At 70.9% G+C, this 56,834-nt stretch carries 53 protein-coding genes and 1 tRNA gene (2 of these 54 cut by a window edge); 35 read left to right on the top strand and 19 right to left on the bottom strand.

Annotation, left to right across the window (positions count from 1 at the left end; genetic code table 11):
• On the bottom strand, window positions 1–140 hold the 5' portion of the coding sequence (locus ACN26Z_RS26195; protein ID WP_093405351.1) for a DUF2795 domain-containing protein. Its footprint begins 52 nt before the window's first position; only the first 140 of its 192 coding nucleotides appear in the window; it begins with the start codon at window positions 138–140; its stop codon lies beyond the left edge, outside the window.
• A gap of 86 nt (window positions 141–226) precedes the next feature.
• Between ACN26Z_RS26195 and ACN26Z_RS26190 the strand changes: the two genes are divergently transcribed.
• On the top strand, window positions 227–1,483 hold the full coding sequence (locus ACN26Z_RS26190; protein ID WP_282236989.1) for an erythromycin esterase family protein: 1,257 nt from the start codon (window positions 227–229) through the stop codon (window positions 1,481–1,483).
• Between the two features lie 59 nt (window positions 1,484–1,542).
• Here the strand turns inward: ACN26Z_RS26190 and ACN26Z_RS26185 are convergent, their stop codons facing one another.
• The gene (locus tag ACN26Z_RS26185) at window positions 1,543–3,795 is read right to left on the bottom strand and encodes an MMPL family transporter (protein WP_421463803.1); all 2,253 of its coding nucleotides are present in this window, start codon (window positions 3,793–3,795) and stop codon (window positions 1,543–1,545) included.
• 36 nt (window positions 3,796–3,831) lie between these two features.
• Window positions 3,832–4,383 (bottom strand): TetR/AcrR family transcriptional regulator, encoded by a 552-nt coding sequence (locus ACN26Z_RS26180; protein ID WP_282236991.1) that lies wholly within the window; start codon window positions 4,381–4,383, stop codon window positions 3,832–3,834.
• Between the two features lie 126 nt (window positions 4,384–4,509).
• Here ACN26Z_RS26180 and ACN26Z_RS26175 point away from each other — a divergent pair, with 126 nt between their 5' ends.
• Both ACN26Z_RS26175 and ACN26Z_RS26170 read left to right on the top strand, forming a co-directional pair.
• Window positions 4,510–5,280, top strand: a complete 771-nt coding sequence (locus ACN26Z_RS26175; RefSeq protein WP_093405524.1) for an isocitrate lyase/PEP mutase family protein — start codon at window positions 4,510–4,512, stop codon at window positions 5,278–5,280.
• A 127-nt stretch (window positions 5,281–5,407) separates the two neighbouring features.
• The gene (locus ACN26Z_RS26170) at window positions 5,408–6,370 is read left to right on the top strand and encodes a DNA polymerase domain-containing protein (protein ID WP_421463800.1); all 963 of its coding nucleotides are present in this window, start codon (window positions 5,408–5,410) and stop codon (window positions 6,368–6,370) included.
• A 67-nt stretch (window positions 6,371–6,437) separates the two neighbouring features.
• On the opposite strand, the gene ACN26Z_RS26165 is transcribed toward ACN26Z_RS26170, so the two are convergent.
• The 7 genes from ACN26Z_RS26165 to ACN26Z_RS26135 all read right to left on the bottom strand — a co-directional run bounded on the left by ACN26Z_RS26165 (window position 6,438) and on the right by ACN26Z_RS26135 (window position 11,711).
• Window positions 6,438–7,031 (bottom strand): DoxX family membrane protein, encoded by a 594-nt coding sequence (locus ACN26Z_RS26165; protein WP_093405364.1) that lies wholly within the window; start codon window positions 7,029–7,031, stop codon window positions 6,438–6,440.
• A 177-nt stretch (window positions 7,032–7,208) separates the two neighbouring features.
• Window positions 7,209–8,369: a hypothetical protein gene (locus tag ACN26Z_RS26160; protein ID WP_421463798.1), complete on the bottom strand. Its 1,161-nt coding sequence runs from the start codon at window positions 8,367–8,369 to the stop codon at window positions 7,209–7,211.
• Window positions 8,356–8,889 carry a SigE family RNA polymerase sigma factor gene (locus ACN26Z_RS26155; protein ID WP_282236995.1) on the bottom strand — a complete coding sequence of 178 codons (534 nt, stop codon included), beginning with the start codon at window positions 8,887–8,889 and terminating at the stop codon, window positions 8,356–8,358. Before ACN26Z_RS26155 ends, ACN26Z_RS26160 begins: the two co-directional genes overlap by 14 nt.
• Before the next feature lie 354 nt (window positions 8,890–9,243).
• Window positions 9,244–9,315 (bottom strand) — tRNA-Arg (locus tag ACN26Z_RS26150).
• 59 nt (window positions 9,316–9,374) lie between these two features.
• Window positions 9,375–10,067 (bottom strand): winged helix-turn-helix domain-containing protein, encoded by a 693-nt coding sequence (locus ACN26Z_RS26145; protein ID WP_093405373.1) that lies wholly within the window; start codon window positions 10,065–10,067, stop codon window positions 9,375–9,377.
• Between the two features lie 170 nt (window positions 10,068–10,237).
• Window positions 10,238–10,891 carry a DUF305 domain-containing protein gene (locus tag ACN26Z_RS26140; RefSeq protein WP_421463795.1) on the bottom strand — a complete coding sequence of 218 codons (654 nt, stop codon included), beginning with the start codon at window positions 10,889–10,891 and terminating at the stop codon, window positions 10,238–10,240.
• Window position 10,892: 1 nt separating this feature from the next.
• Window positions 10,893–11,711, bottom strand: a complete 819-nt coding sequence (locus ACN26Z_RS26135; protein WP_282236997.1) for a DUF3105 domain-containing protein — start codon at window positions 11,709–11,711, stop codon at window positions 10,893–10,895.
• 100 nt (window positions 11,712–11,811) lie between these two features.
• On the opposite strand from ACN26Z_RS26135, the gene argS reads away from it, so the two are divergent.
• From argS to prfA, 10 genes are all read left to right on the top strand, one after another.
• On the top strand, window positions 11,812–13,476 hold the full coding sequence (gene argS / locus ACN26Z_RS26130) for an arginine--tRNA ligase (RefSeq protein WP_421463793.1): 1,665 nt from the start codon (window positions 11,812–11,814) through the stop codon (window positions 13,474–13,476).
• Between the two features lie 58 nt (window positions 13,477–13,534).
• Window positions 13,535–14,920: a diaminopimelate decarboxylase gene (gene lysA / locus ACN26Z_RS26125; RefSeq protein ID WP_282236999.1), complete on the top strand. Its 1,386-nt coding sequence runs from the start codon at window positions 13,535–13,537 to the stop codon at window positions 14,918–14,920.
• Window positions 14,917–16,239, top strand: coding sequence for a homoserine dehydrogenase (locus ACN26Z_RS26120; protein WP_421463791.1), 1,323 nt, complete (start codon window positions 14,917–14,919; stop codon window positions 16,237–16,239). Before lysA ends, ACN26Z_RS26120 begins: the two co-directional genes overlap by 4 nt.
• A gap of 35 nt (window positions 16,240–16,274) precedes the next feature.
• Entirely contained in the window at window positions 16,275–17,324 is a 1,050-nt protein-coding gene (gene thrC, locus ACN26Z_RS26115; RefSeq protein WP_093405528.1) for a threonine synthase, read from the top strand.
• A 117-nt stretch (window positions 17,325–17,441) separates the two neighbouring features.
• The gene (locus ACN26Z_RS26110; protein ID WP_421463789.1) at window positions 17,442–20,735 is read left to right on the top strand and encodes an efflux RND transporter permease subunit; all 3,294 of its coding nucleotides are present in this window, start codon (window positions 17,442–17,444) and stop codon (window positions 20,733–20,735) included.
• An 89-nt stretch (window positions 20,736–20,824) separates the two neighbouring features.
• Window positions 20,825–22,063: an MFS transporter gene (locus ACN26Z_RS26105; RefSeq protein ID WP_421463787.1), complete on the top strand. Its 1,239-nt coding sequence runs from the start codon at window positions 20,825–20,827 to the stop codon at window positions 22,061–22,063.
• A 47-nt stretch (window positions 22,064–22,110) separates the two neighbouring features.
• On the top strand, window positions 22,111–23,055 hold the full coding sequence (gene thrB, locus ACN26Z_RS26100) for a homoserine kinase (protein ID WP_396884665.1): 945 nt from the start codon (window positions 22,111–22,113) through the stop codon (window positions 23,053–23,055).
• Between the two features lie 297 nt (window positions 23,056–23,352).
• Window positions 23,353–25,371: a transcription termination factor Rho gene (gene rho / locus ACN26Z_RS26095; RefSeq protein WP_421463784.1), complete on the top strand. Its 2,019-nt coding sequence runs from the start codon at window positions 23,353–23,355 to the stop codon at window positions 25,369–25,371.
• Between the two features lie 300 nt (window positions 25,372–25,671).
• Window positions 25,672–25,896: a 50S ribosomal protein L31 gene (rpmE, locus tag ACN26Z_RS26090; protein ID WP_093405395.1), complete on the top strand. Its 225-nt coding sequence runs from the start codon at window positions 25,672–25,674 to the stop codon at window positions 25,894–25,896.
• Between the two features lie 134 nt (window positions 25,897–26,030).
• On the top strand, window positions 26,031–27,119 hold the full coding sequence (gene prfA / locus ACN26Z_RS26085; RefSeq protein ID WP_093405397.1) for a peptide chain release factor 1: 1,089 nt from the start codon (window positions 26,031–26,033) through the stop codon (window positions 27,117–27,119).
• Window positions 27,120–27,122: 3 nt separating this feature from the next.
• Here prfA and ACN26Z_RS26080 read toward each other — a convergent pair whose 3' ends face one another.
• Window positions 27,123–28,673 carry a GGDEF domain-containing protein gene (locus ACN26Z_RS26080; protein WP_093405400.1) on the bottom strand — a complete coding sequence of 517 codons (1,551 nt, stop codon included), beginning with the start codon at window positions 28,671–28,673 and terminating at the stop codon, window positions 27,123–27,125.
• A 70-nt stretch (window positions 28,674–28,743) separates the two neighbouring features.
• Between ACN26Z_RS26080 and prmC the strand changes: the two genes are divergently transcribed.
• The 4 genes from prmC to ACN26Z_RS26060 all read left to right on the top strand — a co-directional run bounded on the left by prmC (window position 28,744) and on the right by ACN26Z_RS26060 (window position 33,175).
• A complete protein-coding gene (gene prmC / locus ACN26Z_RS26075) occupies window positions 28,744–29,709 on the top strand; it encodes a peptide chain release factor N(5)-glutamine methyltransferase (RefSeq protein WP_421463781.1) in 966 nt (321 codons plus the stop codon).
• A complete protein-coding gene (locus ACN26Z_RS26070) occupies window positions 29,709–30,353 on the top strand; it encodes an L-threonylcarbamoyladenylate synthase (RefSeq protein WP_210941343.1) in 645 nt (214 codons plus the stop codon). Before prmC ends, ACN26Z_RS26070 begins: the two co-directional genes overlap by 1 nt.
• Window positions 30,354–30,965 (top strand): phosphotyrosine protein phosphatase, encoded by a 612-nt coding sequence (locus ACN26Z_RS26065; RefSeq protein WP_421463779.1) that lies wholly within the window; start codon window positions 30,354–30,356, stop codon window positions 30,963–30,965. It abuts the gene before it with no gap.
• Between the two features lie 95 nt (window positions 30,966–31,060).
• Window positions 31,061–33,175 carry a transglycosylase domain-containing protein gene (locus ACN26Z_RS26060; RefSeq protein WP_282237006.1) on the top strand — a complete coding sequence of 705 codons (2,115 nt, stop codon included), beginning with the start codon at window positions 31,061–31,063 and terminating at the stop codon, window positions 33,173–33,175.
• A gap of 21 nt (window positions 33,176–33,196) precedes the next feature.
• Here the strand turns inward: ACN26Z_RS26060 and ACN26Z_RS26055 are convergent, their stop codons facing one another.
• Window positions 33,197–34,675: an SDR family oxidoreductase gene (locus ACN26Z_RS26055; protein ID WP_421463777.1), complete on the bottom strand. Its 1,479-nt coding sequence runs from the start codon at window positions 34,673–34,675 to the stop codon at window positions 33,197–33,199.
• Window positions 34,676–34,709: 34 nt separating this feature from the next.
• Here ACN26Z_RS26055 and glyA point away from each other — a divergent pair, with 34 nt between their 5' ends.
• The 14 genes from glyA to ACN26Z_RS25985 all read left to right on the top strand — a co-directional run bounded on the left by glyA (window position 34,710) and on the right by ACN26Z_RS25985 (window position 46,846).
• Window positions 34,710–35,996 (top strand): serine hydroxymethyltransferase, encoded by a 1,287-nt coding sequence (glyA, locus tag ACN26Z_RS26050; protein ID WP_421463775.1) that lies wholly within the window; start codon window positions 34,710–34,712, stop codon window positions 35,994–35,996.
• A complete protein-coding gene (locus ACN26Z_RS26045; RefSeq protein WP_093405418.1) occupies window positions 35,993–36,463 on the top strand; it encodes a hypothetical protein in 471 nt (156 codons plus the stop codon). Before glyA ends, ACN26Z_RS26045 begins: the two co-directional genes overlap by 4 nt.
• Before the next feature lie 165 nt (window positions 36,464–36,628).
• Window positions 36,629–36,850 carry a hypothetical protein gene (locus ACN26Z_RS26040; protein WP_093405421.1) on the top strand — a complete coding sequence of 74 codons (222 nt, stop codon included), beginning with the start codon at window positions 36,629–36,631 and terminating at the stop codon, window positions 36,848–36,850.
• Window positions 36,851–37,672, top strand: a complete 822-nt coding sequence (atpB, locus tag ACN26Z_RS26035; protein WP_093405424.1) for a F0F1 ATP synthase subunit A — start codon at window positions 36,851–36,853, stop codon at window positions 37,670–37,672. It abuts the gene before it with no gap.
• Window positions 37,673–37,767: 95 nt separating this feature from the next.
• Window positions 37,768–37,989: an ATP synthase F0 subunit C gene (gene atpE / locus ACN26Z_RS26030; RefSeq protein WP_013735640.1), complete on the top strand. Its 222-nt coding sequence runs from the start codon at window positions 37,768–37,770 to the stop codon at window positions 37,987–37,989.
• Between the two features lie 29 nt (window positions 37,990–38,018).
• Entirely contained in the window at window positions 38,019–38,549 is a 531-nt protein-coding gene (locus ACN26Z_RS26025; RefSeq protein WP_093405427.1) for a F0F1 ATP synthase subunit B, read from the top strand.
• Window positions 38,549–39,370: a F0F1 ATP synthase subunit delta gene (locus ACN26Z_RS26020; protein WP_421463771.1), complete on the top strand. Its 822-nt coding sequence runs from the start codon at window positions 38,549–38,551 to the stop codon at window positions 39,368–39,370. The genes ACN26Z_RS26025 and ACN26Z_RS26020 overlap by 1 nt, the downstream gene beginning before the upstream one ends.
• A 92-nt stretch (window positions 39,371–39,462) precedes the next feature.
• Window positions 39,463–41,109 (top strand): F0F1 ATP synthase subunit alpha, encoded by a 1,647-nt coding sequence (atpA, locus tag ACN26Z_RS26015; protein WP_093405432.1) that lies wholly within the window; start codon window positions 39,463–39,465, stop codon window positions 41,107–41,109.
• 9 nt (window positions 41,110–41,118) lie between these two features.
• Window positions 41,119–42,048, top strand: a complete 930-nt coding sequence (locus ACN26Z_RS26010) for a F0F1 ATP synthase subunit gamma (RefSeq protein ID WP_093405436.1) — start codon at window positions 41,119–41,121, stop codon at window positions 42,046–42,048.
• Window positions 42,048–43,484: a F0F1 ATP synthase subunit beta gene (atpD, locus tag ACN26Z_RS26005; protein WP_210941324.1), complete on the top strand. Its 1,437-nt coding sequence runs from the start codon at window positions 42,048–42,050 to the stop codon at window positions 43,482–43,484. The genes ACN26Z_RS26010 and atpD overlap by 1 nt, the downstream gene beginning before the upstream one ends.
• A 304-nt stretch (window positions 43,485–43,788) precedes the next feature.
• A complete protein-coding gene (locus tag ACN26Z_RS26000) occupies window positions 43,789–44,934 on the top strand; it encodes an LCP family protein (protein WP_282237014.1) in 1,146 nt (381 codons plus the stop codon).
• Between the two features lie 89 nt (window positions 44,935–45,023).
• Complete coding sequence (locus ACN26Z_RS25995; protein WP_421463768.1) at window positions 45,024–45,308, top strand: F0F1 ATP synthase subunit epsilon; 285 nt, start codon at window positions 45,024–45,026, stop codon at window positions 45,306–45,308.
• 12 nt (window positions 45,309–45,320) lie between these two features.
• Window positions 45,321–45,776, top strand: a complete 456-nt coding sequence (locus ACN26Z_RS25990; protein WP_093405446.1) for a DUF2550 domain-containing protein — start codon at window positions 45,321–45,323, stop codon at window positions 45,774–45,776.
• Between the two features lie 479 nt (window positions 45,777–46,255).
• Window positions 46,256–46,846 carry a hypothetical protein gene (locus ACN26Z_RS25985; RefSeq protein WP_421463766.1) on the top strand — a complete coding sequence of 197 codons (591 nt, stop codon included), beginning with the start codon at window positions 46,256–46,258 and terminating at the stop codon, window positions 46,844–46,846.
• Window positions 46,847–47,168: 322 nt separating this feature from the next.
• Here the strand turns inward: ACN26Z_RS25985 and ACN26Z_RS25980 are convergent, their stop codons facing one another.
• Window positions 47,169–47,585, bottom strand: coding sequence for a VOC family protein (locus tag ACN26Z_RS25980; RefSeq protein WP_396887872.1), 417 nt, complete (start codon window positions 47,583–47,585; stop codon window positions 47,169–47,171).
• Window positions 47,561–48,133: a cob(I)yrinic acid a,c-diamide adenosyltransferase gene (locus tag ACN26Z_RS25975; RefSeq protein ID WP_093410647.1), complete on the bottom strand. Its 573-nt coding sequence runs from the start codon at window positions 48,131–48,133 to the stop codon at window positions 47,561–47,563. The genes ACN26Z_RS25980 and ACN26Z_RS25975 overlap by 25 nt, the downstream gene beginning before the upstream one ends.
• Here ACN26Z_RS25975 and murA point away from each other — a divergent pair.
• Window positions 48,132–49,574, top strand: coding sequence for a UDP-N-acetylglucosamine 1-carboxyvinyltransferase (gene murA / locus ACN26Z_RS25970; RefSeq protein ID WP_093410644.1), 1,443 nt, complete (start codon window positions 48,132–48,134; stop codon window positions 49,572–49,574). The genes ACN26Z_RS25975 and murA overlap by 2 nt on opposite strands.
• Window positions 49,575–49,709: 135 nt before the next feature.
• Window positions 49,710–50,558: a 3-hydroxyacyl-CoA dehydrogenase family protein gene (locus tag ACN26Z_RS25965; RefSeq protein WP_282237018.1), complete on the top strand. Its 849-nt coding sequence runs from the start codon at window positions 49,710–49,712 to the stop codon at window positions 50,556–50,558.
• Between the two features lie 39 nt (window positions 50,559–50,597).
• On the opposite strand, the gene ACN26Z_RS25960 is transcribed toward ACN26Z_RS25965, so the two are convergent.
• On the bottom strand, window positions 50,598–51,446 hold the full coding sequence (locus ACN26Z_RS25960; RefSeq protein ID WP_396887870.1) for an ABC transporter permease: 849 nt from the start codon (window positions 51,444–51,446) through the stop codon (window positions 50,598–50,600).
• Window positions 51,443–52,291: an ABC transporter ATP-binding protein gene (locus tag ACN26Z_RS25955; RefSeq protein WP_421463761.1), complete on the bottom strand. Its 849-nt coding sequence runs from the start codon at window positions 52,289–52,291 to the stop codon at window positions 51,443–51,445. Before ACN26Z_RS25955 ends, ACN26Z_RS25960 begins: the two co-directional genes overlap by 4 nt.
• 107 nt (window positions 52,292–52,398) lie before the next feature.
• Here ACN26Z_RS25955 and ACN26Z_RS25950 point away from each other — a divergent pair, with 107 nt between their 5' ends.
• Window positions 52,399–54,402 carry a protein meaA gene (locus ACN26Z_RS25950; RefSeq protein WP_421463759.1) on the top strand — a complete coding sequence of 668 codons (2,004 nt, stop codon included), beginning with the start codon at window positions 52,399–52,401 and terminating at the stop codon, window positions 54,400–54,402.
• Window positions 54,403–54,444: 42 nt separating this feature from the next.
• Here the strand turns inward: ACN26Z_RS25950 and ACN26Z_RS25945 are convergent, their stop codons facing one another.
• Complete coding sequence (locus tag ACN26Z_RS25945) at window positions 54,445–54,744, bottom strand: DUF1540 domain-containing protein (protein ID WP_210830096.1); 300 nt, start codon at window positions 54,742–54,744, stop codon at window positions 54,445–54,447.
• Window positions 54,745–54,828: 84 nt separating this feature from the next.
• Entirely contained in the window at window positions 54,829–55,449 is a 621-nt protein-coding gene (locus ACN26Z_RS25940) for a DUF4126 domain-containing protein (RefSeq protein WP_093410677.1), read from the bottom strand.
• A gap of 71 nt (window positions 55,450–55,520) precedes the next feature.
• On the opposite strand from ACN26Z_RS25940, the gene nucS reads away from it, so the two are divergent.
• Entirely contained in the window at window positions 55,521–56,180 is a 660-nt protein-coding gene (nucS, locus tag ACN26Z_RS25935) for an endonuclease NucS (RefSeq protein ID WP_093410627.1), read from the top strand.
• A gap of 12 nt (window positions 56,181–56,192) precedes the next feature.
• Here nucS and ACN26Z_RS25930 read toward each other — a convergent pair whose 3' ends face one another.
• A protein-coding gene (locus ACN26Z_RS25930) for an aldehyde dehydrogenase family protein (RefSeq protein WP_421463757.1) crosses the window boundary here: on the bottom strand, window positions 56,193–56,834 show its 3' end. It continues 855 nt past the right edge of the window; 642 of the gene's 1,497 nt are visible here — the last part of the coding sequence; the start codon falls outside the window, past its right edge; the stop codon is at window positions 56,193–56,195.

The following is a 56,834-nucleotide window of genomic DNA, read 5'->3' as shown; positions in this document are numbered from 1 at the left end:
TCCACCGGGAGCGCACGTACGGCCTGCAACTGCTCGGTGCTCGCGCCGTTCTCCTGGCACCAGCGGATCAGGTCCTCGCGGGAGACGGGATAGTCCAGCCCGGCGAGGTATTCGTGCAGGGCGGCACCGCTGTCGGTCATGCTGTCCGATCTACCCGCGCAGGTGCCCCGGCACACCCCCGGCGGGCCGCTGCGTTTGCCCGTCGGGGTGCCGGGTAGCCGCAGGCATGCTGGTACAGCGGCTCGGTGCGCCGAGCGACCTCGATCCGTTGCTGGAGCGTGTCCGGGACACGCGGGTGGTGATGATCGGGGAGGCGACGCACGGCAGCTACGACTACTACCGCATCCGGGAGCAGTTGACCCGGCGGCTGGTCGCCGAGTGCGGCTTCTCCTTCGTGGCTGTCGAGGGTGACTGGCCGGACTGCGACCGGGTGCACCGTTCGGTGACCGGCGCCCCCGGCGGGGTGGCCGAGCCGCAGACCGCGCTGGAGGGCTTCGAGCGGTGGCCGACGTGGATGTGGGCAAATGCCGAGGTGGCCCGCTTCTGCCGGTGGCTGCGCGCCTGGAACATGGAGCGGGCCGAGGGGGCCCGGGTCGGCTTCCACGGTCTCGACGTCTACAGCCTCTGGGAGTCGATGCAGGCGATCTTCGACTACCTCGGCGAGGAGGAGCCGGCGTCGTTGGAGGCCGCCCAGGACGCGTACCGCTGCTTCGAGCCGTACGGCAAGCGGGTCGAGGAGTACGGCGCGGCGAGCCGGTTCGTCTCCGCCCGGTGCGAGCAGGAGGTGATCCGGCTGCTGGCCCGTACCCGCGAACACGCCGCCACCGACGGGCCGGGTGCCTTCTCGGCCTGGCAGAACGCGGAGGTGGTGGCCGGCGCGGAGCGCTATTACCGGGAGATGGTGGCCGGTGGGCCCGGTTCCTGGAACGTCCGGGACATCCACATGACCGACACCCTGGACCGGTTGCTCGACCGCTACGGGCCGGGTGCCCGGGGCGTCGTCTGGGCGCACAACACGCACGTCGGTGACGCGCGGGCGACCGACATGGCTGCCGACGGGATGGTGAACATCGGCCAGTTGGCGCGGGAACGCCACGGCGCGGACCAGGTGGCGTTGATCGGCTTCGGCAGTTGGCGGGGCACGGTGATCGCCGCGCCGCGCTGGGGCTCGCCTTCGGAGGCGATGGTGGTGCCGCCGGCCCGACCCGGTTCGCTGGAGCACCGGTTGCACGAGTTGATGCCCGAGCGCGCGGTGCTGGTCTTCGGCGGTCCGGACCAGCCGGGCTGGGTCACCGACACGCTCGACCACCGGGCGATCGGGGTGGTGTACGACCCGTCGTTCGAGTCGTGGGGCAACTACGTGCCGACCCGGCTCGGGGAACGCTACGACGCCTTCATCTGGTGCGACGAGACCACTGCGCTGCATCCGTTGCCCGCGCTGGCCGCTCCGGGCGAGATGGAGACCTACCCGGCGGGTGTCTGAGCCGGTGCCGACCCGGCCCTCCACCGGGGGTTCGGTGGAGGGCCGGGTCGCCGTGCCGGTCAGGCGTCGGCGCCGACCTTGTCGTCGAGCCTGGCGCGCAGCTTCTCGCCCTCGATGTCGACGTTCGGCAGCGCCCGGTCCAGCCAGCGGGGCAGCCACCAGGCCACCTTGCCGAGCAGTGACATCACCGCCGGGACGATGGTCATCCGGACCACGAAGGCGTCGATGGCCACGCCGATGGCGAGCGCGAAGCCCATCGACTTGATCACCGGGTCGTCGAGGAAGATGAAGCCGCCGAAGACCGAGGTCATGATCAGGGCAGCGGCGGTGACCACGCGTGCCCCGTGCCCCATCCCGTTGATGGTGGCCTGCTGGGCGGTGTCACCGTGGACGAAGTCCTCCCGCATCCGGGAGACCAGGAACACCTCGTAGTCCATGGCCAGGCCGAACAGGATGCCGATCAGCAGGATCGGCAGGAAGCTGATCAGCGGGCCGGGAGTGTCCAGGCCGACCAGGTCGGCGAGGTGCCCCTGCTGGAAGACCGCGACCGTGATGCCGAAGGTGGCGGCGACGGTGAGCAGGAAACCCAGCGCCGCCTTGACCGGCACCAGCACCGAGCGGAACACCAGCATCAGCAGCAGGATCGACAGGCCGACCACCAGCGCCAGATAGATCGGCAACGCGTCGGAGAGTTTCTCCGAAATGTCGATGCCGATCGCCGTGACACCGGTGAGCAGTACGTCGGCGCCCTGGATGCCGCCGACGGCGGTGCGGATGTCGTGCACCATCGTCTCGGTGGCCGGGTCGGTCGGGCCGGTCTGCGGGATCACCCCGAGCAGCGCGGTCCGGCCGTCCGGGCTGAGCTGCGGCGGTGCCACGGCGAGCACGTTGTCGGTGCGCTGGACCAGCGCGGTGACCTGCGGAACGGCTGCGGCGGTTGCGCCGGCGTCGTCGCCGGCGACAACCACTGCGAGACGGCCGGTGAAGCCCGGGCCGAAGCCCTCCGTGATCAGGTCGTTGGAGACCCTGGCGGCGGAGCCGACCGGAGCGGTACCGGCGTCGGGCAGCGCCAGGCGCATGTCCGGTGCGGGCAGCGCGAGCAGCCCCAGGCCGAGCAGGCCGACGAGGATCACCGGGATCCGGAGCCGGGTGATCAGTCGGGCCCAACGGAAGCCGAACGCAGACGTGTCCTCGCTGCCGTTGGTGGCGGTTTCCGGTGCCGCGCGGTGGGTGGTCACGTCGCTGCTGCGGGCGGCGTCGTCCGGGATGTCATCGGCGGTCAGGGCCACCGGCACCGACGAGCGCAACCGGCGGGGCAGCACCCGGCGTCCGGCGAAGCCGAGCAGCGCCGGTTGCAGGGTGATCGCCACCAGCACCGCGACGGTGACCGTGCCGGCGGCGGCCAGACCCATCACGGTCAGGAACGGGATGTTCACCACCGCGAGACCGGCCAGGGCGATGACGACAGTGGCCCCGGCGAAGGTCACCGCCGAGCCGGCCGTGCCGACCGCCCGGCCGATCGCCTCGTCCGCCGGCATGCCGTCGAGCAGGTTCTGTCGATACCGCGAGGTGATGAAGAGCGAGTAGTCGATGCCGACGGCCAGGCCGAGCATCAACGCGAGGATGGGTGCGGTGCTGGTCAGTTCGACCACGCTGCTGAGTGCGAAGAGGCCGGCCATGCCGACGCCGACGCCGATCAGCGCGTTGAGCATCGTCATACCCGCGGCCACCAGGGAGCCGAAGGTGACCACCAGGACCACGAGGGCCACCGCGACGCCGATCGCCTCGGTGGAGCCGACCTCGGGCTCGGTGTTGAGCACCTCACCGCCGGGTGCCACCTGCCAACCCTGGGCCTCGACCTGGGTACCGAGTTCCTCGTACGCCTCGCGCTGTTCATCGGTGATCTGGTCGGCGCCGTCGTTGAACTGCACCTGGATCAGCGCGTACTGGCCGTCGGGTGAGACCGAGCCGACCTGGAACGGGTCGATGGCGGCGAGCACACCCGGGACCGTCGTGGCCTCCTCGGTGATCGACCGGATCGCTGCCTGGCCCTCGGGGGTGCCGAGCTGCCCCGGGGCCGGTGCCTTGACCGCGATGGTGCCGGTGGCGCCGGCCGCCGCCGGGAACTGCTCGTCGAGCAGGTCGAGCGCGCGTTGCGACTCGGTTCCGGGCATGGTGAAGTTGCTGGCCGTCGGGCCGCGCAGGGTCGCTGCTGCCAGGCCGAGCCCGACGAGTACGACGAGCCAGATCGCGGCGACGAGTCGCCGCCGACGCATCGATCCCCGGCCTAGCCGGTAGAGCAGGGTCGCCATGAGGTCCTTTCCCTCGGTCGTGGATGGTGGGACGGGTCAGTGGACGGGCGGCTCAAGCGCCCGCCGCAGCAGGGCCAGCAGCGCGTCGCCCAGTTCCTGGTCGGGCACGTCGGCGAACTCGCCGCAGGTCTCGGCGATGCCGGCGAGCAGCACCAGCGCGGTGATCCGGGCGGAGGCCCGCGCGGACTGCCCGGCGAGCGCATCGATGAGCCGTTCGGAGATCTGCTGGATGTGGGCGAAGACGGGCTGTTGCAGCAGCTCCGGGAATTCGCCCCGGAGCAGGGCGATCTCACTGCGGAACCGGACCGCGAGATCGACGAAGCCCTCGGCGGCGACCCGCTGGGCGGCGGCCGGCCCGGGCTGGGCGGCGATCCGGTCGTCGAGCGACCGCAGTACCTCGATCGCGGGCGCCATCAGCGCGGTGAGGATCGCCTCCTTGTTGGCGAAGTGGTACAGCACCGCCGCCTTGGAACAGCCCACCTCGGTGGCGATGTCCTGCAACGAGGTGCCTCGGTAGCCGGTGGCGGCGAAACGTCTCGCCGCGGCTGCCAGGATCTCGCCGTGGGTCTGCGGGGTGGTGCGGGCCATGACTCTCAGCATGCCTGACCGATCGGTCAGAGGCTGACCGATCGGTCAGATCAGTGGCGTTCCCCACAGCCAGCGGTGCCGAATTGGCTCTCCGGATGGGCGTCCCGCCGGGCCGAGAATCCGATCGTGACCGACTCGACGGCGGCCCGGGCGGTCGCGCTTCGTGCCCTGCACCGCCCCGGCGACCCGCTGGTGCTCCCCAACGCCTGGGACGCCGGCTCGGCCCGGGCGGTCGTCGACGCCGGCTTTCCGGCGGTGGCCACCGGCAGCGCCGCCGTCGCCGAGTCGCTCGGGTACGCCGACGGCGAGCGCATCCCGCCGGGGGAGATGTTCGCGGCCGTGACCCGGATCGCCCGCACGGTCGCCGTGCCGGTCACCGCCGACCTGGAGCGGGGCTACGGTCTGCGCCCGGCCGAACTGGTCTCCCGGCTGCTCGACAGCGGGGCGGTCGGGCTCAACCTGGAAGACTCGGATCCGCGTACCGGCGTCCTGGTCGACGCCGAGGAACAGGCCGACCTGCTGGCCGGCGTGCGGGCGGCGGCGGACGACGCCGGGGTCGCGGTGGTCGTGAACGCCCGGGTGGACGTCTTCCTACGGCCCGGCGGCGCACCGGCCGAACGGCTCACCGAGGCGATCCGCCGGGCGCGCCGCTACCTGGCCGCCGGGGCGGACTGCGTCTACCCGATCCTGCTGGCCGACCGGACGCAACTGCCGGATTTCGTGCAGGCCGTGGCGGCACCGGTAAACGTACTGGCCCGACCCGCTGCGCCGGAGCAATCGGAACTGGCCGCCCTGGGGGTGGCCCGGATCAGCTACGGCTCCGGCCTGTACGCGGCGACCCGCGCCCACATCACCCGCCTGCTCGCCGCCGTCGCCGCCGGAGATCCCCTCGCCTGAGCGGTGGCTGGCCCGTCGGGCGGTCGCCCGCAGGTAGGTTCCGCTGACGCTGGCGAGCTGACGGCGTGGACGGATCCGGCGCGCCGTTCCGGTTGACCGCCGGGCGTCCGGCCGGGATGGTGATCGGATGAGCGGGGCTGACGACAACCGGGACGGGGTCGCGCTGACCAATCTCGACCAGCAGTTGTTCGACGGGTCGGGAGAGCGCAAGCGTGACCTGGTCGACTATCTCGACGCGGTGGCGGACCGGCTCGTCCCGCAGTTGCGTGGCCGTCCGCTGTCGGTGGTCCGGGTGCGCCCGGGACAGCCGCCGTTCATGCAGAAGAACCTGCCCCGCTACACCCCGGACTGGGTGCGTCGGGTGTCGATCTGGGCCGAGGCGTCCCGCCGGGAGATCGCGTACGCGCTCTGCGACGACCGCCGTACTTTGCTCTGGTTCGCCAACCAGCGGGCCGTCGAGTACCACCCCACCCTGGCCGTGGCCGACGACCTGAGCCGTCCCACCCACCTGGTGCTGGACCTCGATCCGCCGGAGACCGGTGGGTTCGGGGCCGCGGTGGCGGCCGCGCTGCTGGTCCGGCAGGCGCTCGCCGACGCCGGACTGGCGGGTGCGGTGAAGACCAGCGGCGCAAAGGGGGTGCACGTCTTCGTCCCGGTCGAACCCGGTCCCGACGCCGAGGAATTGGCCGCGGCCACCCGGGCTCTCGCGGCTCGGGCGGAGCGCCTGGATCCGGCGCTGGCGACCACCGCGTTCATCCGCGAGGACCGGGGTGGCAAGGTCTTCGTCGATCCCACCCGCACCGGCGGCGCGACCGTCGTGTCGGTGTACAGCCCCCGGCTGCGTCCCGGCGTGCCGGTCTCCTTCCCGGTGCCCTGGCCGGACCTGGAGTCCGTCACCGCTGCGGACTTCACCGTCCGGACGGTCCCGGCGCTGGTGGCGGAGCGGGACCCGTGGAGCGAGTTGATGCCGGCACCCCAGCGGCTCCCCGGCGAGCTGATCGAGGAGGGCCGGGCGATCCCTGTGCCGAGGGTGCAGGCCATGCACGAGGGGCGCCGCCGGGCCCGCGCCCGACGCGCCGCCACCGACTGAGTACCGCGACAACGGGCCGCGCGGGGCCGGACCGTGGTGACGGTCCGGCCCCGCACCGGGTCGGGCTTCAGATCATCCAGCGGTGGCGCTGCACGAAGGGCAGGCGGGCCCAGAGCCGGCCCAGACCCCAGGTGTGCCCGGCGTACGCGGCGGCCAGGGCGACCAGGACCACGGCGTAGATCAGGTGGTAGTCGACCACCGGGTTGGTGGAACCGGTCGGGTCGCCACCGGCGGTGAACCTGGCCAGCGGGAACTCGGCCAGCCACATCAGCGCCATCATCAGGGTGCCCGAGGCGGCCGCCACCCGCAGGCCGACGCCGGCGATCAGGGCGAGACCGATCGCGGCCAGGCCGACCATGAAGAGGGCGTTCGCCCACCACGTTCCGGCGATCGAATGGGCCACCGACTGCAACGGTCCCACCTCGACGTTGGCGAGGAAGCCCTTGGTCGGCGATCCGCCGTTGATCCAGGCTCGCTCGGCCGGGGTGGCGTAGCCGAGGCCGAAGGTCTTGTCGAGGAAGGCCCAGATGAAGACGAGGCCGGTGGAGATCCGCAGCACGGCAAGGGCCCGGGCGGCGGTCGTGGTCAGCATGGCGCCGGGCAGTTCGGCGTGTTCGAGCGGGCGCTCGATCGATCGGTGGGTGCCGTGGTGGATGGTCATCGTTGCCTCCGTGGTCAGCTTCTTACGTGACCACTCTCGCCCCGGTGCGGGTCGGCGCGCGCGGGCCGGAACACCCGAAGCCGGTGGGACCAAGGTCCCGACCTCGGCAGGCCCCTCGGCGCACGGACCGGGCGCCGTGCTCCCGGTCGGGAACACGGCGCCCAACGGCCCCGGGGGCTACGGCACCAGTGCCTCTGCCGCCGGGATCCAGGTGGCCTGGTCCTGGACGTCGGCCAGCGTCACCGACTCCGCGATCCTGGTCGTCTCCGCCACCGAGAGGTGCTCGGAGCTGACCTGCACCTGCACCTTGCCGTCGGGACTCCAGACGTTGCAGAACGTCGAGTCGTTCTGCTGGCATCGCGTTCGACCGGCTTCGGCCTGCTGGTTGGAGTTGGTGCTCGGCGTGACGAAGACGGTGAAGCTACCCGGGATGTTCCCTCCGTCGGATCCCCAGGGGGCGGCCAGCCCCGTCGTGGCCAGGGCCGGCTTCGTGTAGACCGCGCCGCCGTAGTTGCCGTCGCGTGCCGAGGCGACGCCGTTGACGCCGGAGGTGGCTCGGGTGCCGAGTTCCACCGGGGCGTAGCCGGAGGGCACGTGGCCCACCGTGAACGGCAGCGTGGCCGCCTCGGGCGTGCTTGGCTTCATGGCGGTGGCCAGCGCCGACAGCTCTGCGAAGGTGGGGGCGGCCTCGTGCGTGTACGCGGTGACGACCGCCCACGCGTCGTCGGCGTACTCCCAGGCAAGCTGTCGGCCGGCCGGGCTGGTGAAGGTCCACTGGACCGCGTCCCGCCCGGCCACTGTGCTGCTGGTGCCGCCCTCGGTGCCGGACGGGTCGAACGCACCCGGCCGGTAGAGCGTCAGGTAGGCGGAAACATGCTTGTCGGACGGGCCCGCAGCGGTCTTCCGCTGCTCCGAGTACTGCTTGTCTTCCTGGTCGGTGACGGCCCGGTCGTTGGTGACCATGCCATCGACGTACACCCGCGCTATCTGGTAGGCCGTGGACGCCACGATCGGATCCTGTACGCGTAGCTTGCCGGCGTCGAATGCCGTGAAGGTGAAGCTGAACGGCGCGGCGTCCGGCCACTCGGCCAACGCGTGCGGAGCGGCGTTGCTCTCGCCGGTCCCGGCTGCCACCTCGCTCGTCTGTCCCGTGGTGACCAGCGGCAGCGCGGACACGCCGGCCACCACGACAGCGACCAGCCCGGCCGCGCCGGCCGATGCGAATCCGGCCCGGCGTCGACGCTCGGCCTTCCGTCCGGCCCTGATGATGTCTTCGGTGCTGTGCGACAGCGGCGGCTCGTCCGCCGTCACCACGTCCACGACCTCACGCAACTGCACTTTCCCATTCCTCCATCCGATCCCCGGTGAGTCTGATCCGATCTGTCGCCAGCAGTTCCCGTAGCTTGGCGAGCCCGCGCGAGGTCTGGCTCTTCGCGGTACCGACGTTGCAGCCCAGGACAGCGGCGGTGTCCTCCAAGGACAGTCCCAGGTAGTGACGCAGGATCACGGCCGCCCGTTGGCGGGCCGGCACCGCGTCCAGCGCCGCCTTTATCCGCAACCGCTCGTCGGTGACGCCGTTCTGGTCCCGCATCGCCACGTCCGGCATGGCATCGCTGGACGAGCGTTCCCGACGCCAGGGTCTCCGCTGCTCGTCGATGGCGGCCCGGTAGACCATGGTCTTGACGTACAGGTCCGGTCGGTCCAGCTTCCGCCAACGCGGATAGAGCTTGACCAGCGCGTTGGCGACGGCATCCTCGGCCATGTGCCAATCCCCGCAGGTCACGTAGGCCAGCTTGCGCAGTGCTCCCATCTGGGCGTTGACGAATTCTCGGAACGCTTGCTCGTCTGCGGCTTTCAACCGGCCGTCTCCCCTCTGACGAAGGTAGAACGGTGCCCGCGACCCGAGAAGTTGCACGACGCTGCCTGCGACCGCCGGGTGAGGTTTGGGGCTCGTCGGGGAGGAAAGCCGGAACGCTCCTACGGTGTCGGCGTCCGCCGCCGTGGGGTTCGGGGATCGGGCCGGGAGGAAGCCGGCAGGGTCGGACGGTGTCGGCGTCCGCCGCCGTGGGGTTCGGGGCTCGGGCCGGGAGGAAGCCGGCAGGGTCGGACGGTGCCGGCGTCCGCCGCCGTGGGGTCTGGGGCTCGGGCCCCAGGAGAAATGACGAGCGCCCCAGGTCCGCGCTTCTCAGCGGACATGGAGCGCCAAAGCTCGTGCCCCCGGCAGGATTCGAACCTGCGCCCCCGCCTCCGGAGGGCGGTGCTCTATCCCCTGAGCTACGGGGGCTCAGCGACTGGAGAAGACTAGCAAACGCCCCACCCGATCGCCGAATCGGTATCGGCGCGTCAGGCGGCCAGCGCGCGTCCGCAGCTGGGCAGCGGGTGCGGCACGATGCGCCGGGGGAGCCGGCGCGGCCACTCGTTGCGGGCCCACGAGCCGTCGACGATCAGGTGCACGGTCCGCCGCTCGGCACCACTGAGTCGGTGCACGAACTCCCGGGGGAGCGGCGGGTCGACCGACGGGGTGGTGACCATGAACCGGACCCGCCCCCGTGAGGAGACCGCCGAGATGACGTCGGCCGCCGGCATGGTGCCCCGCAGCCGGACCCGACCCACCCAGTACACCTCGGCCAGGTGTTCCTGAGCCGCCCGGGTGATCGCCGGGTACTCGCTGCGTACCCACCGCTCGACCGCCCCGACGCAGAGCCCGCAGGCCCGCTCGCGGGGCTCGCGCGGCCCCAACCCCCAGGCCCGCAGGTACGCCCCGACCACTCCCACGTCCAGCGTCAGACCGAACTGCTGCTGGATGAGGGCGTGCAGACTCTGGCGGGTCCACAGCTCCTCGTCCAGGCCGAACGCGTCGGGGTGGACGCCCCGAAGGGTGTCGATCAGTTCCAGCTCCTGTTCGCGGCTGAGTGTTCCCGGCTCACCCTGCCGCTGTCCGCGACGGACGGCTGCCACCGCTCCGTCACCGCCGATGGTGTGGCGTCGGCACCAGCTGGTGACCGAACGCCGCGCGTCTCTGAGTGCAACCCCCACGTCCGGACAACGAGTGCACTTCGCTCCAAGTAACCCCTAGAGGGAAAATCGGTCGTATAGCCGCAAGATGGGGCGGAGGAGGCGATCCCGGTGGCACTCGGCTGCCTACGCGTCGCCGCCCCGCTCGAACAGTCGAGCGGGGCGGCGAGGGTTGGTCGGGTACGAGCGGATCAACCGCCGGCAGGCTCCATCCGGCGCAGCTCGTTGATCTCCTTCTGCTGCGTCTGCTTCATGGCCTCGGCCATCCGGACCACCTCGGGCCGGTCCGAGACCTTGAGCACTCCGTCGGCCATGTGCACGCCGCCAAGGTGGTGATCGATCATCAGCTTGATGAAGAGTCGGTCGACCTCGACGCCCTGGGCCTCGTGCAGTTGGGTGATCTCCTCGCGGGTCGCCATGCCGGGCATGAGCCCGTCCTGGCTCAGCGGAACGGCGTCGGGCATCCACTCCATCGCCGGTCGCGAGCCGGTGGGCAGCAACTCCCACTCCTGCAACCAGCGCTGCATGTGACCGATCTGAGCCTGCTGGGTCAGGGCCATGTCGTAGCCCATCTGCCGGATCGCCGGATTCTGTGCCTTGGCGTACGCGATCATGGCCATCTCCACCGCCTGGGCGTGGTGACGGGACATGTCCCGGGCGAAGCCGGCCTCGGCCGAGTCCTCACCCGGGGCCCGGTTTGACATCAGGGTCGCGGCCGTCCACCCGATGCCGAGCAGCAGCACCGCCGCCATGACCAGGGTCAGGTAGCGCAGCGTCCGGGACGGCCGGCGGAGTTCGGCGCCGTTGCGTTCCGTCGGAGGCGCCTCCTGGATCGCGCTGGGCATGTCAGCCACCCGTCGGCGGAGCCAACTCGCGCGGCTCGGTGCCGGTGCCGGTGGTGTAGTTGCCGGAGGAGCAGGGCACGCCCGGCTCGATCGAGGCGTTCTGTGCCAGCGTGGTGGCGAACTCCTTGATCCGCGGGTCGTCGGCGCTGTCGACCTTGAGCTGGTAGCCCCACGCCTGGAGCGACACGGCGGAGTCCAGCCCCTCGTACGGGCTCATCAGCATGAAGTCGTTGCCCCGGATCACGCTGGCCAGCTTCTCGACGTCGGCCGCGGGCAGGTCCGGGCGGTAGGTGAGCCAGACCGCGCCGTGCTCCATGCTGTGTACCGCGTGCTCGGCCGCGATCGGCGCGTCGTAGACATCGCCGAGGCAGCGCTGCCAGGCGTTGTTGTGCGCGCCACCGACCGGCGGGGTGTACTTGTATTCGATCTTGCCGGACTGGTGCGACTCGTAGGTGAGGCTGTCCGGGTCACTCTCGCGGTAGTTGATGATGCCCGCGATGTCGGCGGCCTTGTCCTCCCAGGACTGGCTGCCCTTGAAGGTCGCCCAGGCCCCGAACCCGATGATCGACGTGGCGAGCACGCCGACGGCGACGAAGAGCGCGATCGGCCCCCACGACCGGCCCTGGCTCACCTTCACCGGGGTGATCGGCTTACGCGGCCCCTTGCCGCCCCCCGCGCGCTGGGCCGATCCGGACTTGTTGGGGCCAGCCTTGGCTCCGGTCGCCTTGGCGCCGGCGGCCGGCCGTCCCGCCGCCGGCTTCTTGCCGGTGCTGACCACGGTCGGGCGGCGTTCCGGGCCGCCCGGGGTGCTGATACTCATCGTGCCTCGTCAGGTCGGTCGGTCAGGGGCTCTGGCGGGCCGGGTTCGGATGCTGGGTCGCCGCCGCGGGGACCGAGTCTACCCCCGATAACATGGTTCGGTGACTCCTGCAGAACTCGCCGAAGCTGTCCTCGCCGCCGCTCACGCCGTCTTCGCCGACCGAGAGCTGGACCGCTCCGCGCTGCCGGAGCACACCACGGTCGAGCGGCCGCGCAATCCCGAGCACGGCGACTACGCTGCCACCCTGGCGCTTCAGCTGAGTAAGAAGGTCGGGCTGCCGCCCCGGGAGCTGGCTGCCGCGCTGGCCGCCGAGCTGGCCAGTACGTCGGGGATCAAATCGGTCGAGATCGCCGGCCCGGGGTTCCTCAACATCCGGCTCGACGCCGCCGCCGCGGGACAGCTCGCCCGCTCGATCGTCGAGGCGGGTGAGGAGTACGGCCGAAGCGACCGACTCGCCGGCCTGAAGATCAACCTGGAGTTCGTCTCGGCCAACCCGACCGGTCCGGTGCACATCGGTGGCGTCCGCTGGGCGGCGGTCGGCGACGCGTTGAGCCGGCTGCTGCGGGCCACCGGCGCCGACGTCGGCACCGAGTACTACTTCAACGACGCCGGCTCGCAGATCGACCGCTTCGCCCGTTCGCTGCTCGCCGCCGCCCGGAACGAGCCGGCGCCGGAGGACGGCTACGGCGGGGCGTACCTCGCGGAGATCGCCGAGCAGGTGACCGCCCGGCGGCCCGACGTGCTGACCCTGGACGACGCCGCCGCCCAGGAGGTCTTCCGGGTCGAGGGCGTCGCGTTGATGTTCACGGAGATCAAGTCCTCGCTGCGGGACTTCGGGGTCGAGTTCGACACCTACTTCAACGAGAAGGACCTGCACGATCGCGGCGAGCTGGAGCACGCCCTGACCCGGCTTCGCGAGCAGGGCCACCTCTTCGACTCCGAGGGCGCCACCTGGCTGCGCACCACCGACTTCGGCGACGACAAGGACCGGGTACTGCGCAAGTCCAACGGTGAGTGGACCTACTTCGCCGCCGACTGCGCCTACTACCTCGACAAGCGCGAGCGTGGCTTCGACCGCGTCGTGATCATGCTCGGGGCGGACCACCACGGCTACGTCGGCCGGATGAAGGCGATGGCGGCCTGCTTCGGTGACGACCCCGAGCAGACGCTGGAGATCCTCATCGGCCAGCTGGTGAACCTGGTCCGCGACGGTGCGCCGGTACGGATGAGCAAGCGGGCCGGCACCGTGGTGACCCTTGAGGATCTGGTCGACGCGATCGGGGTGGACGCCTCCCGCTACGCGCTGGCCCGCTACTCCAGCGACTCGCCGATCGACATCGACATCGAGCTGTGGACCCGGGCCACCCGGGACAACCCCGTCTACTACGTGCAGTACGTGGCGGCCCGTACGGCCAGCGTCGGCCGCAACGCCGCCGAGGTCGGCCTCACCCGGGGCGACGCGGCGTCGTTCCGGCCCGAGCTGCTCGACCACGAGAAGGAGAACGAACTGCTCAAGGCGCTGGCCGAGTTCCCCGCCGTCGTGGCCGCCGCCGCCGAGCTGCGCGAGCCGCACCGGGTGGCCCGCTTCCTGGAGGACCTGGCCGGGGCGTACCACAGGTTCTACGACAACTGCCGGATCCTGCCCCGGGGCGACGAAACCGTCACCGACCTGCACCGGGCCCGGCTCTGGCTCAACGACGCGACCCGGGTGGTCATCGCCAACGGGCTGCGCCTGCTCGGCGTCTCGGCGCCGGAGCGGATGTAGTCGTGAGCGCGAGGAGTGAGCTTGCGCGCCCCGCAGCCGCGAACCCAGGGAGGCACTGATGCGGGCTCATGAGGCAGGCGCGCTGCACGGCGACATCGGCAACCGAGGGCCGGCCTGGCTGCGTACGCCGGACGACGTAAATGCCCTGGTGCCGCAGCTGTGGCCCCGCAACGTGACGCGCGGCGCCGACGGCGCGCTCACCGTCGCGGGCCTGGGCGTACGCGACATCGCCGCCGAGTACGGCACCCCGGTGTACGTGCTCGACGAGGACGACCTCCGCTCGCGCTGCCGGGACTTCCAGGCGGCCTTCCCGGACGAGGACATCTACTACGCCGGCAAGGCCTTCCTCTGCCGGGCGGTGGTCCGGATGATCGCCGAGGAAGGCATGTTCCTCGACGTGTGCAGCGGCGGGGAACTGGCCGTGGCGCTGGCCGGTGGGATGCCGCCCGAGCGGATCGGTTTCCACGGCAACAACAAGTCGGTGGCCGAGCTGACCCGGGCCCTCGACGTCGGGGTGGGCAGGATCATCGTCGACTCGTTCCACGAGATCGACCGGCTCACCGCGCTGGCCCGTGAACGCGGCGTACGGCCCCGGGTGCTGATCCGGGTCACCGTCGGGGTGGAGGCGCACACCCACGAGTTCATCGCCACCGCCCATGAGGACCAGAAGTTCGGCTTCTCCCTCGCGGGTGGGGCGGCCCTGAGCGCGGCGCTGCGCGTGCTCGACGAGGGTGTGCTGGAGCTGCGCGGCCTGCACTCGCACATCGGCTCGCAGATCTTCGACACCAGTGGCTTCGAGGTCTCCGCCCGGCGAGTGCTGGCCCTTCAGGCGCAGATCCGCGACGCCCGCGGCGTCGAACTGCCCGAACTCGACCTCGGTGGCGGTTTCGGTATCGCGTACACCTCGCAGGACGATCCTGCGGCCCCGCACGACCTGGCCAAGCGGCTACGCAAGATCGTGGACTCGGAGTGTGCGGCGGAGCGGCTGGCCACACCGCACCTGTCCATCGAGCCGGGCCGGGCGATCGTGGGCCCGGCCGTGTTCACCCTCTACGAGGTGGGTACGGTCAAGGATGTCGATGGCATCCGGACGTACGTCAGCGTCGACGGCGGGATGAGCGACAACATCCGGACCGCCCTGTACGACGCGTCGTACTCGGCGACCCTGGCCTCCCGGGGGAGCGTCGCCGGCCCGATGCTCGCCCGCGTGGTGGGAAAGCACTGTGAGTCCGGGGACATCGTGGTGAAGGATGAATTCCTGCCCGCCGACGTGCAGCCCGGAGATCTTGTCGCGGTGCCCGGCACGGGCGCGTACTGCCGCAGCATGGCCAGCAACTACAACCACGTGCCCCGCCCCGGCGTGGTCGCGGTTCGCAACGGCCGGGCCCGGCTGATCGTTCGACCGGAGACCGAAGAGGACCTGCTCGCTTTGGATGTGGGATGACGTCACCTGTACGCCTCGCCCTGCTCGGCTGCGGCACCGTCGGTGCCGAGGTGATCCGGCTGCTGCACGAGCAGTCGGCGGACCTCGCCGCCCGCGTCGGTGCTCCGTTGGAGATCGCCGGCATCGCCGTACGCCGGATCGGACGGGACCGCGGCGACCTGCCGGTGGACCCGGCCCTGTTCACCACCGACGCGCTCGGGCTGATCAAGCGGGACGACGTCGACGTGGTGGTCGAGGTGGTCGGCGGCATCGAGCCGGCGCGCGGCTGGCTGGTGGAGGCGTTGCGGGCCGGCAAGAGCGTGGTCACCGCCAACAAGGCGCTGCTCGCCGAGGACGGCGGCACCCTGCACGACGCGGCGGCCGAGGGGGGCGGCGACCTCTACTACGAGGCGTCCGTGGCCGGGGCCATTCCGCTGCTGCGCCCGCTGCGCGAGTCGCTGCACGGCGACCGCATCACCCGGGTCACCGGCATCGTCAACGGCACCACCAACTTCATTCTCTCCGCGATGCACGCCACCGGTGCCGGGTTCGCCGAGGCGCTGGAAGAGGCGACCGAGCTGGGCTACGCCGAGGCCGATCCGACCGCCGACGTGGAGGGCTTCGACGCCGCCGCCAAGGCGGCCATCCTCGCCTCGCTCGCCTTCCACAGCCGGGTCGCCGCCGCCGACGTGCATCGCGAGGGCATCACCGAGGTCACCGCCGCGGATGTGGCCAGCGCCAAGGCGATGGGCTGCACGATCAAACTGCTCTGCATCGCCGCGCGGGGTGCCGACGGGCAGGGCCGGGAGGCGGTAAGTGTCCGGGTGCACCCGGCGATGATCCCGGTGACCCATCCCCTGGCCAGCGTGGGCGACGCGTTCAACGCGGTCTTCGTGGAGGCGGAGGCGGCCGGGCAGTTGATGTTCTACGGCCGGGGTGCCGGTGGGGCGCCGACCGCCAGCGCGGTGCTCGGGGACGTGGTGGCGGTGGCCCGCAACCGGCTCGCCGGGGTCCGCGCGGCCAGCGAGTCCGCCTACGCCGACCTGCCCGTACGGCCGATGGGGGAGGCGCTCACCCGCTACCACATCAGCCTCGACGTGGCTGACCGGCCCGGTGTGCTGGAGTCGGTGGCCGGGGTGTTCGCCCGGCACGACGTCTCGATCGCCACCGTCCGGCAGGGGCCGGCCGCCGGTGACGCCGGCGCGGCCGGTGACGCCGTACTTGTCATCGTGACCCACGTCGCCCCGGACGCGGCGCTCGCCGCGACCGTCCAGCAGCTGCGTGGACTGGACATCGTCCGTTCGGTGGCGAGCGTGCTGCGGGTCGAGGGCGGGTTGTGAGCGGCCGGATCAATCGCAGAGGCGAGGAGAGCGAGATGTGGCGTGGCCTGATCGACGCCTACCGGGACCGGCTGCCGGTCACCGATGCCACGCCGGTGGTCACCCTGCACGAGGGGAACACGCCGCTGTTGCCGGCGCCGGTGCTCTCCGCCCGGCTCGGCTGCGACGTGTACCTCAAGGTGGAGGGCGCGAACCCCACCGGCTCCTTCAAGGACCGGGGCATGACGATGGCCGTCTCCAAGGCGGTCGAGGCCGGCAACAAGGCCATCATCTGCGCCTCCACCGGCAACACCAGTGCCTCCGCCGCCGCGTACGCGGCCCGGGCCGGGATGACCTGCGCCGTCCTCGTGCCGCAGGGGAAGATCGCGCTGGGCAAGCTGGCTCAGGCGCTCGTGCACGGTGCCAAGCTGCTCCAGGTCAACGGCAACTTCGACGACTGTCTGGCGCTGGCCGCCAAGCTCGCCCAGGACTATCCGGTGGCCCTGGTCAACTCGGTAAACATCGACCGGCTGCACGGTCAGAAGACGGCCGCCTTCGAGATCGTCGAGGCGCTCGGCGACGCACCCGACATCCACTGCCTGCCGGTGGGCAACGCCGGCAACATCTCCGCGTACTGGATGGGTTACACGGAGGACCATGACGCCGGCAACGCCAGTCGGCGACCGAAGATGTACGGCTTCCAGGCGGCCGGTGCGGCGCCGATCGTGACCGGGCAGGTGGTGGCCGAGCCGTCCACCATCGCCACCGCCATCCGGATCGGCAACCCCGCGAGTTGGACGAAGGCCCTGGACGCGCGGGACACCTCCGGCGGCCTGATCGCGGCGGTCACCGATCGGGAGATCCTGTCCGCGTACCGACTGCTGGCCCGGGAGGTCGGTGTCTTCGTGGAACTGGGCAGCGCGGCCAGCGTCGCCGGTCTGCTCCAGCAGGCCGCCGCCGGCCGGGTGCCGGCCGGGGGCACGGTGGTCTGCACGGTCACCGGGCACGGTCTGAAGGATCCGGAGTGGGCCATCTCCACAGCTCCCGCTCCCGTCACCATCGCCAACGATCCACTCGTCGCCGCCCGCTCCCTCGACCTCGCCTGAGGCCCGGTCCGCCCCGCTGCGGCTCGGCACCCCGGCCGCCCCGGAGATCGGCAGACCCACGGGGTCGGGCACACTGCTCGTACCCCTCGACCGTCTCCCTCAGGAGTGAGCCACGCGATGTCGCTGCTCGCCAGATTCAGCCTCGCCAACCGAGGGCTGGTAGCCCTCATCGCGGTGGTGACCACGGCGTTCGGTGTGTACGCCGTGCCGTCACTGAAGCAGCAACTCCTACCGTCGCTGGAGTTTCCCGCCGCCTTCATCGTGGCCCAGTACCCCGGCGCCGCACCGGAGGTCGTCGAGTCCGAGGTCGCCGAGCCGATCGAAAACAGCCTGCGCGGCATCTCCGGTCTCGACTCGGTCATCTCGACCTCCCGTGAGGGCCTGACCACCATCCAGGTGCAGTACGAGTTCGGCACCGAACTCGACGACATGGTCAGCCGGATGCAGACCGCGATCAACCGGACCAGCCTGCCGGAGGGCGTCGACCCGCAGGTGATCGCGGGCAGCACCGACGACCTGCCGGCGGTGGTGCTGGCCGCGTCCGGCGACGACGACGAGCGGACCCTCGCCGGAAAGCTGCGGGACACCGTGGTGCCGGAACTGGCGGCGATCGACGGCGTCCGTGGCGTCGAGCTGACCGGCGTCCGGGACGAGTTTGTCGTGATCACACCGGATCCGGCGAAGTTGGCGAAGGCGAAGGTGCAGCCGACCGCGATCGGCACCGCGTTGCGGGCCAACGGCGTGGCGGTGCCGGCCGGCGCGGTGCTGGACGGCGAGCGCACCCTGCCGGTCCAGGTGGGCGCACCGCTGACCACCCTGGACGAGCTGCGCGGTGTGATCGTTGCTCCGCCGGTCAAGAAGGCAGGTCCGGTCCGGCTCGGCGACGTCGCCACGGTCGAGGAGCAACTCGCCCCGGCCACCGCCATCACCCGTACCAACGGCCGGGAGAGTCTCGGCATCGCGGTCACCGCCGACCCGGACGGCAACGCCGTGGAGATCTCGCACGCGGTCGCCGACCGGCTCGACGATCTGCGCGCCGCCACCGGTGCCGAGCTGACCGTCGTGCTCGACCAGGCGCCGTTCGTGGAGAAATCCATCGAGACGCTGAGCACCGAGGGTCTGCTGGGTCTGATCATGGCCGTGGTGGTCATCCTGGTGTTCCTGCTGTCGGTGCGCTCCACTGTGGTCACCGCGGTCTCCATCCCGCTGTCGGTGGTGGTCGCGCTGATCGCCCTCTGGATCGGTGACTACTCGCTCAACCTGCTCACCCTCGGCGCGTTGACGGTCGCGGTCGGCCGGGTGGTGGACGACTCGATCGTCGTGCTGGAGAACATCAAGCGGCACCTGACGTACGGCGGGTCGAAGCGGCAGGCGATTCTCACGGCCGTACGCGAGGTGGCCGGTGCCGTCACCGCGTCGACGTTGACCACGGTTGCCGTCTTCGCACCCATCGCCCTGGTAGGTGGTTTCGTCGGTCAGCTCTTCGCACCCTTCGCGATCACGGTCACCGTGGCGTTGCTCGCCTCGCTACTGGTGTCGCTGACGGTGATCCCGGTGCTCGCGTACTGGTTCCTCAAGCCGGTCCGTGGTGCGGCCGACGGGGCGGCGGTCCGTCGGGCGGCGGAGGAGCGCGAGCTGCGCAGCCCGTTGCAGCGGGCGTACCTGCCGGTCATCCGGTTCGCCACCGGGCGGCGGGCCTACCGATGGGCGACCCTGGCGGCGGGCCTGCTGGTGCTGTTCGGCACCTTCGGGCTGGCCCGGCAGCTGGAGACGAACTTCCTCGACGACTCCGGCCAGGACACTCTCAACGTCCGCCAGGAACTGCCGGTGGGCACCGGGCTGGCCGGCACCGACGCGGCGGCCCGTCGGGTCGAGGCGGTGCTGGCGGAGACTCCGGGCATCGAGTCGTACCAGGTCACCGCTGGTGGCGGCGACGCCCCCTGGGCCGGCAGCGCCGGCAACAACGTGGCCAACTACGCGTTGCGTCTCGGCGGGGAGACCGACGCGAAGGCGATGCGCGGAGTGCTGCGGGACCGGCTCGCGGCGCTCGGTACCGAGGCCGGAGAGATCACGTTCCCGGCGGGCCAGGGCGGGGCGTCCGCCAACGAGCTGGCGGTCATCGTGCGGGCCGCCGACCCCGAGGTGTTGGCCGCCGCCGCGAAGGAGGCAGAGACGGCCCTGACCGGCATCGGCGGAGTCGAGGACGTCTCGACCACCCTGGCCGACCGGGTACCTCGGGTCGACGTGACCGTCGACCGCGAGGCGGCCAGCCGGGCCGGGCTCACCGAGGCCGCCGTCGGTCAGCTGGTGTCGCAGGCGTTCCGTGGTACGCCGCTGGGTCAGGTGACCGTCGAGGGCGCCGCCCGGGACGTGGTGCTGCGCCTGTCGCCGGCACCGCCGGTGACCCTGGCGGAGCTGCGGGCTCTGCCGGTGGGCGCGGTCAAGCTGGACGACATCGCCGATGTCACGGAGACCACCGGCCCGCAGCAGGTACGGCGGATCGACGGTGAGCGCAGCGTCTCGGTGACCGGCACGGTCACCGGCTCCGATCTGGGCGCGATCAGCACCGAGCTGCAGAGCCGCCTCGACGCGATCGACGTACCGGGGGCCACGTTCTCCCTGGGCGGGGTCAGCGCCGAGCAGCGGGAGACCTTCGCCGATCTGGGCCTGGCCGTGCTCGCCGCGATCGCGATCGTCTTCCTGATCATGATGGCGACGTTCCGTAGCGTGGTCCAGGCGCTGATCCTGCTGGTCTCCATTCCGTTCGCCGCCACCGGAGCGGTCGCCCTGCTGCTGGCCAGCGGCACCGCGCTGAGCGTGCCGGCGCTGATCGGTGTGCTCATGCTGGTCGGCATCGTGGTGACAAACGCCATCGTGCTGCTGGACCTGGTCAACCAGTACCGGGCGCAGGGCATGGGGGTGCGGGAGGCGGTGGTCGAGGGCGGACGCCACCGCCTGCGGCCGATCCTGATGACCGCGATCGCCACGATCTTCGCGTTGACGCCGATGGCCTTCGGGCTCACCGGGGAGGGTGGTTTCATCTCGCGGCCATTGGCGATCGTGGTGATCGGCGGCCTGCTCACCTCCACCCTGCTCACGTTGATCCTGGTGCCGACGCTCTACGCCATGGTGGAGGACACCAAGGTGTCGGTCCGGGCGTGGCGGCGGCGACGGTACGGCGACCCGACCGAGGGATCGGGCGGTGGCGAGGTCGACGAGGCCGATGGCCCGGCGTCGGACACCACCGGCCGGGTGCCGGTGGGCGCGGGGATCGGTGCCACGGACGCGGACCGGCGGGAGAGCCGGCCGGTGCCGGCGGCGCCCTCCGGCGCGTTGATCGAGAACACCGATCAGTTCGAGGTGCTCCGGCTGCCGAAGACCCGCAACTCACCGTTCCCGCCGAACGAGTGACCGGGCGTCCCCGGAGGGTCCTCGGGCCCTCCGGGGCGCTGTCCGCGCTGCGACGCAACCGTTGACGGTGGCCGGGTATGGTCCGCTCCGTGGCGTCCACCCTCTCGGTCCTCACCCGCAACCGGAACTTCCGCAACCTCTTCCTGGCCGAGCTGGTGGTCTTCGGTGCCGACTGGTTCGTCATGGTGCCGTTGCTGGTGCTGCTGCCGAAGTTGACCGGCAGTGGCGTGTGGGGTGCCCTGGTGCTCGCGGTGGACACCGGCATCGTGGCGCTGCTGCTGCCGTACACCGGCACCATCGCGGACCGGTTCGACCGACGCACGATCATGATCGTCTCGAACGGCGCCGCGCTGGTCGGTGTCCTGCTGCTGCTCGGGGTACGCGATGCCGGCACGGCCTGGCTGGCGCTGCTCGGCATCGGCGTGGTCGCGGTGGCGAAGGCGTTCTATTCGCCGGCTGCCCAGGCGGCGCTGCCGAACGTGCTCGATCCGGATGAACTGGCCGCCGGCAACGCGGTGGCCGGTTCGGCGTGGGGCACGATGACCGTCGTCGGCGCATCACTCGGTGGGGTGCTCAGCGCGGCGGCCGGACCGTACGCGTGCTTCTGGGTCGGTGCCGTCGGGTTGGTGATCGCCGCGAGTCTGGCCACGCTCATCCGCCGTCCGTTGCAGGCACCCCGCGAGCGGGGCGCGAGTCCACCGCAGACCTGGGCGGCGATCCGCGAGGCGCTTGTCTACATCGGGCGCCGTCCCCGGGTGTTGGCGCTGGTGACGGTCAAGTCGGCGGTGGGTCTCGGCAACGGTGTGCTTACCGTCTTCCCGCTGCTCGCCGGGGTGTACGGGGTCGGTGCGCTCGGTGCCGGACTGCTGTTCGCCGTCCGGGGCGCCGGCGCGCTGGTCGGCCCGATCATGATGCGACGGGTGCTGACCAACCGCGCCTGGCTGCTGCCCGGCCTGGCACTGTCCATGTCGGCGTACGGTCTGGCCTACCTCGGCACCTCGGTGGCGGCCTGGTTCCCGCTGGTGCTGGTCCTGGTCTTCGTGGCCCACTTCGCCGGTGGCAGCAACTGGGTGATGTCGAACTTCGCCCTGCAGGGCGAAGTGCCGGACCGGCTACGGGGTCGGGTCTTCGCCACCGACATGATGCTGGCGACCCTGGCGATCTCCGTCAGTCAACTGGTGGTGGCCGTGGTCGTGGACGTCGTCGACGAGCGGGTCGTACTGGCCGGTTGCGGCCTGGTGACCCTGGTCTATGCGATCGGCTGGCGGATCGCGACCCGGCGTCTGTCGCTCGCCACGTCGCCACCCGCCGTCGCGGAGAACCGGTAGCCAGGTCCGGCCCGGTGGACGTCTGTGGCCCCACTAGCATGGGCGGCGTGTCGATCAGATTCGTCGCTGAACCGGTCCGGGTCCGGGTCCCCGCCACCAGTGCGAACCTGGGGCCGGGTTTCGACGCGCTCGGGCTGGCCCTCGCGCTTCACGACGACGTCGCCGCCGAGGTGACGGCCGGGGGCGTGACGGTGGCGGTGACCGGCGAGGGTGCCGGCGACCTGCCCGTCGACGACGGGCATCTGGTGGTACGCGCCATGCGGGTGGCCTTCGACGTCCTTGGCGGGCAACCGGCCGGGCTGGCGGTGGAGTGCGTCAACCGGATCCCGCAGGCGCGCGGGCTCGGCTCCTCGTCGGCGGCGATCGTCGCCGGGGTGCTGCTGGCCCGGGCGCTGGTGGTGGAGGGGGAGAGCCGCCTCGACGACAACGCGGTGCTGCGGCTGGCCGCGGAGATCGAGGGCCATCCGGACAATGTCGCGCCGTGCCTGCTCGGTGGCTTCACCCTGGCCTGGACGGAGCCGGCCGGCGCGCGGGCGGTGTCGCTGCCGGTGGCCGACGGCGTACGCCCCACGGTGCTGGTGCCGACCGAGCGCGGGCTGACCGCCACGGCCCGCGCGGCGCTGCCGGCCACGGTGCCGCACGGCGACGCCGCTTTCAACGCCGGCCGCGCGGGACTGCTGGTGCACGCGTTGACCGCGCAGCCGGCACTGCTGCTGCCGGCGACCGCCGACCGGTTGCACCAGGATTGGCGGGCGCCGTCGATGCCGGGCACGAGTGCGCTGGTCAACGGGTTGCGTGCGGCCGGTGTGGCGGCCGTGGTCAGTGGGGCCGGCCCCAGCGTGCTCGCGCTGTCTGAGCTGCCGGTAGGATTTGACGCGGGAACAGATTGGCGGCTGCTGCGGTTGCCGGTAGATGTATGCGGGGCGCAGGTCGAGCGGGGTAGACTCGGACACGCGGAGCGGGACCCTGTTGCCGCAGGTCGCAAGAGTTGATTACGCTCTAGACTTAGCACAGCCGCGAAGCATGCGATCTCCCTGCGGGTCGGCGCACCCCCGAAGCTTTCGGCGGTAAGCCCGTCACCCCTGCCTAGGCCCACGCCGCACCGCAGTCTTCACTGGTCGCCGCAGACGGCGAAACCCCGCTCACCGCTCCATCTGGTGGGTCGGGAGACCGACCGGCTGCTGTGTTGCAGACTCCCGCGAAGCGTCATGCGAGGCGGGTGTACCGAGGCCGCCCGGCCACCTGTTGTCGATTCCGGGCAGTCCCGGCCTATCGAGGGAAGGAATCCATTGAGCGACACCACCGACGTGACGTCGGATGTTTCCAACGTCGCTGGCGATGCCACCACCGCTGCCCCCGCCCGCCGTCGGCGCAGCGGCACCGGTCTGTCGGCGATGCTGCTGCCGGAGCTGCAGAGCCTGGCCGCGTCGCTCGGCATCTCGGGGACGGCTCGCATGCGTAAGGGCGAGCTGATCAGCGCGATCACCGAGCGGCAGGGCGGCGCTGCCGGAGCCCCTCGTCCACGGGCCGAGGTCGCGGCGGCCGCCGCACCGGTCCGCGAGGAGGTGCACGCGGAGGTACGAGACACGGGTGAGCGGCCGGAGGCCGAGCGCCGTGCTGCCGAACAGCCGGCCGCAAGCGTCGAGAGCGAAGGGCGCGGCCGTACCCGGCGTAGCCGGACCGCCGTGGCGGAACCGCGTGCCGAGGAGACCGCCGCCGAGGGCGAGCGGTCCGAGGGCCGGTCCGGCCGTGACCGTGGCGCCGACCGTGCTGAACGCGCCGATCGGGGCGAGCGGGCTGAGCGTGCCGATCGGGGCGAGCGGGCTGAGCGTGCCGATCGCGCAGAGCGTGCCGATCGCGGTGAGCGTGCCGATCGCGGTGAGCGTCCCGAGCGTGGCGACCGTGCCGAGCGTGGCGACCGCGGTGAGCGTGCCGAGCGTGGCGACCGCGCCGCCGAGCGCGGCGAGCGTGGCGACCGTGCCGAGCGCGGCGATCGTGGTGAGCGGGCCGAGCGTGGCGACCGTGGACAGCGCGCCGAGCGGGACAACGACGGTGACGACGACGGCGAGAGCGGCGGTCGGCGCAGCCGGCGCAGCCGTTTCCGGGATCGTCGGCGGGGCCGCGGTGACCGCAACGATTCCGGCGACGGTGGCCGTGAGCCGCAGGTCGGCGAGGACGATGTGCTCGTGCCGGTGGCCGGCATCGTGGACGTGCTCGACAACTACGCCTTCGTCCGGACCACCGGCTACCTGGCCGGCCCCAACGACGTCTACGTGTCGATGTCCCAGATCAAGAAGTACGGCCTGCGACGCGGTGACGCGATCACCGGGGCGGTCCGGGCGGCGCGCGACGGCGAGCAGCGGCGCGACAAGTACAACCCGCTGGTCCGGCTGGACACCATCAACGGGATGGAGCCGGACGAGGCCAAGCGCCGGCCGGAGTTCTACAAGCTCACCCCGCTGTACCCGCAGGAGCGGCTGCGGCTGGAGACCGAACCGCACATCCTCACCACCCGGGTCATCGACCTGGTCATGCCGATCGGCAAGGGGCAGCGGGCGCTGATCGTCTCGCCGCCGAAGGCCGGTAAGACCATGGTGCTCCAGGCGATCGCCAACGCCATCACGCACAACAACCCGGAGTGCCACCTGATGGTGGTGCTGGTGGACGAGCGGCCCGAAGAGGTCACCGACATGCAGCGGTCGGTCAAGGGCGAGGTTATCGCGGCCACGTTCGACCGCCCGCCGCAGGACCACACCACCGTCGCCGAGCTGGCGATCGAGCGGGCCAAGCGCCTGGTCGAGCTGGGGCACGACGTGGTCGTGCTGCTCGACTCGGTGACCCGGCTCGGCCGGTCGTACAACCTGGCGGCGCCGGCCAGCGGCCGGATCATGTCGGGTGGTATCGACTCCACCGCGTTGTACCCGCCGAAGCGGTTCCTCGGTGCGGCGCGCAACATCGAGAACGGCGGCTCGTTGACCATCCTCGCCACCGCCCTGGTGGAGACCGGTTCCATGGCGGACACGGTCATCTTCGAGGAGTTCAAGGGCACCGGTAACGCGGAGCTGAAGCTGGACCGGAAGATCGCTGACAAGCGGACCTTCCCGGCCATCGACATCCACCCGTCCGGTACGCGTAAGGAGGAGATCCTGCTCGCGCCGGAGGAACTGGCCATCGTGCACAAGCTCCGCAAGGTGCTGCACTCGCTGGACTCGCAGGCGGCCCTGGATCTCCTGCTGGACCGGCTGAAGCAGTCCCGTACCAACATCGAGTTCCTGATGCAGATCGCCAAGTCGACGCCGGGGGAGTAACGTCCACCGACGAAGATCGACGTAGGGGGCGTGGCCGGCCGGCCACGCCCCCTACGCGTACCCGACTCGACCGGAGCGCGGCGGGGGGACGGCCGAGGAATGCTTCACGCGGGCGGTGGGAATGCGTACCCGAGGCCCGATGTTGCTACCGGCGACCAACGGGTGCGGCCCGATTCCAGGGCCCACCGAAGCCCATGGCAGACTGGTCAATCGGCCACCGGTTCCGGTTCACGCCCCCAACGGCAGGCAGCGGCAGGCCAGGGGCGACCCGGCGACCACAGACGAGAGGACCGAGGCGACATGAAGCCCAACATCCACCCGGAGTACGTGACCACCGAGGTCAGCTGCTCCTGCGGTAACACCTTCACCACCCGCAGCACCGCCAAGGGCGGCTCGATCCACGTCGAGACGTGCAGCGCCTGCCACCCGTTCTACACGGGCAAGCAGCGGGTGCTGGACACCGCTGGTCGGGTCGCGAAGTTCCAGCAGAAGTACGCCAAGGTTCAGGGCAAGAAGGCCAAGTAGCTCCTCGTCTGACGCCCGCGTCCGGTTCACCGCCGGGCGCGGGCGTCGGCCGTCTGTGTCCCGGTTTCCGCCGCGAAGCGACCGGCGGAGTACCGCGCGGGGTTTCCGACAGTCAGCAAGGAGCCATCCCCAGCATGAGCAGTGAACGCCTCACCGGCCTCCTCGACGAGTACGCCGAGTTGGAGAAGCGGCTCGCCGATCCCGCGATCCACGCCGACCAGGGCACCGCCCGCCGGGTTGGCCGTCGCTATGCCGAGCTGGTGCCGCTGCACAAGGCCGCGGCCGAGCTGGAGCAGGCCCGGGCGGATCTCGCCGCGGCACGGGAGCTGGCCGCCGAGGACGCCTCCTTCGCGGCCGAGGCCGAGACGATCGCGGCGACGCTGCCGGTGCTTGAGGACCGCCTCGCCGAGCTGCTCATCCCGCGCGACCCGCACGACGCCAAGGACGTCATCGTCGAGATCAAGGCGGGCGAGGGCGGTGAGGAGTCCGCGCTGTTCGCCGGTGACCTGCTGCGCATGTACACCCGGTACGCGGAGCGGCGCGGCTGGGTCACCGAGGTGATCGACGCTCAGGACTCCGACCTCGGCGGGGTGAAGGACGTCTCGCTGGCCATCAAGACAAAGGGTGTGCCCGAGGGCGGCAACGGCGTCTGGTCCCGGTTGAAGTGGGAAGGCGGCGTGCACCGGGTGCAGCGGGTCCCGGTCACCGAGTCGCAGGGGCGCATCCACACCAGCGCGGCCGGCGTACTGGTGCTGCCGGAGGCCGAGGAGGTCGACGTCACCATCGACCCGAACGAGTTGCGCATCGACGTGTTCCGCTCGTCCGGTCCCGGTGGCCAGTCGGTGAACACCACCGACTCGGCGGTGCGGATCACTCATCTGCCCACCGGCATCGTGGTCTCCTGCCAGAACGAGAAGTCTCAGCTGCAGAACCGGGAGCAGGCGATGCGGATCCTGCGCGCCCGGCTGCTGGCCGCCGCGCAGGAGCAGGCCGACGCCGCCGCATCGGACGCCCGCAAGGCCCAGGTGCGTACGGTGGACCGCTCGGAGCGGATCCGCACGTACAACTTCCCGCAGAACCGGATCACCGACCATCGGATCGGCTTCACCGCCTACAACCTTGACCTGGTGCTCGCCGGGGAACTGGACGGTGTGCTCGACGCGCTCAGCGAGGCGGACCGGGCCGCGCGCCTGGCGGGCGACGCGGAACTGACCCGGCGCTGAGCCTCAGGCGCTACGCGGCCTGGCCTTGGCCCGCAGCATCTCCCGGTCGGCGGCCTCGAAGGCCGCGCCGAGCGCGTCCCGCTGGCCGGGGCCGCCGGCGCCCACCTCGGCGAAGCCGATGCTGACGCCGACCGGGGTGCCGGGCACCAGTGACTCCCAGTCCTCGGTGCGCACGGCGGCGTCGATCCGCCGGGCCACCTCGGCCGCCTCGGCCATCCCCGCTTCGGGTAGCACCACCACGAACTCGTCGCCGCCGTAGCGGGCGACGAAGTCGCCCCGACGCATCACCCGGTTGATGACTCCGGCGACGCGTTGCAGGACCAGATCCCCCGAGTGGTGCCCGTGCCGCGTGTTGACCGCCTTGAACCCGTCCAGGTCGCAGACGCCGATCACCACCCGTTCACCCCGGGCCACCACGGCCGCGATGTAGCGCTCCAGCCGGCGTCGGTTGGGCAGCCCGGTCAGCGGGTCGGTAAGCGCCTCTCCCTCGAACCGCGCCGCCTCCCGGCGCATCTCCTCATGATCGATACGGGCGGCGATGCCGTCGATGTAGACGTCGCGGAGCCGGTCGTGGCGCTGCGCGGCGAGTCGGAACGCCAGCCGGTCGGCCCGGTGCGCGGCGGCGTGGTCGCCGGCCCGACCCAGCGCCATGCTGCGCAGTCGGGCCGGCTCGGCCGCGCCGAGCGTCTCGGCGGACACCTGGACCGTGTCCAGCCGGGTGACCGCCTCGATCGGACGCCCACTGGCGATGGCGAGGCAGACCTGGCCGAGCTGGCGCATGTCGCGGGCCCGGGCACTGTCCGCGCCGTAGTCGAGCAGCCGGGCCGGGGCCAGTCCCGGGGCAAGGTCGAGGTCGTCGCCGAGGGCGCACCGGCGGGCGGCGGCGTAACCGTAGGCGGCCAGGCTGCTGGGGCGCAGCCGGTCGGCCCGCCCGGCGGTCACGAACCGGCCCAGGTCACCGCCGACGTCCCGCAGTACGCGCAGACAGCCGTCGCTGTCACCGGTGTGGTCGAGGGCGACCGCGTTGCGCAGTCGGATGCCCGGTGCGGCGAACGTCTCCTCCGGGATCCCTGCGGCGGTGCCGAGTTGCCGGGCGCGTTCGATCGCGCCCAGGGCGTAACCGTGAAAGCTGAGGTACGAGTAGGCCATCGCCAGGTCGTGCCAACCCCAGGCGGTGTCCCGGTCCGGATCCTCCACCGCCCCGAGCGCCCGAGCGGCCTTGACCAGGTGCGTCACGCAGCGGTCCAGCGCGCCCTGATGGTGGGCGGCCAACGCCGCCAGGGCGTTGAGGTGCCCGTGCAGATAGGGCTCGGCGAGGTCGCGTACCGCCGCGGACGCCTCCTCGATGGCGCGGGTGTACTCGGCGGTGCGCCCGAGATTGATCAGAGCCGAGAGCCGCTGCACGAGCGCGTCGGCTCGGGCGTTCGGGTCGCGGGTGGCACGCAGCACCCCATCCAGGAGTCCGTACGCCTCGGTGGAACGGCTCACCTCCTGCAACGCCCGCGCCTTCGTCAGGGCGTCAACCTGGTCTTCGACCCGGTCGAGCCAGCCCACCCGCGACCTCCTGTCGGTGTGCCGCTGCACCCGCTTATGCACGTGCACGGCGACGCTTCATGATTATTGCGTGACCACCGCACCGCAACACCCGTCCGAAGGGACGAGACGTAACCGTCCGGGTCCCGTACTTGCCGAAGCGGCTCGTATCCTCGCCGCCGCCGGTGTGACCTCGGCCCGTGCGGAGGCCGAGCTGCTGGCCGCGTACGTGCTTGAGATCCCGCGCGGGCGGTTGGCCCTGGCGGACGGGTTCACCGACGAGCAACTTGACGGCTACCGAGCGCTGGTGACCCGCCGGTCGCGACGGGAACCGTTGCAGTATCTCACCGGCACCGCCGGCTTCCGGCACCTGGAGTTGGCCGTCGGGCCGGGCGTCTTCGTGCCGCGCCCGGAGACCGAACTGCTCGCCGGCTGGGGCGTCGACCAGGCCCGAACGGCCGCGCGGGCGGGTGGGCGGCCGGAACCACTTGTGGTGGACCTGTGCAGCGGCTCGGGAGCGATCGCCCTGTCGGTGGCGTCCGAGGTGCCGCAAACCCGGGTGGTGGCGGTGGAACGCTCGCCGGAGGCGCTGTCCTGGCTGCGGCGCAACGCGGCGGCCCGGGCCGCCGCCGGTGACCGGCCGATCGAGGTGGTGGCGGCGGACGCCACCGATCCGGCCCTGCTGGACGAGTTGGCGGGCCGGGTGGACGTGCTGCTGTGCAACCCGCCGTACGTCCCGCTCGCGGTGGCGGTGCCCCCGGAGGTGGCCGACCACGACCCGGCGGAGGCCGTGTTCGGTGGGGCGGACGGACTGGACGTCATCCGCCGGGTGATCGACCGTGCGGGTTTCCTGCTGCGTGCCGGCGGTGTCCTGGGCATCGAACACGACGACAGTCACGGCGCGGTGTTGCCGGGTCTGCTCGCCGCCGACGGGCGGTACGTCACGATCGTCGACCATCGCGACCTCGCCGACCGGCCGCGTTTCGTCACGGCGTCCCGCCTCGCGGACCGCCCACCACCCGGTGCGGCCGCGACGTGGCAGACTGGCTCCTCGTGATGCTCTACGACTGCCGATCGCTCGCCGACCGGGACCGCGGCATCGCTGCGGCCATCGAGGCGGTCCGCAACGGCGAGCTGGTCGTCCTGCCGACCGACACGGTCTACGGGATCGGCGCCGACGCGTTCACCCCCTATGCGGTCAAGGCGCTGCTGGACGCGAAGGGTGTCCCGCACACCCCGCCACCGGTGCTGATCGGTTCCCGGCACACCCTCGACGGCCTGGCCTACACCCTGCCGACAGCGGCGCGGGACCTGGTCGAGGCGTTCTGGCCGGGTGCGCTGACCATCCTGGTCAAGCACTCGGCGAGCCTGCGGTGGGATCTCGGCGACGACAGCGGCACGGTGGCGGTGCGCATGCCGCTGCACCCGGTGGCGCTTGAGGTGCTGCGGGAGACGGGGCCGATGGCGGTCGCGTCGGCCAACAAGATCGGCCAACCGGCCGCGCTCACCGCCGACCAGGCGCGCGACCAGCTCGCCTACTCCGTCCGGGCCTACCTGGAGGCCGGGCCGGCGGTGGACCCGGTGCCCAGCACGATCGTGGATCTGACCGGCGACGAGCCGCTGCTCGTCCGGGAGGGCGCGATCGACCTGGCCCGGCTGCGTGAGGTGGTACCGGAACTGCGTGAGAGTCAGGTGGCGTAGGTGCCCCCCTTCACCGTCCTGCACGTCTGCATGGGCAACATCTGCCGGTCACCGATGGCCGAGCGGCTGCTCACCCTCGCGGTGTCCGACCGGCTGGCCCGACGAGAGGTTGACCCGGAGCGGGTCGAGGAGCTGCTGCACAGCCACAGCGCGGGCACCGGTGGTTGGCACGCCGGTGAGGAGATGAACCCGCCGGCCGCGCGTCAGGTCACCAACCGGGGTGGCGACGTCACCGGGTTCGCCGCTCGCAAGCTGCGCTCCGATCACATCGACGCCGCCGACCTGGTCCTGACCGCCACCGCCGACCAGCAGGAGTACGTGACCGCGTTGCGGCCCGACGCCGCCGCCCGCACGTTCGTGCTCGGCGAGTTCGGTCGGCTGCTGGCCGCCCTCGATCCGGCCGCGTTGCCGGCGGCCGAGGCCACCGCCGACGCGGTCCACGCCCGTGGCGTGGCGCTGGTCGAGGCGGCACACGAGGCCCGGCAGGGCGCCACCGCGTTGCCCACCGACGACCTCGACGACCCGTGGGGGCGCGGCGACCAGTGCTTCACCCGGGTGGCCGACGAGATCGAGGAGACCGTGCAGCCGCTCGCCGCGCTGCTGCTCCCCTGATCGGCGAATTTCATCCGGGTTTGAGGAAAGGCGCGGCAGAAAGGGCGATTAGCGACATCCTGAGGGAGTCCTGACGGCTCCTGCGGGGAGAGCTGATGACCCGGGCGTTCCTGCCGAAGATGTTCACCGTACTGCTGGCCGGCACGCTGGCCGGCCTGGCGCTGGCGGTGGCGGCGTTGCCGGCCGCGCTGGTGTTCGGCATCGGATTTTCGGCGCTCTCCGCGCCGTACGCGGAGTTGCCCAACACGCTGCGGACGCCGCCGACGGCCCAACGGTCCAACCTCTACGCCAACGACGGCACCACGCTGATCACCTCCTTCTACCAGGAGGACCGGGTCGATGTGCCGCTGGACGAGGTGGCGCCGGTGATGCGGCAGGCCATCATCGCCGCCGAGGACGCCCGCTTCCACGAGCACAGCGGCGTGGACCTGCGGGGCATCGTGCGGGCCTTCACCGCCAACCGGCGCGACGGCGCCACCCGTCAGGGCGCCTCCACACTGACCATGCAGTACGTCCGCAACGTGCTGAGCACCGATCCCCGGCTCAGCGAGGCGCAACGGGCGGCGGCCACCGAGGTGAGCACCGCCCGCAAGGTCCAGGAGATCCGGTACGCCCTGGCGTTGGAGCGGGAGCTGACCAAGGAGCAGATCCTGACCCGCTACCTCAACATCGCGTACTTCGGTGCCGGCGCGTACGGGATCGCCGCCGCCAGCAAACGGTACTTCTCCACCTCACCGGCGAAGCTCACGCTGGCCCAGGCGGCGTTGCTGGCCGGGCTGGTCCGCTCTCCGCACAGCGACGACCCGATCAACGGGGACGCCGACAGCGCGACCGCCCGGCGCGGCTACGTGCTGGACCGGATGGTCGAGTCGGGCGTGACCGCGCCGGAGGAGGCGGCCCGGATCGCCGCCCAGCCGTTGAACCTGCGGCCCAGCGAGACTCCGAACGACTGCACCGCGGTGCCCGAGGGACACAACGACTGGGGCTTCTTCTGCGACTGGTTCACCCGTTGGTGGAACAGCCAGAAGGCGTTCGGCGCCAGCGTCGACGAGCGGCAGCGCACCCTGCGACGGGGTGGGTTCAGCATCGTCTCCTCACTCGACCCCGGCGTCCAGCGGGCCACCACCGAACAGGTGTGGGGGGTCTACCCGGCCGAGCACCCACACGCCATGCCGACCGCGGTGATCCAACCCGGCACCGGGCGGGTGCTCGCCATGTCGGTCAACCGGGTCTACAGCGTGACCGCGAACCCGGGCGGACAGCAGAACCACCCCAACACCGTCAACCAACTCGTCGCCGGCGGCGGCACCATCGTCGGTTACCAGGCCGGTTCCACGTTCAAGCTCTTCACCATGCTGGCCGCCCTGGAGGCCGGACTACCCCTGAACACGGTCTTCAACGCGCCCCGGCGGATCGTGACGGACTTCCGGGTCAGCGGCAGCGAGGCGAACTGCGGAGGGTACTGGTGCCCGCAGAACGCCAGCGCCTCGGTGAGCGGCCGGCACGACATGTGGACCGCCTTCGGCGACTCGGTCAACACGTACTTCGCCTGGCTCACCGAGCGGGTCGGTGCGGACCGGGTGGTGGAGATGGCCGAACGGCTCGGCATCGTGTTCCGGGCCGACGACGACGCCCAACTGGCCCGGCACGGGGCACGTGAGTGGGGCCCGTTCACCCTGGGTGTGTCCGCCACCACCCCGCTCGACCTGGCCGGCGCGTACGCGACGCTGGGCGCGGAGGGCGTCTGGTGCGCGCCCACGCCGGTCAGCTCGATCACCGACGCGGACGGTCGCCGGGTGGCCGCCGGGCAGCCGGACTGCCGGCAGGTGCTCGACGTAGACGTGGCCCGGGCGGCGGCGGACGCGGCCCGCTGCCCGGTCGGCGACCAGTCCATGTACCACGGCTGCGCCGGTGGCACGGCGACCCGGCTGCGCGGTCAGCTCGGCCGGCCGGTGGTGGGTAAGACGGGCAGCTCCGAGCGGTACGCCACGGAGACGGTCGTGGCGCTCACCCCGCAGTTGGCGGTGGCGGCGATGGCCGCCAACCCCGACGAGCCGCGCGACGCCGTCGGCCGTGCGGTGCAGACCGCCATGGTGGAGGCGGTCGGCGAGATCCTCTCCTACGCCCTGCGCGACGAGCCGGTCCGCGACTTCGTGCCGCCGAGCGACATGACCGCCTGGCGGGTCACCGGGCAGCGCACCGGCAACTGACCGACGCCGACCGCAGCCCGGTCAGCGGGCCGGAGTGGCTGCCGCCAACCGCTCGGCCCCCTCGGCGATGTTGCGGGCCATCCCACCGAAGACCACCGCGTGAAACGGGGTCACCGCAGCCCAGTACGCGTGCCCGGCCAGTCCTCGGGGCAGGAACACCGCCCGCTGCCGGTAGCTGACCTGACCGGTGTCGTCCCGCTGCACCCGCATCTCCAGCCAGGCCCGGCCGGGCAGCCGCATCTCGGCGCGCAGTCGCAGCAGTTCGCCGGGGACGATCTCCTCCACCCGCCAGAAGTCCAGTGCCTCGCCGACCCGCAACTGGTGCGGGTGACGCCGGCCCCGACGCAGCCCCACCCCGCCGACCAGCCGGTCCAACCAGCCGCGCACGGACCAGGCGAGCGGGAACGAGTACCAGCCGTTCTCTCCGCCGACCCCCTCGATCACCTGCCACAGCGCCTCCGGCGGTGCCGCCACCGTCTGCTCCCGCAGGTCGGTGTAGGCGGTGCCGCCGCTCCAGTGCGGGTCGCTGGGCAACGGCTCGGCGGGTGCGTCCGCACCGGCGGCGGTCGACCAGCGGGTCTCCACCTGGGCGTCGCGTACCTTGGCCAGCGCCAGCTCGACGGCCTGGTCGAAACCGGTGAGTCCGCCCGACGGGTCCGGCAGGTACGTCGCGATGTCGTGCTCGTGCGCGACCGCTTCGTGTACCAGACTCTCCACCAGCGGCCGGGCGAGCGCGTTCGGCACCGGGGTGATCAACCCGACCCAGTGCGACGAGAGAGTCGGCGTCAGCAGGCGTACCGGTAGCAGCAGCCGACGGGAGAGCCCGGCCACCCGGGCGTAGCGCTGCATCATCTCGGCGAAGGTCAGCACGTCCGGACCGGCGATGTCGAAGGCCCGGTTGACCTCCGGCGGCAGCCCGGCGCTGCCGACCAGGTAGTAGAGCACGTCACGGACCGCGATCGGCTGGATCCGGTTGCTGACCCAGCGCGGGGTGACCATCACCGGCAGCCGCTCGGTCAGGTAGCGCAGCATCTCGAACGACGCCGAGCCGGAGCCGAGGATCACCGCCGCCCGCAGCACCACCGTGGGCACGCCGCTGTCCAGCAGGATCCGCGCCACCTCGGTGCGGGAACGCAGGTGCGCCGAGGCGGCGTCGTCGGGGGCCGGCTCCGGTCCGCCCAGGTAGACGATGCGGCGTACGCCTGCGGCGCGGGCCGCCTCGGCGAAGGTCGTCGCGGCCTGCCGGTCGGCGGCTTCGAAGCCGGCCTGACCGAGCGAGTGCACCAGGTAGTACGCCACGTCGACGTCGTCGAAGACCCCGGCGAGACTTTCCGGCCGGCTCAGGTCGCCCTCGACCACCTCGACCTGCGAGGCCCACGGCACGTCGCGCAGCCGGTTGGCCCGCCGTGCCAGGCAGCGCACCGCGTATCCCTCGTCCAGCAGGCGTGGCGCCAGGCGCCCGCCGATGTATCCGGTCGCTCCGGTCACCAGGCATCTCACGCCTCCAGTCTGCGGTCTCATAGACTCTGGCGCTGTGGAGACCGCCGAGGGCACCTTCTGGGGGCCGGACTTCGAGCAGCTCAGCACGGCCGACCCGGAGATCGCGGAGGTGGTGCTGGGCGAGCTGGACCGGCTGCGTGGCGGGCTGCAACTGATCGCCAGCGAGAACCTCACCTCGCCCGCGGTGCTGGCCGCGCTGGGCTCCACGCTCACCAACAAGTACGCCGAGGGCTATCCGGGCCGGCGCTACTACGGCGGCTGCGCGCAGGTGGACCGGGCCGAGGAACTCGGCATCGCCCGGGCGAAGGACCTCTTCGGCGCCGAGCACGCCAACCTCCAGCCGCACTCCGGCGCGAGCGCCAACCTGGCCGCGTACGCCGCCCTGGTGCAGCCGGGTGACACGGTGCTGGCGATGGAGCTGCCGCACGGTGGGCACCTGACCCACGGCAGCCGGGTGAACTTCTCCGGCCGGTGGTTCAAGCCGGTCGGCTACACCGTCCAACGGGACACCGAGCTGATCGACTATGACGAGGTCAGGGATCTCGCCCGTACCCACCAGCCCAAGATGATCATATGTGGGGCGACCGCCTACCCACGGCTGATCGACTTCGCCCGGTTCCGGGAGATCGCCGACGAGGTCGGCGCGTACCTGATGGTGGACGCCGCGCACTTCATCGGGCTGGTCGCCGGGCAGGCGATCCCGTCACCGGTGCCGTACGCCGACGTGGTCTGCGCGACCACCCACAAGGTGCTGCGCGGCCCGCGCGGCGGCATGATCCTCTGCCGGGAGACGCTGGCCGAACGGATCGACAAGGCGGTCTTCCCGTTCACCCAGGGCGGCCCGCTGATGCACGCCGTGGCCGCCAAGGCGGTCGCGCTGCACGAGGCGGCGCAACCGGCGTACCGCAGTTACGCCGCGCAGGTGGTGGCAAATGCGCGGGCGCTGGCCGACGGGTTGGCGGCCGAGGGGATGCGGCCGGTCTCCGGCGGCACCGACACCCACCTGGCCCTGATCGACCTGCGGGAGACCGGGGTCACCGGGGCCGAGGCGGAGGCGCGGTGCGACGCGGCGACCATCACGTTGAACAAGAACGCGATCCCGTACGACCCGCAGAAGCCGATGGTCGCCTCGGGGATCCGGGTGGGCACGCCCAGCGTCACCACCCAGGGCATGGGGGAGGCACAGATGCGTCAGGTCGCCGGGCTGATCGCCCGGGCGGTGCGGACCGATCCGTCCACCCCCGGTGGCGTCGACGAACTGGCCCGGATCGCCGTCGACGTGGCCGAACTGGCCGCCGAGTTCCCGGCGTACCCCCGGTGAGCGCGCCCACGGACGGACCCGGCGTAACCCCGGCGACCGCGCCCCGGGCCGGGGAACCCGGCGCCATCCGGGCCCGGCTGCCGTACCTGCGCCTGCCACTGCTCGCCTGCGCCGCGCTGGCCGTGGTCGCGGTGCCGACCGCCGCGCTGCTGCGCGGCCCGACCGGTGCGGCCGGGGTGGCCGCCGGCATCGCGCTGGTGATCGTCAGCTACCTGATCTCGGGCCTCTCGGTGGCCTGGGCCGACGCGGTCCACCCGCGACTGATCATGTCGGTGGGGCTGGTCACCTACGCCACGAAGATCGTCATCCTCGGGGTGGCGATGGCGGCCGTGGCGGCCACCGGCTGGCCGGGCCTGCCGGACATGGGTGCGGCAATCATCGCGGCCGTGGTGGTGTGGACCGGTGCCCACCTGACCTGGGCGTTGCGCTCCCCGCTGCCCAGCGTGGACCGTCCGTCGGATCACTGACCGTACGGCTGGCGTTTCCCCGGCGTTTCGTCGGCCTGTCCGGCCGGCCGGACAGGAGTAGGCTGACTCCGGCTTGACGCGCCGCACCCGCCGCCCGCACGCTGCTCGCAGTGTGGGGGGTGCCGCACACTCGCGAAACACCCGGCTGATAGTGTTCGCCTCGTCATGGCCGACAACCCACACCGCAGAAGCCCCGATGAACACTCGTCGGAAGGTGTCGCCGGAGCCGTCCTCGGCTACCTGCTCGCCGGCATCGTGGTGTGGGGATTCCTCGGCTGGTTGGCGGGGGAGTTCCTGGGCCTGCCGACCGGCGTCGGAATCGCCGTGGGCATGATGCTCGGCGCAGCCGGAGCGATCTACCTGATCATGAAGAGGCTCAGTGCCTGAGTGCCGGCACGCGCGGGTCTGTCGAGTGCGGAGGATGACACGGTGAGCGGACAGCTTGTCGCCGCAGAGGGCCTTCCCTGGCCCCCCAGCGTCGGAGACTTCTACCCGCCGGATCTCGCCGGCCCGTGGGTCACGAAGTTCACGCTGATGATCTGGCTGGCCGTCGGGCTTCTGATCATCTTCTTCATGGCCACGTACCGGAACCCGAAGCTGGTGCCGAGCAAGGGCCAGTGGATGGCTGAGTCGATCTACGGCCTGGTCCGGGACAACATCGCCCGCGAGCAGATGGGCAAGGACGGCATCCGGTTCGCGCCGTACTTCACCGTGCTGTTCTGCTTCATCGCGGTGACAAACCTCTTCGGCGTCACCCCCGGGTTGCAGATCTCCCCGAACTCGCACATCGCCTTCCCGATCGTGCTAGCCGTGATCACCTACGTGATGTACCTCTACATCGGTGTCCGCAAGCAGGGTCTGGGCCGCTACCTCAAGCAGAGCCTGATCATCCCGGGCGTGCCGTGGCCGATGCACGTCCTGCTGATCCCGATCGAGTTCCTGCAGAACTTCATCAACCGACCCGTCACGCTTGCGGTACGACTCTTCGCCAACATGTTCGCCGGCCACCTGATCCTGCTGGTGTTCACCGTCGGCGGCTTCGTGATGCTGGCCTCGGACAACATCTTCATCCAGGTGACGTCGGTCTTCTCGTTCCTGATGGCGATCCTGATGGCCTTCTTCGAGGTGCTCGTCGCGCTGTTGCAGGCATACGTGTTCGTCACCCTGACCGCCAACTACATCGGCACGTCGCTCGCCGACGGGCACTGATCCACAGACCTCGGCGGGCCGCCCGGCCCGACCAAGCTTCCGGTACGACCGCGTACGCGTGAGAACTCACGCGTCTACTAGGAGGAATACCCGCAATGGACGTTATTGCCGCCATCGAGGGCAGCGTCAACACCATCGGTTACGGTCTCGCCGCCATCGGCCCCGGCATCGGTGTCGCCCTGGTCTTCGCGGCCTACATCCAGGCCAGCGCCCGCCAGCCGGAGTCCGCCGGCTACAACCGCACCTGGCTGGTCCTGGGCTTCGCGCTGGTCGAGGCGCTCGCCCTGTTCGGCCTGGTGCTCGCGTTCGCAGTCTGACGTAGCCCGACGCGACCCGGAGGTCTGACATGTATGTCGCCGCTGAAGGTGTAGAGCACCACCCGCTCGTGCCGATCTGGCAGGAGCTCGTCATCGGGTCGATCGCCTTCGCCCTGCTCTGCTTCGTGCTGCTGAAGTTCGTGATGCCGCGCATGGAGGCGATGTACCAGGCGCGGGTCGACGCGATCGAGGGCGGTCTCAAGCGTGCCGAGGCTGCTCAGGCCGAGGCCAACCAGCTGCTTGAGCAGTACCGGGCCCAGCTCGCCGAGGTGCGTACCGAGGCGGCCCGGATCCGGGACGACGCCCGCGCCGACGCCGAGTCGATCCGTACGGAGATCCTGGCCAAGGCCCGGGAGGAGTCCGACCGGATCATCGCCGCCGGCCGGGAGTCGCTGGCCGTGGAACGCCAGACCATCGTGCGCGAGCTGCGCGCGGAGGTCGGCGGCCTCGCGGTCGACCTGGCCAGCCGGATCGTGGGCGAGTCGCTCGCCGACGAGGCCCGCCGCAAGGGCACCGTCGAGCGGTTCCTCACCGACCTCGAGAGCGCGGGGGCCCGCTGATGCAGGCCGCCAGCCGGGATTCCTACGCTGCCGCGCTCACGCGGCTGGAGGAGTACGTCGCCGGTGCCGAGCCGTCGACCGTGGCCGGCACCGGTGCGGAGCTGCTCGCCGTCGCGGACCTGCTGCGGCGGGAGGTCCGGCTGCGCCGGGCGCTCTCCGACCCGGCCCGCGAGGGTGCGGACCGCGCCGGCCTGCTGAACTCGGTGCTCTCCGGCAAGGTCGGCGCGGACACGCTCGACCTGCTCGGGGCCCTGGTCACCGGACGCTGGTCCGCGCCGTCGGAACTGCTCGACGGCGCGGAGAGCCTCGGTGTGCAGGCGCTGCTTGCCAGCGCGGACCGCGCCGACGAGCTGGGCGAGGTGGAGGACGAGCTGTTCCGCTTCGGCCAGGTGGTCGCCGCGGACCCGCAGCTGTCCAACGCCCTGTCCGACCCGATGGCGCCGGTGGCGCAGCGGGCCGAACTGGTCGGGATGCTCCTGACGGGCAAGGCCCGGCCGGTGACGGTGCGGTTGGCGGAGGCGGCGCTGGCCGGCTTCGGTGGCCGGTCGTTCACCGCCGCGTTGTCCCGGCTGGTGGAGTTGGCGGCGGAGCGGCGGGACCGGCAGGTCGCGTACGTGACGGTCGCCGCTCCGCTCACCGAGGAGGAGGAGCGACGCCTGGGCGATCGGCTTTCCGCCATATACGATCGACAGGTTGCTGTCAAGCTTACGGTTGACCCGACGATCCTCGGTGGAGTGAGCGTACGGGTGGGTTCGGACCTCTACGACGGGACGATCCTGCGCCGCCTCAACGAGACCCGCAACGCGCTCGCGAAGCGCTGACCAGCACCCCGCGAAGCGCCCGGAAAGACAGTCGACCCGAGGACCGGTCGGTACTAGGTATCCCGGGCCCCTGATACTTAAGGAAGCAGAGGATGGCCGAGCTGACCATCTCGACGGAGGAGATTCGCGGCGCCCTGGAGCGCTACGTCTCCTCCTACTCGCCCGACGTCTCCCGTGAGGAGGTCGGCACCGTCGCCGACACCGGCGACGGCATCGCCCACGTCGAGGGCCTGCCCTCGACCATGACCAACGAGCTGCTGGAGTTCGAGGACGGCACGCTCGGCGTGGCGCTGAACCTCGACGTCCGGGAGATCGGTGTCGTCGTCCTCGGCGACTACTCCGGGCTGGAGGAGGGGCAGCGCGTCAAGCGCACCGGCCGGGTCCTCTCGGTGCCGGTCGGCGACGCCTTCCTGGGGCGCGTGGTCAACGCGCTCGGCCAGCCGATCGACGGCCTCGGCGAGATCGCCGACGAGGGCTACCGCGAGCTGGAGCTCCAGGCCCCCAACGTGATGGCCCGGCAGTCCGTCTTCGAGCCGATGCAGACCGGCATCAAGGCCATCGACGCGATGACCCCGATCGGTCGCGGCCAGCGGCAGCTGATCATCGGTGACCGGAAGACCGGCAAGACCACTGTCGCCCTGGACACCATCCTCAACCAGCGGGAGAACTGGGCCTCCGGCGACCCGAAGAAGCAGGTCCGCTGCATCTACGTCGCCATCGGTCAGAAGGCCTCCACCATCGCCGGCATCAAGGGCATCCTTGAGGAGGCGGGCGCGATGGAGTACACCACAATCGTGGCCTCTCCGGCGTCGGATCCGGCCGGCTTCAAGTACCTCGCCCCGTACACCGGCTCGTCGATCGGCCAGCACTGGATGTACGGCGGCAAGCACGTGCTCGTGGTCTTCGACGACCTGAGCAAGCAGGCCGAGGCGTACCGCGCCGTGTCGCTGCTGCTGCGCCGTCCGCCGGGCCGCGAGGCGTACCCGGGTGACGTCTTCTACCTGCACTCCCGGCTGCTGGAGCGCTGCGCGAAGCTCTCCGACGAGATGGGTGGCGGCTCGATGACCGGCTTGCCGATCATCGAGACCAAGGCCAACGACATCTCGGCCTTCATCCCGACCAACGTCATCTCGATCACCGACGGTCAGATCTTCCTGGAGACCGACCTGTTCAACCAGGGCGTCCGGCCGGCGATCAACGTCGGTACCTCGGTCTCCCGGGTCGGCGGTGCCGCCCAGGTGAAGCCGATGAAGAAGGTCTCCGGTTCGCTGCGGCTGAACCTGGCCCAGTTCCGTGAGCTGGAGGCGTTCGCCGCCTTCGCCTCCGACCTGGACAAGGCCTCCCGCGCCCAGCTGGACCGTGGTGCCCGCCTGGTGGAGCTGCTCAAGCAGCCGAACTACTCGCCGTACCCGGTGCAGGAGCAGGTGGTGGCCGTCTGGGCCGGCACCGAGGGCAAGCTGGACGACGTCCCGGTCGGCGACGTGCGGCGCTTCGAGACCCAGTTCCTGGAGCACCTGCGGCGCAAGCACAACGCCACGCTCCAGGCGATCGCCGACAACAAGTGGGACGACGACATCATCGCCACCCTCGACTCGGCCGTCGCGGAGTTCAAGCAGGGCTTCCTCGGCCGCGAGGACGAGCGCACGATCAACGAGGCGCCGGCGGCGCCGCTGGAGGGCGAGGCCGAGCACGAGACGGTCACCCGCTACAGCGGCGAGGCTCCGGCCGAGAAGCAGTAGGGCCGGGCCATGGCGGCGCAGGTACGTGTTCTTCGTCAACGGATCCGCTCGGCGAAGGGGATGAAGAAGATCACCAAGGCGATGGAGCTCGTGGCGACGAGCCGGATCGCCAAGGCCCAGGCCCGGGTGGAGGCGTCCCTGCCGTACGCCCAGGCCGTCACCGGCGTGCTCACCGCGCTGGCGTCCAACGCCTCGGTCGACCACCCGCTGCTCACCCCGCGCGAGCGGGTGCGGCGGGCGGGCGTCCTGCTGGTGACCGCCGACCGGGGTCTGGCCGGCGGCTACAGCTCCAACGCCATCCGGACGGCGGAGTCGTTGATCGCTCGGCTCAAGGCCGACGGCAAGGAGCCGGTGCTCTACGTCATCGGACGCAAGGGCGTCTCGTTCTACCGGTTCCGCAACCGGCCGATCGAGGCCAGCTGGACGGGCTTCTCGGAGCAGCCGTCCTTCGCCGACGCCCGCGAGGTCGGTGACACCCTGATCAAGGCGTTCACCGCCGGTGCGGACGACAGCGACGGCGATCCGGGCCCGGACGGGGTACGCGGCGTGGACGAGTTGCACATCGTCTACACCGAGTTCAAGTCCCTGATGACGCAGAACCCGATCACCCGCATCATCGGGCCGTTGCAGATCGAGGAACGGCCCCGGTCGGAGGGCGTCCTGCCGGCGTACGAGTTCGAGCCGGACGCGGAGGCGCTGCTCGACGCGCTGCTGCCGAAGTACATCAACACGCGGATCTACGCGGCGTTGCTGGAGTCGGCGGCCAGCGAGTCGGCGGCCCGGCGGCGGGCGATGAAGAGCGCCACCGACAACGCCGAAGAGATGATCGACAAGTACACGCGTGAGATGAACTCGGCCCGCCAGGCCGGGATCACCCAGGAGATCAGCGAGATCGTCGGCGGCGCGAACGCGCTGGCCGCGTCGGGAAGTGAAGTGTGATGACTGCCCCAGTAGAGACCAAGACGGCCACGGGTCGCGTGGTCCGGGTCATCGGCCCGGTCGTCGACGCCGAGTTCCCGCGTGACGCCATGCCGGACCTGTTCAACGCGCTGCACGTGGACGTGACCCTGTCCGGCGGCGAGAAGACGCTGACCCTGGAGGTCGCCCAGCACCTGGGTGACAACCTGGTCCGCGCCATCTCGATGCAGCCGACCGACGGTCTGGTGCGCGGTGCCGACGTGCGGGACACCGGCTTCCCGATCCGGGTGCCGGTCGGCGACGCGGTCAAGGGCCACGTGTTCAACGCCATCGGCGAGTGCCTCAACCTCACCGAGGGCGAGACCATCCAGGCCGATGACCACTGGGGCATCCACCGCAAGGCCCCGGCCTTCGCGGACCTGGAGCCGAAGACCGAGATGCTGGAGACCGGCATCAAGGTCATCGACCTGCTCGCCCCGTACGTCAAGGGCGGCAAGATCGGCCTGTTCGGCGGTGCCGGGGTGGGCAAGACGGTGCTCATCCAGGAGATGATCACCCGAGTGGCCCGCAACTTCGGTGGTACCTCGGTCTTCGCCGGCGTGGGTGAGCGCACCCGTGAGGGCAACGACCTGATCCACGAGATGACCGACTCCGGCGTCATCGACAAGACCGCTCTGGTCTACGGCCAGATGGACGAGCCGCCGGGCACCCGGCTGCGGGTCGCGCTCTCCGCGCTGACCATGGCGGAGTACTTCCGTGACGTGAAGAAGCAGGAGGTGCTGCTCTTCATCGACAACATCTTCCGCTTCACCCAGGCCGGTTCCGAGGTCTCCACCCTGCTGGGCCGGATGCCCAGCGCGGTGGGTTACCAGCCGACCCTGGCCGACGAGATGGGTGAGCTCCAGGAGCGGATCACCTCCGTCCGGGGCCAGGCCATCACCTCGATGCAGGCGATCTACGTGCCGGCGGACGACTACACCGACCCGGCCCCGGCCACCACGTTCGCCCACCTCGACGCGACCACCAACCTGGAGCGGTCCATCTCCGACAAGGGCATCTACCCGGCGGTGGACCCGCTGGCCTCCTCGTCGCGGATCCTGGCCCCCGAGTTCGTCGGCCAGGAGCACTTCCAGGTGGCCAGCGAGGTGAAGCGGATCCTCCAGCGCTACAAGGACCTGCAGGACATCATCGCCATCCTCGGTATCGAGGAACTCTCCGAGGAAGACAAGATTACGGTCCAGCGGGCCCGGCGGATCGAGCGCTTCCTGTCGCAGAACACCTACGCGGCGGAGCAGTTCACCGGTGTGCCGGGCTCGACGGTCCCGATCAAGGAGACCATCGAGGCCTTCCGCAAGATCAGCGAGGGCGAGTACGACCACTTCCCCGAGCAGGCGTTCTTCATGTGCGGTGGGCTCGACGACCTGGAGAAGAAGGCCGCCGAGCTGATGAAGGGCTGACCCTTCGCGCCGACACCTCGCAAGACACGAAAGAAGAAGGCCGCCCCGGTAACCCCGGGGCGGCCTTCTGTTCATCTTCGCGACGTACCATCGCCGCTGCCCGGTTTCCCGTGCTCGGCGATCACGCCGAGTGCGAGATACCGTCAATGCGATGTCCAGGAAGGCAACCCGCGCCGTGTCGAGACACAGCCCGGTACATGTCGTGGACACCGCACAGCCACGCTCATGCGCCGATGAGCGTTGATTGGTTAAACCATTCGGCCCCGCGCGCCCGTACTTCCCCCCGGGGGCGTGACGAACGGAGATGCTTGTGGGTAAGGCCGGCAGACGCGGCAAGCGTGGTGGGCGCTCGTCGGTGTGGCGGGGTGTGCCCCGCTGGGCGCAGCTCTGCACTATCTTCGGCGTTGTCCTGATGGTGCTCAGCGGGACCAGCCTGGTGGGCGCGGAGGCGCTGATGGCCCGCTACGAGGGCGCAGTCGGCAAGGCGGACCTCTTCGGCGACCAGGCGGCCGGCGCCACTCCCAAGAGCGACATCAAGGGTCCGCTCAACATCCTGCTGGTCGGCATCGACCCCCGCGACAAGGACACTCCGCCGCTGTCCGACGCGATCATGGTGCTGCACGTGCCGAAGGAGATGGACCGCGCGTACCTCTTCTCCCTGCCGCGTGACCTCTACGTGGAGATCCCGCCGTTCGAGAAGGCTGACTTCCCCGGCGACACAACCAAGCTGAACGCGGCGATGTCGTACGGCAGCCGGGTGCCCGGCGGGAAGCCGGACGCGGCGAAGGGCTTCGAGTTGCTCGCCATCACCGTGCAGCGGGTCACCGGCATCAAGCGGTTCGACGCGGGCGCGATCATCAACTTCTCCGGCTTCCAGAAGATCGTCGACGCCATGGGCGGCGTCACGATGAAGATCGAGCGGGAGGTCCGTTCGGAGCATCGGGAGCCGAACGGCAAGCACCGCCAGGGCAACCCCAACGGCGAGGGGTACATCGGGCCGCAGGCCGTGTACCCGAAGGGCAAGCAGCACCTGAGCGGCTGGCAGGCGCTGGACTACGTCCGCCAGCGGTACCCGGAGAACGGTGTCCCCGACGGTGACTACGGTCGGCAGCGGCACCAGCAGCAGTTCGTCAAGGCGATGGCGGGTCAGGCCCTCAGCGCCGACGTGGTGACCAACCCGGTCAAGCTGGACAAGGTGCTCCGTGCGGCCGGCGAGTCCCTGATCTTCAGCGGCCGGGGGCACAGCGTGGTCGACTTCGCCGTCGCCCTCAAGGACATCCGTCCCGGCAACATCCAGATGATCAAGCTGCCGGGTGGCGGGATCAAGGAGAACGGCAAGTACCTCGGTGAACAGTTCGCACCCGAGGTGGACGACTTCTTCGTGGCTCTGGAGCGGGGACTGTTGGACCCGTTCCTGCTCGAACATCCGAAGTTGGTGAACAGGAGCTGATCGTGGCGCGGGTCTTGGCACCCGCCTGAAGAACTGGTCCCGGGCGCGACTAGAATTTCCCCAATCCGCCGCCTCAGCAAGGAGACAGCGTGGCAGAGCAGCTTAACGTCCAGCTCGTGGCCGTCGAGGAGAAGGTCTGGTCGGGCAAGGCCGAGATGGTCATGGCCCGGACGACCGAAGGTGAGCTGGGTGTGCTGCCGGGGCACGCGCCCCTGCTCGGCCAGCTCGCCGAGCCCGGCCAGGTACGCATCAAGCTCCCCGGGGGTGAGCAGCTCAGCTACGACGTGGCCGGCGGCTTTCTCTCGGTCAGCGAGCAGGGCGTGACGGTACTGGCCGAGACCGCCACTCCGGCCTCCGCAGTTTCCGGCAACTGAGCCGACCCGCCGATGGAGATCGTCGAAGGGGTCGGAATCGGCGTCGCTGTGCTCCTCGGCGCGTTCTTGTTTCTCTTCATCCGGCGGGCTCTGGTCACCCGTAGCGGAGGCATAATCCGGCTCAGCGTCCGGACCTCCACCATGCTCGACGGCCGCGGTTGGTCGCCCGGTTTCGGTCGCTTCGTCGGCGACGAGCTTCGGTGGTACCGGATGTTCAGTTTCGCCGTACGTCCCAAGCGGGTGCTGTCCCGTGAAGGGCTGGCGGTCGAACGACGGCGACTGCCCGAGGGGCAGGAACGAATGTCCATGCCGGCCGACTGGATCATCCTCCGCTGTACCAGTCGACACGCCCCGGTCGAGATCGCCATGGCACGATCCACCGTCACCGGGTTTCTCTCCTGGCTCGAGGCCGCCCCTCCGGGGGCGGTCTCGCCACGTATGGCCTCCCAGGACTGGCCGGCCGCCTGATCCGTCGCCGCCTGGGTGTGGCCCGCCGTGCCCGGCTCCGGGCGGTCAGGCTTGATCCCTGCGCCGGGCACGGCGGGCCACACCCTCGTCGTGGGCGGACACCGCCCGGATGTGTCGGGTGTCGGCTTTCCGGGTTCCGCTGGTCGGGGGCGTGGTGTTCCGTGGTGGCGTGTGGGTGTGGTGTCGGTTTGGGTCGGGGTGCGCGGTCGGCTCGGGGTGGAATGGCTCAGGGGGCGGTGGCGTTGTAGACGGGTGAACGACCGAGGAAGACACCGCCTGCCGGTGGTGGGTGCGGGCCCCGGGAATGATGGCGGGCCGCCGGTCGTTGGACATGGTCCCGGCGACGTGAAGCGGCGACACGCCCCGCGTGCCGGAGATCTTTTCCCCCTTTTGTTGTGAGCGCCTGTCGGTGCTTGCGTGCGCCTGACCGATTCCCCTGTCGGTGTGGGTGTGCGTCGACCCCCGGATGGAGCTTTGTCATGAACTCGATGCTGCGTAAGAGTGTGTTGGGTGTTGCGGGTCTGGCGTTCACCGGTGGTCTGTTCGCCGGTCCGGTGGCCGCCCACGCCGATGTCACCCCGGTCAAGACCGGCCCGGTCGCGGCGGTGGTGCAGGCCGACAAGCCCGACACCAGCAAGCTGCTGCCGCACGGCGCCCCCAGCAACCAGTCGACGATCGAGTTGAACGACGAGCAGGTCGGCAATGTGAAGGCGATCATCGCGGCGACGAAGAAGGCCGGGATGGACGAGCGGGCCGCGGTCGTGTCGATCGCGACGGCGTTGCAGGAGTCGAAGTTGGAGAACCTGGGTCACCTGGGTGACCGCAACGACCACGACTCGCAGGGCCTGTTCCAGCAGCGTCCGTCGTCGGGTTGGGGCACGGTGGAGCAGATCACCGACCCCGAGTATGCGACCCTGGCGTTCCTGAAGGGGTTGAAGCAGGTCGACGGCTGGCAGGACATGCCCCTCACCCAGGCAGCGCAGACCGTGCAGGTGTCGGCCTACCCCGACCACTACGCCCAGTGGGAACAGCAGGCCGCCGACCTCGTCGCCGAACACTGGGCCAGCTGACCCCCACCACGGTCAGACAACAACCGAAGACATTCCTCCACAGGGGGAGCAGAAAGCCGCTGGCCGGCACCCGACACCCCGGGTGCCGGCCAGCGGCACATCCAACAACACCAGACAGCAGACCCACCAGACCGCAGACCCACCCCGGCTGGCCCACGCCCGGACGGGGGCCGACCAGGTCAGGCTGGGGGCGACCGTGCCCGGCGCAGGGATCAAGCCTGACCGCCCGAAGCCGGGCACGGTCGCCCCCAGCCCAAACCGCAACCACCCCAAAGCCAGGCACGGCAGCCTCAGCCAACAACAGCAACCACCCGGGCAGCCTTCAGCCCGAGGCCACCAACTCCACCTCGTACCCCTGACCATCGGCCAGGTACCCGGCGTACGTGTCGGGTCCGCCGGCGTACGGGTGCCGGTCGGCGAAGAGCAGTTCCCAGCCGTACGCCGGTGCCTGCTCGACCAGCCGGTCCACGGCGGCGGCCGAGCCGGCGTGGAAGGCCAGGTGGTTGAGGCCCGGGGCGCGCCGGTCGTGGCGGCTGCCGGTCAGCGCTGGTGATGCCTCAAGCACCAGATACGTCGAGCCGAGTCGCCAGGAGTGGCCGGCCGGCCACTGCTGGAACGGCGTCCAGCCCAACTCGCCGAGCAGCCAGCCCCAGCTACGCATTGCGGCGTTCAGGTCGGGTATCCAGAGCTCCACGTGGTGCAGCGCACCGACGGTTACCGCCCTCCGCCCGGCACCCATAGCACGTCTCCGTCCGGATTTGCCGTTCTTGAGAGGATAAAGAGCAGATCCGACAGCCGGTTGAGATACTTTGCCGGGAGGTGGCTGGTCCGGTCGGGGTCGTGTGCGATGAGCGCCCACGCCGACCGCTCGGCGCGCCGGGCGATCGTCCGCGCCACGTGCAGCAGTGCCGCGCCCGCGGTGCCGCCGGGGAGGATGAAGGAGTCGAGGTTGCTCAGGCGTGCGTTGTACTCGTCGCACCAGCCCTCGAGGCGCTCGACGTACTCCTCCGTGACCCGCAGCGGCGGATACTTCGGGTCCGGTTCGACAGGCGTGGACAGGTCGGCGCCCACGTCGAACAGGTCGTTCTGGATCGACCCCAGCACCGCCCGGAGCGCGTCGGGTAGCTGGCCCAGGGCGAGGGCCACGCCGAGGGCGGCGTTGCACTCGTCGACGTCGGCGTACGCGACGATCCGTGGATCGTTCTTCGGCACCTGCTCGTTGTTGCTCAGCCTGGTCATGCCGGCGTCGCCGGCCTTGGTGTAGATGCGCGTGAGGTGGACGGCCATGACGCACAGCCTACGGATACCGGACCTGACGATCCCGGCCCGGCCGGACGCCGGCACGGGTTGGCCTGCGGGCGTCGGCCCGGGTGACGCCGGTGATCCCGCGATCGCCGATGTCGACGTCATCCGGGTACGCGGTGGCGCCCGGCTCGCCGGCACGGTGCACGTGGTCGGTGCGAAGAACTCGGCGCTCAAGCTGATGGCCGCCGCGCTGCTCGCTCCCGGCCGCACGGTGATCACCAACGTGCCCCGGATCACCGACATCGCCATCATGGGGGAGGTGCTGCGCCGCCTCGGCTGCGGCGTACGGTTCGACGCCGACGATCCGGTGGACCCGATGGTGGCGATCGGCGGGGTGGCCCGGTCCCGGTCGGTCGTCATCGACGTGCCGGAGCAGCCGGGCGTCGAGGCCGACTACGACCTGGTCCGCCGGCTGCGGGCGTCGATCTGCGTGCTGGGTCCGTTGCTGGCCCGCCGCGGGTACGTGCGGGTGGCCCATCCGGGCGGAGACGCGATCGGTTCGCGGGGTCTGGACATGCACATCTCCGGGCTGACCCGGATGGGTGCCGACATTTCCGGCGAGCACGGCTTCGTGATCGCCTCGGCCCCCGACCGGCTGCGTGGCGCGGAGATCGTGCTGGACTTTCCCAGCGTCGGGGCGACCGAAAACCTCATCATGGCGGCGGTGCTGGCCGAGGGCACCACCGTTATCGAAAACGCGGCCCGTGAGCCGGAGATCGTCGACATCTGCACGATGCTCCAGCGGATGGGTGCGCTGATCGACGGCGAGGGCACCTCGACCATCACCATCGTCGGCGTACCCCGGCTGAGCCCGGTCCGGCACGCCACGGTGGGGGACCGGATCGTCGCGGGGACCTGGGCGTTCGGCGCAGCGATGACCCGTGGCGACGTGACCGTCACCGGCCTGGATCCGGCGTTCCTGGAGGTCGCGCTCGACAAGGTGGTCACCGCCGGCGGCATGGTGGAGACCCGGGCGGACTCCTTCCGGGTACGCATGGACGAGCGACCCCGCGCGGTGGACGTGGTGACGCTGCCCTATCCGGGCTTCGCCACCGACCTGCTGCCGATGGCGATCGGGCTCGCGGCGCTCAGCGAGGGCGCCTCGCTGATCACCGAGAACATCTTCGACGGCCGGTTCATGTTCGCAAACGAGATGATGCGGCTGGGCGCGGACATCAAGACCGACGGGCACCACGCGGTGGTACGCGGCCGGGAGCGGCTCTCCGGCGCGCCGGTACGTGCGACCGACATCCGGGCCGGCGCCGGGCTCATCATCGCCGGGCTCTGTGCCGACGGGGTGACCGAGGTGTCGCACGTGCACCACGTCGACCGGGGCTATCCCGACTTCGTGGCCGACCTGCGGGCGCTCGGCATCGAGGTGGAGCGGGCGACCGCACCTGAGGAACCCGAGCTGACCATCTGATCGCCTTAGCGTGACCGGCAACAAAACTGGCGGGGCTGCGGCTCCACCGCCCTATTGCCGGTCGCGCTTAGTCATCGTTCAGCCCCGCCGACTAGGGTGCAGACAGACACACATTCGCAGCGAGGGAGAAGCAGCATGGCGGGTCGACTCGCGGTCGTCGGTGCCGGTCTGATGGGTTCGGGCATCGCCCAGGTGGCGGCGCAGGCGGGCTGGCAGGTGGTGCTGCGGGATCTGGATGAGACGGCGACGAAGCGCGGTCTGGACGGCATCCGGCGGTCGCTGACGAAGTTCGCGGAGAAGGGCAAGCTCACCGACGACGAGGTCGAGGCGGCACTCGGGCGGATCACCCCCACCACCGAGCTGGAGGCTGCCGGCGACGCGGACATCGTCATCGAGGCGGTCTTCGAGAAGCTGGAGATCAAGCACGAGGTGTTCCGCGCGCTGGACAAGATCTGCAAGGCAGACGCGGTGCTGGCCACCAACACCTCGGCGATTCCGGTGACCCAGATCGCGACGGCCACCGAGCGTCCGGAGGCGGTCGTCGGCACCCACTTCTTCTCGCCGGTGCCGATGATGAAGCTCTGCGAGCTGGTGCGTGGCTACAAGACCAGCGATGACACCCTGGAGCGGGCGAAGTCCTTCGCCGAGGAGATCGGCAAGACCGTCGTGGTGGTGAACCGGGACATCGCCGGCTTCGTCACCACCCGGCTGATCTGCGCGCTGGCCATGGAGGCGGTCAAACTGGTCGAGGCGGGCGTCATCTCCGCCGAGGACCTGGACACCGCCTGCCGGCTCGGCTTCGGGCACGCGATGGGCCCGCTGGCCACCGTCGACCTGACCGGTGTCGACGTGCTGCTGAACGCGACCCGCAACATCTACACCGACACGGCGGACGAGAAGTTCTTCCCGCCGGAGCTGTTGCAGCGGATGGCCACCGCAGGCGATCTGGGCCGCAAGACCGGCCAGGGCTTCTACTCGTACTGACGCCGCTGCGGGGAGGGCCCGACGGGCCCTCCCCGTGACTCAGCCGTCGCGGCGGGTGGTCCAGCGGAAGGTGGTCAGGCAGAGCACCAGACCGATCACGCACCAGACGCCCAGCACCAGGGCGACCCGGGTCAGCTCGAACGAGCCGCCGGGCTCGTCCGCACCGAAGCTCTCCGGCAGGAACACCGCCCGTAGGCCCTGGCACATCCACTTGAGCGGGAACAGCGCCGCCACCTGCTGCATCCAGGTCGGCAGGTTGGTGAAGACGAAGAAGACCCCGGAGATGAACTGGAGCACCAGCGCGACCGGGGTGACCACCGCCGAACCGCTGCGGGCGGTCCGGGCCAGCGACGAGATGGCGATGCCGCAGAGCGTGCAGGCGGTCACCCCCAGGGCGCTCACCCATCCGAAGGTCAACCAGGCCGTGGTGGTGGTCGGCAGTTCCAGGTCGAACAGCGTCACCGATACCGCGAGCAGCAGCGCGGTCATCACCACGCCGGTCACCAGCACCATGATCACTTTGCCGGCGAACCAGACCCACTTCGGCATCGGCGTACCCCGGTAGCGCTTGAGCACACCCCGGTCCCGTTCGATCGGGATCCAGATGCCGAGGTTCTGGAAGCTGACCGTCATCAGGCCGGTCGCGATCATGCCGGTGATGAAGTACTGCGTGTAGCTCACCCCGGGCGCGATCTCCTCGTCGAAGATCGACGCGAAGATCAGCACCATGATGAGGGGGAAGCCAAGCGTGAACACGACGGACTCGCGGCTGCGCAGGAACTGCCGGATCTCCAGCCGCCCCTGACGCAGGGCGAGGCCGGCCGGGCCGCTGCGCCGGGCGGGGGCTGCGGCGGTGACCGGTTCCGCCGGTCTCGTCGTGGTGGTCATCGGTGTCCGATCATCGTCAGGTAGATGTCCTCAAGGGTGGGCCGGGTGACGGTCAGGCCGGGCACCTCACCGCCGAACCGCGCGGCGAGTTCCGCCACCAGCGCCGTCGGCGTCGCGCTCTGCGCGCTGTCCGGCGTGCCATCGGGGGTACGCCAGGAGACCGTGGCCAGCGTCTCCTGCCGGTTGCCGAGCTGGTTCGGCGCGGCTACCTCGACCAGCCGGCCGGCCGCGATCACGCCCACCCGGTCGGCGAGCGCCTCGGCCTCGTCCAGGTAGTGCGTGGTCAGCACGATTGTGGTGCCGGCGGCGGCGAGATCGCGGATCAGCTCCCAGAACTCCCGCCGGGCCTCCGGGTCGAAGCCGGTGGTCGGCTCGTCCAGAAAGAGCAACTCCGGGCGGCCGACGATGCCGAGTGCCACGTCGAGCCGGCGCTTCTGACCACCGGAGAGGGTGTGGGTACGGGCGCGGGCCTTGGCGGCCAGCCCAACCCGTTCGATCACCTTGTCGGGGTCGTCGGCGTCGGCGTAGAAGCCGGCGAAGTGGTGCACCACCTCGGCGACGGAGAGTTCGTCGAACTCCCCGGTGCCCTGGAACACGATGCCGACCCGCCCCCGCCAGTCGCGCGTCGGGCTGGCCGGGTCGACGTCGAGGACGCGTACCTCGCCGGCGTCGCGCTGGCGGTAGCCCTCCAGGATCTCCACGGTTGTGGTCTTGCCGGCGCCGTTCGGCCCGAGCAGGGCGAACACCTCGCCCCGGTGGACGTCCAGGTCCAGGCCGGCGACCGCGAGACTGTCGCCGTACGTCTTGCGCAGCCCTCGGACGCGGATCGCGACGTCGTCACTCATGCCGTCAAGTGTGCGGCCCGCCGGGACCCGGCGTCCGCACCGGGGGTGGTGGCGGCTGTGTGGTTTTGCACAACCTGCTCTACTGAACGGTAACTTAAACTCCGGCCATGGATGAGAAGGCACTCCCGGGCCGGCTGCCGGAGCGTGACCGCCCCTGGGTGATGCGCACGTACGCGGGGCACTCCTCCGCCGCCGCGACCAACGCGCTCTTCCGCCGCAACCTGGCCAAGGGGCAGACCGGTCTGTCGGTCGCCTTCGACCTGCCCACCCAGACCGGGTACGACCCCGACCACGAACTCGCCACCGGCGAGGTCGGCCGGGTCGGCGTCCCGGTGTCGCATCTGGGCGACATGCGGGCGCTCTTCGACGGCATCCCGCTGGCCGACATGAACACCTCGATGACCATCAACGCGCCCGCGATGTGGCTGCTCGGCCTCTACGGCACGGTCGCCGCCGAGCAGGGCGCCGACCTCGCCCGCTGCGCCGGCACCACCCAGAACGACATCATCAAGGAGTACCTCTCCCGAGGCACGCACATCTTCCCGCCGGCCGCCTCGCTGCGACTGACCGCGGACGTGATCGCGTACACGCTGCGCGAGATGCCGCGCTGGAACCCGGTCAACATCTGCTCGTACCACCTTCAGGAAGCCGGGGCCACACCCGTGCAGGAAGTGGCGTTCGCGCTGGCCACGGCGGTGGCGGTGCTCGACACGGTGCGCGACGGCGGCCAGGTGCCGGCGCGCCGGATGGGCGACGTGGTCCAGCGGGTCTCGTTCTTCGTCAACGCCGGGGTGCGGTTCGTCGAGGAGATCGCCAAGATGCGCGCGTTCGGCGCGTTGTGGGACGAGATCACCCGCGACCGGTACGGCGTCGAGGATCCGAAGCGGCGCCGCTTCCGGTACGGCGTGCAGGTCAACTCCCTCGGGCTCACCGAGGCCCAGCCGGAGAACAACGTGCAGCGGATCGTGCTGGAGATGCTGGGGGTCACCCTCTCCCGTGGGGCGCGGGCGCGGGCGGTGCAACTGCCGGCCTGGAACGAGGCGCTCGGCCTGCCGCGTCCGTGGGACCAGCAGTGGTCGCTGCGCATGCAACAGGTGCTCGCGTACGAGTCGGACCTGTTGGAGTATCCGGATCTGTTCGACGGCTCGCGGGTGATGACCGCGCTTGTCGACGAGATCGTCACCGGCGCCCGGGCCGAGTTGGCGACGGTGCTGGAGATGGGTGGTGTGGTCGCCGCCGTCGAGACCGGCTACCTCAAGAGCGCCCTGGTGGCCTCCCTGGCCGGTCGGCGTCAACGGATCGAGGCCGGCAGTGACGTGGTGGTCGGCGTCAACCGGTTCACCGAGACCGAGCCGTCACCGCTGACCGCCGCCGGTGCCGACGCGGTCGTGCAGGTCGATCCCGCCGTCGAGGTGGCTGCCGCAACGGCCGTACGCGCCTGGCGGGCCGACCGCGACCCGGCGGCCGTGGACGCGGCACTGGCCCGGCTGCGCGCGGACGCCGCGACCACGACGAACCTGATGACGGCCACCCTGGAGTGCGTCCGGGCCGGGGTGACCACCGGCGAGTGGGCGGCGGCCCTGCGCCGGGTCTTCGGCGAGTACCGGGCCCCGACCGGGCTGGCGGGCGGGTCCGCAAGCGGTGGTGACGAGGGTCTGGCCGAGGTCCGCGCCCGGGTCGCCGCCACCGCCCGCGAACTGGGCAGCGGGCGGCTGCGACTGCTTGTCGGCAAGCCCGGCCTGGATGGGCACTCCAACGGTGCCGAGCAGATCGCGGTACGCGCCCGCGACGCCGGCTTCGAGGTCATTTACCAGGGCATCCGGCTCACCGCCGGGCAGATCGTGGCCGCCGCAGTGGAGGAGGACGTGGACCTGGTGGGGCTCTCCGTGCTCTCCGGCTCACACCTGGCGGCGGTACCGGCGGTCCTCAACGGGCTACGGGCCGCCGGCCGACCGGACCTGCCGGTGGTGGTCGGCGGCATCATTCCCGCTCCGGACGCCGAGCGCCTGCGCGCGGCCGGGGTGGCGCGGGTGTTCACCCCGAAGGACTTCGCCCTCACCGACATCATCGACGAGCTGGTCACCGTCATCCGGCAGGCGAACGAGCTGTGACGTGCGGTCCCGGCACGAGGCCGGGACCGCACGGACGAGGTCTCAGCGGTGGTCGTAGGTCATGCAGTCGGCCATGTCGGCGTCGGGGCCGACCCGGATCGCCGGTGCCTGGCACTCCAACTGCTCGTTGTGCCGGCAGTCGGCGCGCTGGCACGCCCCGACCTGGGCGATCTGCCCGTCGAGACCGGCCCGGACGGCGGGCATCTCGATGAAGGTGTGGCAGTGGGCGTGATCCATGCTGCCGATGGTGATGGCGAAGGCGTGACAGTCGCCGGTGTGGTTGTACGCGCAGGCGGCAACCACGCACTCCTGGACCCGGGGCATCTCCATTGCTGCGGTCATGACCCAACCTCCTCCGTTGATTGCCCCAATTTTAGGCTTTAGGGCAGGTTGGGGTGGCGTTTCGGCCGTGCCGGTGGTCCGTAGTCAGACGCGGAAGCCCGCCTCCCGTGCGGCCTGCCGCTCCCGCCGCCGGTCCGCCCGGCGGCGCAGCAGCCACGGGAGGAAGAGCACGAGGCCGACCAGGAACACGAGCACCAGCACCGGCAGGATGATCGCGACGAGTGACATCACCACGCTCGTGGCGTCCTCGGCGGTGCTCGCCACCGGCGCGCCCACGCCGGCCGTGGCCGCATTGATCACCGGACGGGCTGTCGATTTCAGCAGGTGTACGCCGAACGCGATGAGCACCCCGACCAGCACCGGCAACCACTGGCCGCCGCTGGCGAAGAAGCTGTCCGGGTCGCTCACCGTCACGGTCTCGGACGCGGATCCGGCCCCGAACGCCAACCCGCCGGCCGTCGGCCGGACGACCGTCTGCACCATGTCGTTGACGTGGTCGACCACTGGCACCTTGTCCGCCACGACCTCGACGACGAGCAGCACCGCGAGGATGCCCAGCACCCACTCGTTGCCGAGCCACTGCCACCCGCCAGGCAGGTCTATGACGCTGGTGTAGCGGGCCAGCAGCCCCATCGCCAGCAACGGAATGTAGGCGTTCAGCCCCGCCGAGGCGGCGAGGCCGGTACCGGTGAGCACTTCGAGCACCAGCACAGCATGGCACCGGCACGCCAGCGCCGCTCGGTGGCGATGCCCGGTGACTCCGCTACCCTGCTCGGGTGCGGTTGGTGATTGCGAAATGCTCGGTGGACTATGTCGGACGGCTCTCGGCCCACCTGCCGCCGGCCACCCGGCTGCTGATGGTGAAGGCGGACGGATCGGTCTCCATCCACGCCGATGACCGGGCGTACAAGCCGTTGAACTGGATGAGCCCGCCGTGCCGGCTGGAGGAGGCCCCGGGCGTCTGGCGGGTGGTCAACAAGGCCGGCGAGGAGCTGCGGATCACCCTGGAGGAGATCTTCCAGGACACCTCGTACGAGTTGGGTGTCGATCCCGGGCTGCGCAAGGACGGCGTGGAGGCTCACCTCCAGGAGTTGCTGGCGGCCAACCCCGAGGCACTGGGAGACGGCTACACCCTCATCCGTCGCGAGTACATGACCGCGATCGGCCCGGTCGACCTGCTCTGCCGGGACGCCAACCAGGGCACGGTCGCCGTCGAGGTGAAGCGCCGTGGCGAAATCGACGGCGTGGAGCAGCTCACCCGCTACCTGGAGTTGCTCAACCGGGATCCGCTGCTCGCCCCGGTCGCCGGGGTGTTCGCGGCGCAGGAGATCAAGCCGCAGGCCCGGGTGCTCGCCACCGACCGGGGGATCCGCTGCGTGGTGGTCGACTACGACCGGCTGCGCGGCATCGAGCGGGACGAGTTGACGCTCTTCTAGGCGGTGCCGCGGTCACCGGCCGTAGAGCAGCTTGACCGCCTTCACCAACCGGGCGACGTCGGCCGGGGTGCGCTCGAACGTGGTCGAGGGCAGCAGTGAACGACCCCGGCGGCGGGTGACGGCCTTGGCCCGGGCGAACTCGCGCAGCCCGTCCTCGCCGTGGATCCGGCCGAAACCGGACTCGCCGACGCCGCCGAACGGCAGGGTGGACATGCCGGCGAAGGTGAGCGTCGAGTTGACCGAGGCCATGCCGGAGCGCAGCCGCCGGGCGATCGCGACCGCGCGCCGCTGACCGAAGACCGAACCACCCAGTCCGTACGGCAGGGCGTTGGCCCGGGCGAGCGCCTCGTCGGCGGTGCGGACCCGGTTGATGGTCAGGGTGGGCCCGAAGGTCTCCTCGCGTACGGCGGCAGCCTGCTCCGGCACCTCGACCAGCACCGTCGGGTGCGCGTACGGCGGTCGTACCGCCTCCGGCCCGCCGAGCACCGCCCGACCGCCCCGGGCCACCGCGTCCTCGATGTGTCGCCGGATGACGTCGAGCTGACTCGGCATGGTGATCGGTCCGATGTCGGCGTCCCTGGGTCCGACGGTGAGCCGCCCGGCGCGCTCGACGACCTTGTCGACGAACGCGTCGAAGACCGGCTCCACGGCGTA

Origin of the sequence: Verrucosispora sp. WMMD703, assembly GCF_049178935.1 — a bacterium.
GTDB lineage: Bacteria > Actinomycetota > Actinomycetes > Mycobacteriales > Micromonosporaceae > Micromonospora > Micromonospora sediminimaris.
This window is presented reverse-complemented; position numbering and strand designations above follow the sequence as displayed.

What these genes read in the sequence shown, in the direction of transcription:
- ACN26Z_RS26190 (WP_282236989.1), top strand. Translation starts at nt 227, where the DNA reads ATGCTGGTACAGCGGCTCGGTGCGCCGAGCGACCTCGATCCGTTGCTG.
- ACN26Z_RS26185 (WP_421463803.1), bottom strand. Translation starts at nt 3,795, where the DNA reads ATGGCGACCCTGCTCTACCGGCTAGGCCGGGGATCGATGCGTCGGCGG.
- ACN26Z_RS26180 (WP_282236991.1), bottom strand. Translation starts at nt 4,383, where the DNA reads ATGGCCCGCACCACCCCGCAGACCCACGGCGAGATCCTGGCAGCCGCG.
- ACN26Z_RS26170 (WP_421463800.1), top strand. Translation starts at nt 5,408, where the DNA reads ATGAGCGGGGCTGACGACAACCGGGACGGGGTCGCGCTGACCAATCTC.
- ACN26Z_RS26165 (WP_093405364.1), bottom strand. Translation starts at nt 7,031, where the DNA reads ATGACCATCCACCACGGCACCCACCGATCGATCGAGCGCCCGCTCGAA.
- ACN26Z_RS26140 (WP_421463795.1), bottom strand. Translation starts at nt 10,891, where the DNA reads ATGCCCAGCGCGATCCAGGAGGCGCCTCCGACGGAACGCAACGGCGCC.
- ACN26Z_RS26135 (WP_282236997.1), bottom strand. Translation starts at nt 11,711, where the DNA reads ATGAGTATCAGCACCCCGGGCGGCCCGGAACGCCGCCCGACCGTGGTC.
- lysA (WP_282236999.1), top strand. Translation starts at nt 13,535, where the DNA reads ATGCGGGCTCATGAGGCAGGCGCGCTGCACGGCGACATCGGCAACCGA.
- ACN26Z_RS26120 (WP_421463791.1), top strand. Translation starts at nt 14,917, where the DNA reads ATGACGTCACCTGTACGCCTCGCCCTGCTCGGCTGCGGCACCGTCGGT.
- thrC (WP_093405528.1), top strand. Translation starts at nt 16,275, where the DNA reads ATGTGGCGTGGCCTGATCGACGCCTACCGGGACCGGCTGCCGGTCACC.
- ACN26Z_RS26110 (WP_421463789.1), top strand. Translation starts at nt 17,442, where the DNA reads ATGTCGCTGCTCGCCAGATTCAGCCTCGCCAACCGAGGGCTGGTAGCC.
- rpmE (WP_093405395.1), top strand. Translation starts at nt 25,672, where the DNA reads ATGAAGCCCAACATCCACCCGGAGTACGTGACCACCGAGGTCAGCTGC.
- prfA (WP_093405397.1), top strand. Translation starts at nt 26,031, where the DNA reads ATGAGCAGTGAACGCCTCACCGGCCTCCTCGACGAGTACGCCGAGTTG.
- ACN26Z_RS26070 (WP_210941343.1), top strand. Translation starts at nt 29,709, where the DNA reads ATGCTCTACGACTGCCGATCGCTCGCCGACCGGGACCGCGGCATCGCT.
- ACN26Z_RS26060 (WP_282237006.1), top strand. Translation starts at nt 31,061, where the DNA reads ATGACCCGGGCGTTCCTGCCGAAGATGTTCACCGTACTGCTGGCCGGC.
- ACN26Z_RS26040 (WP_093405421.1), top strand. Translation starts at nt 36,629, where the DNA reads ATGGCCGACAACCCACACCGCAGAAGCCCCGATGAACACTCGTCGGAA.
- atpE (WP_013735640.1), top strand. Translation starts at nt 37,768, where the DNA reads ATGGACGTTATTGCCGCCATCGAGGGCAGCGTCAACACCATCGGTTAC.
- ACN26Z_RS26025 (WP_093405427.1), top strand. Translation starts at nt 38,019, where the DNA reads ATGTATGTCGCCGCTGAAGGTGTAGAGCACCACCCGCTCGTGCCGATC.
- ACN26Z_RS26020 (WP_421463771.1), top strand. Translation starts at nt 38,549, where the DNA reads ATGCAGGCCGCCAGCCGGGATTCCTACGCTGCCGCGCTCACGCGGCTG.
- atpA (WP_093405432.1), top strand. Translation starts at nt 39,463, where the DNA reads ATGGCCGAGCTGACCATCTCGACGGAGGAGATTCGCGGCGCCCTGGAG.
- ACN26Z_RS26010 (WP_093405436.1), top strand. Translation starts at nt 41,119, where the DNA reads ATGGCGGCGCAGGTACGTGTTCTTCGTCAACGGATCCGCTCGGCGAAG.
- atpD (WP_210941324.1), top strand. Translation starts at nt 42,048, where the DNA reads ATGACTGCCCCAGTAGAGACCAAGACGGCCACGGGTCGCGTGGTCCGG.
- ACN26Z_RS26000 (WP_282237014.1), top strand. Translation starts at nt 43,789, where the DNA reads ATGCTTGTGGGTAAGGCCGGCAGACGCGGCAAGCGTGGTGGGCGCTCG.
- ACN26Z_RS25990 (WP_093405446.1), top strand. Translation starts at nt 45,321, where the DNA reads ATGGAGATCGTCGAAGGGGTCGGAATCGGCGTCGCTGTGCTCCTCGGC.
- ACN26Z_RS25985 (WP_421463766.1), top strand. Translation starts at nt 46,256, where the DNA reads ATGAACTCGATGCTGCGTAAGAGTGTGTTGGGTGTTGCGGGTCTGGCG.
- ACN26Z_RS25980 (WP_396887872.1), bottom strand. Translation starts at nt 47,585, where the DNA reads ATGGGTGCCGGGCGGAGGGCGGTAACCGTCGGTGCGCTGCACCACGTG.
- murA (WP_093410644.1), top strand. Translation starts at nt 48,132, where the DNA reads ATGACGCACAGCCTACGGATACCGGACCTGACGATCCCGGCCCGGCCG.
- ACN26Z_RS25975 (WP_093410647.1), bottom strand. Translation starts at nt 48,133, where the DNA reads ATGGCCGTCCACCTCACGCGCATCTACACCAAGGCCGGCGACGCCGGC.
- ACN26Z_RS25965 (WP_282237018.1), top strand. Translation starts at nt 49,710, where the DNA reads ATGGCGGGTCGACTCGCGGTCGTCGGTGCCGGTCTGATGGGTTCGGGC.
- ACN26Z_RS25960 (WP_396887870.1), bottom strand. Translation starts at nt 51,446, where the DNA reads ATGACCACCACGACGAGACCGGCGGAACCGGTCACCGCCGCAGCCCCC.
- ACN26Z_RS25955 (WP_421463761.1), bottom strand. Translation starts at nt 52,291, where the DNA reads ATGAGTGACGACGTCGCGATCCGCGTCCGAGGGCTGCGCAAGACGTAC.
- ACN26Z_RS25950 (WP_421463759.1), top strand. Translation starts at nt 52,399, where the DNA reads ATGGATGAGAAGGCACTCCCGGGCCGGCTGCCGGAGCGTGACCGCCCC.
- ACN26Z_RS25945 (WP_210830096.1), bottom strand. Translation starts at nt 54,744, where the DNA reads ATGACCGCAGCAATGGAGATGCCCCGGGTCCAGGAGTGCGTGGTTGCC.